General features: G+C 41.2%; 52 protein-coding genes. 36 read left to right on the forward strand and 16 right to left on the reverse strand.

All coding sequences use genetic code 11. The features are described from left to right. Positions 1-948: 948 nt before the first annotated feature. Positions 949-4,074: a response regulator gene (locus KFV02_RS05535; protein ID WP_252380543.1), complete on the forward strand. Its 3,126-nt coding sequence runs from the start codon at positions 949-951 to the stop codon at positions 4,072-4,074. A 104-nt stretch (positions 4,075-4,178) separates the two neighbouring features. Here the strand turns inward: KFV02_RS05535 and KFV02_RS05540 are convergent, their stop codons facing one another. Then, complete coding sequence (locus KFV02_RS05540) at positions 4,179-4,850, reverse strand: adenylate kinase (protein ID WP_252380544.1); 672 nt, start codon at positions 4,848-4,850, stop codon at positions 4,179-4,181. A gap of 321 nt (positions 4,851-5,171) precedes the next feature. On the opposite strand from KFV02_RS05540, the gene pyrG reads away from it, so the two are divergent. The 13 genes from pyrG to KFV02_RS05605 all read left to right on the forward strand — a co-directional run bounded on the left by pyrG (position 5,172) and on the right by KFV02_RS05605 (position 15,687). Further along, positions 5,172-6,818 carry a CTP synthase gene (gene pyrG, locus KFV02_RS05545; RefSeq protein WP_252380545.1) on the forward strand — a complete coding sequence of 549 codons (1,647 nt, stop codon included), beginning with the start codon at positions 5,172-5,174 and terminating at the stop codon, positions 6,816-6,818. 55 nt (positions 6,819-6,873) lie between these two features. Next, on the forward strand, positions 6,874-7,692 hold the full coding sequence (gene kdsA / locus KFV02_RS05550; RefSeq protein ID WP_252380546.1) for a 3-deoxy-8-phosphooctulonate synthase: 819 nt from the start codon (positions 6,874-6,876) through the stop codon (positions 7,690-7,692). Beyond that, complete coding sequence (locus KFV02_RS05555; RefSeq protein ID WP_252380547.1) at positions 7,682-8,203, forward strand: KdsC family phosphatase; 522 nt, start codon at positions 7,682-7,684, stop codon at positions 8,201-8,203. Before kdsA ends, KFV02_RS05555 begins: the two co-directional genes overlap by 11 nt. Beyond that, positions 8,204-8,770 carry an LPS export ABC transporter periplasmic protein LptC gene (gene lptC, locus KFV02_RS05560; RefSeq protein WP_252380548.1) on the forward strand — a complete coding sequence of 189 codons (567 nt, stop codon included), beginning with the start codon at positions 8,204-8,206 and terminating at the stop codon, positions 8,768-8,770. Further along, the gene (locus KFV02_RS05565) at positions 8,767-9,309 is read left to right on the forward strand and encodes an LptA/OstA family protein (RefSeq protein ID WP_252380549.1); all 543 of its coding nucleotides are present in this window, start codon (positions 8,767-8,769) and stop codon (positions 9,307-9,309) included. Before lptC ends, KFV02_RS05565 begins: the two co-directional genes overlap by 4 nt. Then, positions 9,309-10,034: an LPS export ABC transporter ATP-binding protein gene (lptB, locus tag KFV02_RS05570; RefSeq protein WP_252380550.1), complete on the forward strand. Its 726-nt coding sequence runs from the start codon at positions 9,309-9,311 to the stop codon at positions 10,032-10,034. The genes KFV02_RS05565 and lptB overlap by 1 nt, the downstream gene beginning before the upstream one ends. A 167-nt stretch (positions 10,035-10,201) precedes the next feature. After that, the gene (gene rpoN / locus KFV02_RS05575; protein ID WP_252380551.1) at positions 10,202-11,653 is read left to right on the forward strand and encodes an RNA polymerase factor sigma-54; all 1,452 of its coding nucleotides are present in this window, start codon (positions 10,202-10,204) and stop codon (positions 11,651-11,653) included. Positions 11,654-11,806: 153 nt separating this feature from the next. Next, complete coding sequence (gene hpf, locus KFV02_RS05580; protein ID WP_252380552.1) at positions 11,807-12,352, forward strand: ribosome hibernation-promoting factor, HPF/YfiA family; 546 nt, start codon at positions 11,807-11,809, stop codon at positions 12,350-12,352. A gap of 4 nt (positions 12,353-12,356) precedes the next feature. Next, the gene (locus tag KFV02_RS05585) at positions 12,357-12,806 is read left to right on the forward strand and encodes a PTS sugar transporter subunit IIA (protein ID WP_252380553.1); all 450 of its coding nucleotides are present in this window, start codon (positions 12,357-12,359) and stop codon (positions 12,804-12,806) included. Positions 12,807-12,861: 55 nt separating this feature from the next. Beyond that, positions 12,862-13,755 (forward strand): RNase adapter RapZ, encoded by an 894-nt coding sequence (gene rapZ, locus KFV02_RS05590; protein WP_252380554.1) that lies wholly within the window; start codon positions 12,862-12,864, stop codon positions 13,753-13,755. 224 nt (positions 13,756-13,979) lie between these two features. Then, the gene (locus KFV02_RS05595; protein ID WP_252380555.1) at positions 13,980-14,396 is read left to right on the forward strand and encodes a PTS sugar transporter subunit IIA; all 417 of its coding nucleotides are present in this window, start codon (positions 13,980-13,982) and stop codon (positions 14,394-14,396) included. Positions 14,397-14,522: 126 nt separating this feature from the next. Further along, complete coding sequence (locus KFV02_RS05600) at positions 14,523-14,987, forward strand: PTS sugar transporter subunit IIB (protein ID WP_252380556.1); 465 nt, start codon at positions 14,523-14,525, stop codon at positions 14,985-14,987. Positions 14,988-15,051: 64 nt separating this feature from the next. Next, positions 15,052-15,687, forward strand: coding sequence for a hypothetical protein (locus tag KFV02_RS05605; RefSeq protein WP_252380557.1), 636 nt, complete (start codon positions 15,052-15,054; stop codon positions 15,685-15,687). Positions 15,688-16,004: 317 nt separating this feature from the next. Here KFV02_RS05605 and KFV02_RS05610 read toward each other — a convergent pair whose 3' ends face one another. The 3 genes from KFV02_RS05610 to KFV02_RS05620 all read right to left on the reverse strand — a co-directional run bounded on the left by KFV02_RS05610 (position 16,005) and on the right by KFV02_RS05620 (position 19,645). After that, a complete protein-coding gene (locus KFV02_RS05610) occupies positions 16,005-16,739 on the reverse strand; it encodes a 16S rRNA (uracil(1498)-N(3))-methyltransferase (protein ID WP_252380558.1) in 735 nt (244 codons plus the stop codon). A gap of 35 nt (positions 16,740-16,774) precedes the next feature. Then, positions 16,775-17,854 (reverse strand): glycine cleavage system aminomethyltransferase GcvT, encoded by a 1,080-nt coding sequence (gcvT, locus tag KFV02_RS05615; protein WP_252380559.1) that lies wholly within the window; start codon positions 17,852-17,854, stop codon positions 16,775-16,777. A 78-nt stretch (positions 17,855-17,932) separates the two neighbouring features. Beyond that, positions 17,933-19,645, reverse strand: a complete 1,713-nt coding sequence (locus KFV02_RS05620; RefSeq protein ID WP_252380560.1) for a hypothetical protein — start codon at positions 19,643-19,645, stop codon at positions 17,933-17,935. A 225-nt stretch (positions 19,646-19,870) separates the two neighbouring features. On the opposite strand from KFV02_RS05620, the gene KFV02_RS05625 reads away from it, so the two are divergent. The 3 genes from KFV02_RS05625 (at position 19,871) to KFV02_RS05635 (ending at position 22,141) form a co-directional block, all read left to right on the forward strand. Further along, positions 19,871-20,080 (forward strand): DUF6485 family protein, encoded by a 210-nt coding sequence (locus tag KFV02_RS05625; RefSeq protein WP_252380561.1) that lies wholly within the window; start codon positions 19,871-19,873, stop codon positions 20,078-20,080. Between the two features lie 6 nt (positions 20,081-20,086). Beyond that, the gene (locus KFV02_RS05630) at positions 20,087-21,040 is read left to right on the forward strand and encodes a GAF domain-containing protein (protein WP_252380562.1); all 954 of its coding nucleotides are present in this window, start codon (positions 20,087-20,089) and stop codon (positions 21,038-21,040) included. Between the two features lie 75 nt (positions 21,041-21,115). Continuing rightward, on the forward strand, positions 21,116-22,141 hold the full coding sequence (locus tag KFV02_RS05635) for a rod shape-determining protein (RefSeq protein WP_252380563.1): 1,026 nt from the start codon (positions 21,116-21,118) through the stop codon (positions 22,139-22,141). Positions 22,142-22,221: 80 nt separating this feature from the next. Here KFV02_RS05635 and KFV02_RS05640 read toward each other — a convergent pair whose 3' ends face one another. Further along, the gene (locus KFV02_RS05640) at positions 22,222-22,764 is read right to left on the reverse strand and encodes an NUDIX hydrolase (protein ID WP_252380564.1); all 543 of its coding nucleotides are present in this window, start codon (positions 22,762-22,764) and stop codon (positions 22,222-22,224) included. A 287-nt stretch (positions 22,765-23,051) separates the two neighbouring features. Here KFV02_RS05640 and rimI point away from each other — a divergent pair, with 287 nt between their 5' ends. Then, a complete protein-coding gene (gene rimI, locus KFV02_RS05645; protein WP_252380565.1) occupies positions 23,052-23,507 on the forward strand; it encodes a ribosomal protein S18-alanine N-acetyltransferase in 456 nt (151 codons plus the stop codon). A 94-nt stretch (positions 23,508-23,601) separates the two neighbouring features. Here rimI and KFV02_RS05650 read toward each other — a convergent pair whose 3' ends face one another. The 8 genes from KFV02_RS05650 to KFV02_RS05685 form a co-directional block, all read right to left on the reverse strand. Further along, the gene (locus KFV02_RS05650; protein ID WP_252380566.1) at positions 23,602-26,076 is read right to left on the reverse strand and encodes a CHASE4 domain-containing protein; all 2,475 of its coding nucleotides are present in this window, start codon (positions 26,074-26,076) and stop codon (positions 23,602-23,604) included. A 588-nt stretch (positions 26,077-26,664) separates the two neighbouring features. Continuing rightward, a complete protein-coding gene (locus KFV02_RS05655) occupies positions 26,665-27,315 on the reverse strand; it encodes an endonuclease III domain-containing protein (protein ID WP_252380567.1) in 651 nt (216 codons plus the stop codon). A 166-nt stretch (positions 27,316-27,481) separates the two neighbouring features. Continuing rightward, on the reverse strand, positions 27,482-28,351 hold the full coding sequence (gene prmA, locus KFV02_RS05660; protein WP_252380568.1) for a 50S ribosomal protein L11 methyltransferase: 870 nt from the start codon (positions 28,349-28,351) through the stop codon (positions 27,482-27,484). After that, positions 28,341-29,036, reverse strand: coding sequence for an amino acid ABC transporter permease (locus KFV02_RS05665; RefSeq protein ID WP_252380569.1), 696 nt, complete (start codon positions 29,034-29,036; stop codon positions 28,341-28,343). The genes prmA and KFV02_RS05665 overlap by 11 nt, the downstream gene beginning before the upstream one ends. 15 nt (positions 29,037-29,051) lie before the next feature. After that, a complete protein-coding gene (locus KFV02_RS05670; protein ID WP_252380570.1) occupies positions 29,052-29,753 on the reverse strand; it encodes an amino acid ABC transporter permease in 702 nt (233 codons plus the stop codon). A gap of 206 nt (positions 29,754-29,959) precedes the next feature. Further along, a complete protein-coding gene (locus KFV02_RS05675; protein WP_252380571.1) occupies positions 29,960-30,787 on the reverse strand; it encodes an ABC transporter substrate-binding protein in 828 nt (275 codons plus the stop codon). Between the two features lie 33 nt (positions 30,788-30,820). After that, positions 30,821-31,549, reverse strand: a complete 729-nt coding sequence (locus KFV02_RS05680) for an amino acid ABC transporter ATP-binding protein (RefSeq protein ID WP_289510094.1) — start codon at positions 31,547-31,549, stop codon at positions 30,821-30,823. A gap of 276 nt (positions 31,550-31,825) precedes the next feature. Beyond that, positions 31,826-33,025, reverse strand: a complete 1,200-nt coding sequence (locus KFV02_RS05685; RefSeq protein ID WP_252380572.1) for an aspartate aminotransferase family protein — start codon at positions 33,023-33,025, stop codon at positions 31,826-31,828. A gap of 564 nt (positions 33,026-33,589) precedes the next feature. Here KFV02_RS05685 and KFV02_RS05690 point away from each other — a divergent pair. From KFV02_RS05690 to KFV02_RS05730, 9 genes are all read left to right on the forward strand, one after another. Beyond that, a complete protein-coding gene (locus KFV02_RS05690; RefSeq protein ID WP_252380573.1) occupies positions 33,590-34,000 on the forward strand; it encodes a hypothetical protein in 411 nt (136 codons plus the stop codon). An 18-nt stretch (positions 34,001-34,018) separates the two neighbouring features. Continuing rightward, complete coding sequence (locus KFV02_RS05695; protein WP_252380574.1) at positions 34,019-34,954, forward strand: sulfite exporter TauE/SafE family protein; 936 nt, start codon at positions 34,019-34,021, stop codon at positions 34,952-34,954. Between the two features lie 2 nt (positions 34,955-34,956). After that, a complete protein-coding gene (locus KFV02_RS05700; protein ID WP_252380575.1) occupies positions 34,957-35,733 on the forward strand; it encodes a TIGR02186 family protein in 777 nt (258 codons plus the stop codon). A 455-nt stretch (positions 35,734-36,188) separates the two neighbouring features. Beyond that, positions 36,189-38,624, forward strand: coding sequence for a PEP/pyruvate-binding domain-containing protein (locus KFV02_RS05705; protein WP_252380576.1), 2,436 nt, complete (start codon positions 36,189-36,191; stop codon positions 38,622-38,624). Positions 38,625-38,837: 213 nt separating this feature from the next. After that, the gene (locus tag KFV02_RS05710; protein ID WP_252380577.1) at positions 38,838-39,230 is read left to right on the forward strand and encodes a response regulator; all 393 of its coding nucleotides are present in this window, start codon (positions 38,838-38,840) and stop codon (positions 39,228-39,230) included. A gap of 87 nt (positions 39,231-39,317) precedes the next feature. Beyond that, positions 39,318-40,124 carry a hypothetical protein gene (locus KFV02_RS05715; protein ID WP_252380578.1) on the forward strand — a complete coding sequence of 269 codons (807 nt, stop codon included), beginning with the start codon at positions 39,318-39,320 and terminating at the stop codon, positions 40,122-40,124. Positions 40,125-40,247: 123 nt separating this feature from the next. Continuing rightward, entirely contained in the window at positions 40,248-41,102 is an 855-nt protein-coding gene (locus KFV02_RS05720; RefSeq protein WP_252380579.1) for a universal stress protein, read from the forward strand. Positions 41,103-41,279: 177 nt separating this feature from the next. Further along, positions 41,280-42,677 (forward strand): HAMP domain-containing sensor histidine kinase, encoded by a 1,398-nt coding sequence (locus KFV02_RS05725; protein ID WP_252380580.1) that lies wholly within the window; start codon positions 41,280-41,282, stop codon positions 42,675-42,677. A 60-nt stretch (positions 42,678-42,737) separates the two neighbouring features. After that, positions 42,738-44,129 carry a sigma-54-dependent transcriptional regulator gene (locus tag KFV02_RS05730; protein ID WP_289510095.1) on the forward strand — a complete coding sequence of 464 codons (1,392 nt, stop codon included), beginning with the start codon at positions 42,738-42,740 and terminating at the stop codon, positions 44,127-44,129. Between the two features lie 746 nt (positions 44,130-44,875). Here the strand turns inward: KFV02_RS05730 and dut are convergent. Then, positions 44,876-45,343 carry a dUTP diphosphatase gene (dut, locus tag KFV02_RS05735; RefSeq protein ID WP_252380581.1) on the reverse strand — a complete coding sequence of 156 codons (468 nt, stop codon included), beginning with the start codon at positions 45,341-45,343 and terminating at the stop codon, positions 44,876-44,878. Positions 45,344-45,494: 151 nt separating this feature from the next. Here dut and glgP point away from each other — a divergent pair, with 151 nt between their 5' ends. The 7 genes from glgP to KFV02_RS05770 all read left to right on the forward strand — a co-directional run bounded on the left by glgP (position 45,495) and on the right by KFV02_RS05770 (position 53,240). After that, positions 45,495-48,059 (forward strand): alpha-glucan family phosphorylase, encoded by a 2,565-nt coding sequence (glgP, locus tag KFV02_RS05740; protein WP_252380582.1) that lies wholly within the window; start codon positions 45,495-45,497, stop codon positions 48,057-48,059. A 138-nt stretch (positions 48,060-48,197) separates the two neighbouring features. Continuing rightward, positions 48,198-48,947 (forward strand): TlyA family RNA methyltransferase, encoded by a 750-nt coding sequence (locus tag KFV02_RS05745; protein WP_252380583.1) that lies wholly within the window; start codon positions 48,198-48,200, stop codon positions 48,945-48,947. 173 nt (positions 48,948-49,120) lie between these two features. Beyond that, positions 49,121-49,747: a TrmH family RNA methyltransferase gene (locus tag KFV02_RS05750; RefSeq protein ID WP_289510096.1), complete on the forward strand. Its 627-nt coding sequence runs from the start codon at positions 49,121-49,123 to the stop codon at positions 49,745-49,747. A 58-nt stretch (positions 49,748-49,805) separates the two neighbouring features. Continuing rightward, complete coding sequence (gene aroL, locus KFV02_RS05755) at positions 49,806-50,324, forward strand: shikimate kinase AroL (protein ID WP_252380584.1); 519 nt, start codon at positions 49,806-49,808, stop codon at positions 50,322-50,324. 9 nt (positions 50,325-50,333) lie between these two features. After that, positions 50,334-51,398, forward strand: a complete 1,065-nt coding sequence (aroC, locus tag KFV02_RS05760) for a chorismate synthase (RefSeq protein WP_252380585.1) — start codon at positions 50,334-50,336, stop codon at positions 51,396-51,398. Positions 51,399-51,538: 140 nt separating this feature from the next. Further along, positions 51,539-52,288 carry an envelope biogenesis factor ElyC gene (gene elyC / locus KFV02_RS05765; RefSeq protein ID WP_252380586.1) on the forward strand — a complete coding sequence of 250 codons (750 nt, stop codon included), beginning with the start codon at positions 51,539-51,541 and terminating at the stop codon, positions 52,286-52,288. 1 nt (position 52,289) lies between these two features. Continuing rightward, positions 52,290-53,240 (forward strand): sulfite exporter TauE/SafE family protein, encoded by a 951-nt coding sequence (locus KFV02_RS05770; RefSeq protein ID WP_252380587.1) that lies wholly within the window; start codon positions 52,290-52,292, stop codon positions 53,238-53,240. A gap of 14 nt (positions 53,241-53,254) precedes the next feature. Here KFV02_RS05770 and KFV02_RS05775 read toward each other — a convergent pair whose 3' ends face one another. Both KFV02_RS05775 and KFV02_RS05780 read right to left on the reverse strand, forming a co-directional pair. Next, positions 53,255-54,124 (reverse strand): universal stress protein, encoded by an 870-nt coding sequence (locus tag KFV02_RS05775; RefSeq protein WP_252380588.1) that lies wholly within the window; start codon positions 54,122-54,124, stop codon positions 53,255-53,257. A 57-nt stretch (positions 54,125-54,181) separates the two neighbouring features. Further along, positions 54,182-54,391, reverse strand: coding sequence for a hypothetical protein (locus KFV02_RS05780; protein ID WP_252380589.1), 210 nt, complete (start codon positions 54,389-54,391; stop codon positions 54,182-54,184). A 174-nt stretch (positions 54,392-54,565) separates the two neighbouring features. On the opposite strand from KFV02_RS05780, the gene uvrB reads away from it, so the two are divergent. Together uvrB and nadD are read left to right on the forward strand one after the other, a co-directional pair. Further along, positions 54,566-56,563 carry an excinuclease ABC subunit UvrB gene (uvrB, locus tag KFV02_RS05785; RefSeq protein WP_252380590.1) on the forward strand — a complete coding sequence of 666 codons (1,998 nt, stop codon included), beginning with the start codon at positions 54,566-54,568 and terminating at the stop codon, positions 56,561-56,563. 113 nt (positions 56,564-56,676) lie between these two features. After that, positions 56,677-57,330, forward strand: a complete 654-nt coding sequence (gene nadD, locus KFV02_RS05790; protein ID WP_252380591.1) for a nicotinate (nicotinamide) nucleotide adenylyltransferase — start codon at positions 56,677-56,679, stop codon at positions 57,328-57,330. The last annotated feature ends 341 nt before the right edge of the window (positions 57,331-57,671 follow it).

The following is a 57,671-nucleotide window of genomic DNA, read 5'->3' on the forward strand; positions in this document are numbered from 1 at the left end:
AAAATTGTTCTTGAAAACAAAATAAACTAACCAATAAATTTTAACCATTAACTATTGACAAAAAACACAGTTGCTGAGTTAATTTGCGAGCGCATTTTCTTCAATGCTAACAAAGAGTTGGACACATCTAAGGCTTGCTTGCGGACTGTGCATAATGGGGTTAGTCACTAGAATGTTACTTCATGCCTTTTCTGTTGTTATGATGGGTTTCGAAAGTTCGATGGAACAACCTCCCTATGCACAGCACTTCCGCAATCTTCGCCAAGATGTGTTACCCAACCCGTTTGTAATGCATTTCAGAAAATGCTCTCTTCAATTGTGTAGTAATTTGAGGGTGTTAATCATGTCAGAAAGTTGAGTCAAAATGTCCAAACTTAAGTCCTGTTTTTTGGGAGATAATACCTTTAAGCTTGTAGCCGAATCTTTTTAGAAACCAAGATTTTCAATTAGCGGCTAAAATGGAGTTTAGCAGCAGAGTCTAAAAATTTTAGTTGCCTTAATTTCAAGATTAAATTTACATAATTTTTTTAAAAAATCAATATATAGTAAATAGTTGGTGGAACTTGCAGGTAATTGGGTGATGGGTGGGTAAGGTGAAGAGCTGTTATTGAGGGGACAGGAAATCTCCTATTTGCCTGTTTTTGATAAACAAAGTAAAAGTTATGTAATTGGTTGGTCTAAAGAGTCTTAAACTCAGGAACTCCTTGCTAAAAACAGATTTTTGGTAACAACCTCAGTTGCTGGAGTACTTTTAACTTAACACCTAACTTGAGCGATTTTTTTGCAGTTCAAACTTAGAGGTTGTCATTGCGAGGGCAGCGAAACTGGCCGTGTCAATCTATCCCACTGGGTGAAAATCGCTGGCTCAAAATCTACTTTATTCCAATATGCTTAATGTAAAACTCAATTAAAAATCGCTCAACTTAGATTAACAAAATGACTGCGGGCATGAAGATAGAAGAGCCTGGGATAAAAAAGAAGGAAGTCAGGCGTATTTTCTGGATGGTCTGGATACTGGCCGCGATGGGCATCTTGGCCGGTGCCGTGATTACCGGTGTCATCGGTTGGGAGTTGAAGAAACTCCGCCACGAGCGTTCCAAACTCCTTGTTCAGAATGCCCATCTTATTAAGATGGCAGAGACATTCGAACACTGGCTCTCAAAGGCAGATGACGATATCCAGGCTATTTTGGATCCCAAATCACCTACTGCGATTACAAGTTACTGGATAAACGAGTTTATAAGTGAGATCGATAAGCACCGAAACTGTCCTTTATCCTTAGAAACACCTGAACTGTTTGCTGAACTGGAAAGTAAGGTGTCTGACCTGGCCCAATTTCGCGGCCAGTGTATCTTCTGGCGAACGCAATATAATGCCGTAATGGATGATGTCCGTCAGGATCGAACACTTAAGCGGGCGCGTGGACTTATCAGTAGCTTCCTACATTCGATCGAAACCGCAGAGGCTGAAAATAATTCAAAAAAGGCTGTTTTGCTGCGCAAGTTTGAGGGTTCTCAAGGAAAAGAAGCCCTTTCGTTGCCCCGTCAGTTTATGTGTGAGGAAGTTATACAGCTTGAGCGTCATTTAGGGGCAGTAAAAAAAGAGTTGAATGAACTGGCCCTACTAATAGAACGTCTGGCCGGTGCCAGGGAGATAGAAGAGTTGGATAGCCTCAAAGATAAAAAAATTAAGCCCTGCTTAGAGCGGTTACGATACTCTATTAATGTTCTCTGGAATTCTACTGGGTTTTCGAGCATGCCAGGTTTTGAGGATATATCCAGACTGGAGAATATCATTTTTGGAGATGGGTACGTGTTCGATGAGGCCAAGCAAACTATAGTTCCGGGTAGCGGTGGGCTATATGCCTTGAAGCGCAGATTGATTCAACTGGAGCCGGAGAGAATGGCTTTAGTTATGGAGGCGTACGAGCGTTTTCAGGCTTTGCACAAGATTTGTGAACAATATAAGCTGGTCATTCGGAATAACGCCGATGCTTCAGCCAAACATATTGATAGACTTTTGGCCTCTACCTGGAACAGTTTTTTGATGATAGGGGTATTTTGTTGTGCAGGTTTTCTTTTTCTTGCTTGGAAGATTTCCACTGCCATCAAACTGGAAGCCGCAGCTAGAATAAAAGCTGAGAGTAGCAGTAAATACACTCAGGCTCTGCTTGATAATCTTCCCTTTGGCGTAGTTGTGATTGGGACTGATCGTAAGATTAGAGAGTTAAATAAGGCTGCCTTGCAAATGCTAGACTTTAAATCCCAAGAGCAGATTATTGGGCAGGATTGTGACCTTTTATGTCCGGTAAAAATGGATCAAGCCTGTCCCGTATTAAATCTGGGGCAAAAGGTAGAATCATTGGAAACAACAATCCGCAATGCTCAGGGAGAGAAGATACCTGTGTTAAAAACAGTGATCCCTATTCGTCTGTGGGGAGAAGCTGTACTTGTTGAGGCTTTTGTGGACATCTCTGCGCAAAAGAAGGCCATCGAAGCAGCAGAAGAGGCGGCGCGTGTGAAATCTGAGTTTCTAGCCAATATGAGTCATGAAATCCGGACACCTTTAAATGGGGTTATAGGCATGCTTGGTCTTCTCTTGGATACAAAACTCACCCCTGAGCAGCGGGATTTTGCCGAAACCGCCAGAAGATCAGGAAATGCCCTGCTTGGTATTATCAACGAAATACTTGATTTTTCAAAGATTGAGGCCGGGAAACTTGAACTGGAAGAGACCCCTTTTAATGTTCACCAGCTTGTGGAAGACGTGACCGAGATGTTTGCGGAAGCTGCTTATGCCAAAAAACTTGAACTGTCCTGCCTCATTTATTCGGATGTGCCGGATGTTTTGCAGGGAGATTCAGGCAGGCTGCGGCAGATATTGACCAACCTGCTAGGCAATGCAGTAAAGTTTACCGAAAGGGGAGAGGTTGTAGTTCGGGCGCGTAAAGCACAAGAGGATGTGGGCAGTGTTTTGATTCATTTTGAGGTTTCAGATACCGGGATTGGAATAAGTCCTGAGGTTCAGACAAAGCTGTTTGATCCATTCGTTCAGGCTGATTCTTCAACAACGCGTAAGTACGGAGGCACAGGGCTTGGCTTGGCTATTTGCAAACAACTGGCCGAGATAATGGGGGGCGAAATTGGAGTTCAAAGCGAGCCCGGCAAGGGCTCTACATTTTGGTTTACAGCCAGGCTAAAAAAGGTGGATGAAAGAGAAGCAGGAACGTTGCGGAGAAAAGACCTTCGTGGCCTTAAATTACTTATCGTTGACGACAATGAGACCAACCGAATTATTTTAGAACACTATGCTAGCAATTGGGGCATGAAGAGTGTTTCGGTCTCCTCTGGCCCGAGCGCCCTTACTGCCCTGGAAGAGGCTCAGGCCAGAAGAGAACCTTTTGATATAGCTATCTTAGACTTTATGATGCCGGAAATGGAGGGTATGGATCTGGGCAAAACTATCAAGGCAAGGCCAGAGCTGGCTGAAGTCCGTTTGATACTCCTCACCTCTTTTGCCAAGCGAGGTCAGGCCAATGAAGCCAGGGAAGCAGGATTTTCTGGTTATTTGACCAAGCCCGTTCGTCAGTCCCAGCTTTATGATTGTCTTGCCATTGTTATGGGCGAGATTCCTAACCAGGAATCAAAAGAACAAGAACAGGATAGTATTCAGAGTTCCCCCAGGGCCAGGTCCAAAGGGCGGATACTCCTTGTGGAAGACAATGTGGTCAATCAGAAGGTGGCAATGCTTATGCTGGAGAAAATGGGTTACCTTGTAGATGTGGCTGCTAATGGCAAAGAGGCAGTGGCTGCCGTTAAAAAGATACCTTATGATTTGATCTTTATGGATTGCCAGATGCCGGAGATGGACGGCTTTGAGGCTACAGCAGAGATCCGCAATCTGGAAGGAGAAGACAGGCATACACCGATTATAGCTATGACCGCCCATGCCATGGCCGGAGATCGGGAACGCTGTCTTGCTGCGGGGATGGATGATTACGTAACCAAACCGGTGAAAAAAGATGAGCTGGCTAAGGTTGTTGAGCGATGGATAGGGAGGCAGGAGGTAGGTTGAAAATGAAGAATGGCCAGAGATATTTGGCTTAGAAAGTTTATGGTTTAAATAGGTAAAAAGCTGGTAAGGGGGCTTAAATTGCCCCCCCCTTCTAATTAATTTAACTAATCTAATTGAGCCAGCAGGGTATTTTTGATATCTTCAATAGTGCCTTCACCATTTAATTCAATATATTTGAACCCGGCTTTTGGAGCTAAATCTTTGTAAAAGTAAGCTGCAGCCAGGGTGCCTGTCTCTGTATCATAATAGATGTCGTGTCTTTTGTTAATGGCTGCCTCATCCTGGTCATCAGAACGAGTTTTTAGTTCGCCGCCACAAACACGGCATTTATCTCCGTCAGGTTTGATGGCATCAATGTAGATGTTGTTGGGATGGTTGGGGTCATTTACACACAAACGCCGACCCATGATTCTGTTTTTGGCTACTTCTCTGGGCAAAAGAATTTCAATAACATAGTCCAGTTTCATTCCAGCCTCTTGCAGGGCTTCCCACAATTTTTTCGCCTGGACAATATTGCGGGGAAATCCGTCCAGCAGCCATCCATCTTGGCCTTTTTCCTTTAGAGTTTCCAGAACCATAGGGATAGTGATTTCATCAGGAACCAGGTCTCCTCGATCAATATACTCTTTGGCCTTTTTTCCTAGCTCTGTGCCCTGGCCAATGTGCTCTCTGAAAATTGCGCCGGATTCAATATGGGCCAGATTGTATTTCTTTTTAACCAAAGAGCCTTGTGTGCCCTTACCACTACCGTTTGGTCCAAAAATCAAAATATTCAATTGCCTGCCCTCCTTATGAAAAATTTCACAAACTATATCCCGGGCTTTGTTTTCTGTCAATGGTTGAGTCAGAATATTCACGGAAGTTTCAAATCTGACTTTGAAGCAAGCAGTGAACAATGGGCGTATCAGGATTAAATGAAAGAGCAATGTTTTTAATATCAATATGTTATGGATAGCCATAATTTTGCCGTGCAGGATATTTGACTTGGCAATGCTCAAAGGTTCGGTTAATAAAGGAAGATATGATGTTTTTGAGTTTTGTTTAATTTGTCTAATTGGTTAGATTGATTATAAAATTTAGGTAGCAGGCAGGTAATTATGAAAACAAAGTTTATTTTTGTCACTGGTGGTGTTTTGTCTTCTTTAGGTAAAGGCTTGGCTGCAGCGTCTCTGGGCGCTTTGCTGAAAGCCAGAGGTCTTAAAGTAACCATCCAGAAATTAGATCCTTATATCAATGTTGACCCCGGGACCATGAATCCGTTTCAGCATGGCGAAGTCTATGTTACTGATGACGGAGCAGAGACTGATTTGGATCTCGGTCATTATGAGCGTTATCTTGATCAGCCTTTTAGTCAGATAAATAATTTTACTTCCGGGAGTATCTATTATTCGGTCATTACTAAAGAAAGGCGCGGTGATTACCTTGGAGGAACAGTTCAGGTAATTCCCCATATTACAGACGAGATCAAGAGTGCCATTTTGAGTGTGGCCCAAAATGATGAGGACGTGGCCATAATTGAGATTGGCGGAACAGTTGGTGATATTGAGGGGCAACCATTTTTAGAAGCCATCAGGCAGCTAAGAAATGAACTTGGAAAAGAGAATGTTTTATATATCCACTTGACCTTGGTGCCTTATATTCGGGCAGCTGGCGAGCTTAAGACTAAACCCACCCAGCACAGTGTCAAGGAACTTAGAAGTATTGGTATCCAGCCGGATATTATTCTTTGCCGGTCTGAAGTGGATTTAACTGACGAGATCAAGGCCAAGATCGCCCTGTTTTGCAATGTTGACCAAGATGCAGTGTTTACGGCCATAGATGTTGAAAATATTTACGAGGTTCCCCTGGCATTATATGAAGAGGGCATTGATCAGAAAGTAGCTATTCTCCTGCGTTTGCCCGCTAAAAATCCCAACCTGCAGAAGTGGAAAGAGTTGGTGTATAAGATCCGTCATCCCAAGGGCAGAGTGTGCATTGGAATAGTCGGCAAATATGTGGACTTGAAAGAGTCATACAAAAGCTTACATGAAGCCTTGGTTCACGCCGGTGTGGCAAATGATCAGGCTGTGGATCTTAAGTATATAAATGCTGAAGAACTTACCTCTGAAAATGTTACCGAAAGACTTAACGATGTAGACGGTATATTGGTGCCCGGAGGTTTTGGCTCAAGAGGGGTAGAAGGAAAAATTTTGGCCATCAAATACGCTCGTGAAAACAAAATTCCTTTTTTCGGCATTTGTCTGGGTATGCAATGCGCAGTTATTGAGTTTGCTCGCAATGTATTAGGTCTTGAAGGGGCCAATTCTGAAGAGTTTGATGCAACTACCCCCTATCCGGTCATCTACTTAATGAAGGAATGGTATGATTTTCGGAATAAAACAGTTCAGAAAAGGCAGGCAGACAGTGAAAAGGGAGGAACCATGCGTCTTGGTGCCTACCCTTGCGTGTTAAAGCCAGGGACCAAGGCCTTCGAAGCCTATCAAGTACCTGAAATCATGGAAAGGCATCGACATCGCTATGAATTTAATAAAGAGTTTGCTCAGGAGTTTGAGCAGGGAGGGATGATTATCAGTGGTCTCTCTCCAGATGAGACCCTGGTGGAGATCGTGGAGATTCCTGACCATCCTTGGTTTGTGGGCTGTCAATTTCATCCGGAATTTAAATCCAATCCCATGCATGCCCATCCTCTATTCCGGGAATTTATCCACGCTGCATTGCTGAAAAGGAGTGCAAAGACTCAATAAACTCAAGGGCAGGCATCGCGCCATCGGTGGGAGCTGCCCTTATAAGACAAACCCAATGAACTCAATAAACTCGAATCTATTTGAAAATAGCCGGCAGTCGCTGTTTTTCATAGCCGGTCCCTGTGTTCTTGAGAGTCTAGACTTGGCTCTTAAGGTTGGTCTGAGGTTGGCTAGGATAGCGCAGAAGTTGGGCGTAACTGTGGTCTTTAAAAGTTCTTTTGATAAGGCGAACCGGACATCCATCAAGAGTTTCAGAGGCCCGGGGCTAGAGACAGGTCTTGACTGGCTTATGAAAATAAAAGGTGAAACAGGTCTGCCCATACTTACAGATATCCATACTCCTAATCAGGCTGAACCGGTGGCAGAAGTAGCGGATGTCATTCAAATACCAGCTTTTTTATGTCGGCAAACCGATCTTCTTGTGGCCGCAGCCCGTACGGGCAGGATTGTTAATGTAAAAAAAGGTCAGTTTGTCGCCCCATGGGATATGGAGCAGGTAGTCGAGAAAATAAAACAGAGTGGTAATGATAAAATCTGGCTTACAGAAAGGGGCTCCAGTTTCGGGTATAATAATCTTGTAGTTGATTTTCGGTCTTTGCCCATAATGCAACAATTTGGCTTCCCGGTAATTTTTGATGCAACCCACTCGGTTCAGCTTCCCGGGGGCAAAGGTAGTTGTTCCGGAGGGCAACGAGAATTTGTCCCTGCTCTGGCCCGGGCTGCTGTTGCTGCCGGGTGCAATGGAGTGTTTATGGAAGTACATCCTGACCCAGACCATGCACTGTGTGATGGTCCAAATTCTTGGTCGTTAGATAATACCTTGTTTTTATTTAAAAAATTGCTCAGCCTTTGGAGGGTCTGTTATGCTGGCTGAAGCTTTGGCCAGAGAGGTAAAACTTCTCGTTCTGGATGTGGACGGCGTATTAACTGATGGCGGACTCTACTATGACATGCACGGTCAGGTGATGAAGCGGTTTAATGTCCAAGATGGCCTGGGTATTAAGTTGGCTCAGGCTGCGGGCCTGGAGATAGCCGTGATATCCGGTCTGGATTCTCCTATTGTAGAGCACAGGGTCAAAGAACTAGGCATCCTTGATTATTATCCTGGCTTTCAGGATAAGTTGCCTAAATTGGAGGAGCTAAAGCTTAAAAAGGGAATTGAGTATAGCCAGATGGCCTTTCTTGGCGATGACTGGGTGGATGCCAGGCCCATGCAAATGGTTGGTTTGCCAATGGCTGTGGATAATGCCAGACCGGAAATCAAGGCCTTGGCCAAATGGATAAGTACTGCCACAGGGGGTTATGGAGCCGTGCGTGAAGCCATTGATTTTTTGCTCACCTGTCAGGGCAAGAAGGATGATTTGTGGAAGAATTGGACTTTATAGATGCTTAAAAAGATAATCCCCTTTTTTTTTATAGGCTTTTTCATGGTGTTTTTTATCTGGCGCTGGCCGTTTAGCTTTACGCCCGATAGACTAAAAAAAATTGATCTGGCAGTTGACCTTTCGCTGCAAGGCATTGCCCTCAAGCAGGGAAGAGATGGGCATATCACTTGGGAATTAATGGCCAAAAAAGGAACTTACAGTGAAGAGACTAAAGAATTTTTTTTAGACGAACCAAAAATAACCTATTACTTTGGCCAGGATAGGAAAAAGTTGAATGTTTTGGCACCGCAGGGCAAGGTTAATCAGCAGAAAGATCAAGCTGAACTCTGGCCACAAGTTACAGCTTTTTATCAGGATTTGAGGGTGAAGGCTGAAAGGGTCGAGTATCGGGGGAGGTCTAGGAAAATATTTTTGCAAGGAAAAGTTGAGTTAGTTAAAAGAGATATGCGCATTAGCGCCGAGAGTGCAGTTATTGATCTGGATAAGGAGACCATTGAAGCTACCGGTGGAGTGAAGACAGTCGTTTTCAGGCAAGAGGCAAAAACAGAGGAGATTATGAGAAGATGAAAAAACAATTTATTTGCCTTGTATATATTTTTCTTTGTCTAAGCTCTGTATTATGGGCGAAGGAAATAAAAAAAGAGACGTCCACTAAAATTACCTCAGATAAAATGATTTATCAGAGTAAGACAAACAAGGTGATCTTTGAAGGCGATGTCTATGTCTGGCGGCCAGATTTTGAACTTTGGTCAGATAAACTTTTTGTGTATTTCAAGGCAAAAAAAGAGTCAGGGGAGAAGGTGAAAGGCCCAAGTCAGGAACTATTTGGGCAGGATTCTGGTGATATTGACAAGATTGTGGCCGAAGGTCGAGTACGTTTTATACGCCAGGGAAAAAAGGGAGAATGTGCCAGAATTACTTATGACCCAAACACAGAAAAGATAAAAATGGAAGGGAATCCAAAACTTATGGAAGGTAAGAACGAAATTAGTGGCCAAATTATCGTTTTGAACCTTCAAGATAACACCTCTGAAGTCATAGGTAGCTCCAAGCAGAGAGTTCAGGCCATATTTTTTACTCCCCCTGAGAAAGATGGGAGCCATTGATGTCTGGTGAACTGAAAGCTCTGGATTTGCATAAGCAGTACGGCATGCGAGAAGTTGTGCGGGGTATTTCTTTGAGCCTGAAGCAAGGAGAGGTGGTAGGACTCTTGGGGCCTAATGGAGCCGGCAAGACCACAACCTTTTATATGTTGGTCGGTATAATCGCCCCGACCAAGGGGCAGGTATTTGTGGACGACAAGGAAGTAACCAATTTGTCTCTGCCAAAAAGAGCAAAACTTGGTCTTAGCTACTTGCCTCAGGAAAGTTCAGTATTTAAAAAATTAACTGTGTTGGAAAATTTGAAACTTATTTTGGAATATACTCAACTAAGCGCTAGGGAGCAGGAACAAAAGGCCCGGCAACTGATGGAAGAGTTGGGTATTCAGAAGCTTGCAAGTCAAAAGGCCTCTTTTTTATCCGGTGGTGAGAGAAGAAGATTGGAGATAGCCCGGGCCCTGATCCAGGATCCTAAGTTTATGCTTCTTGATGAACCATTTGCAGGCATAGATCCCATAGCTGTTGATGACATCCAGAAAATAATTTTGCGTTTGAAAAAAAAGAACATTGGAGTACTTATTTCAGACCACAATGTGCGTGAGACCTTGCGTATTTGTGATCGGGCTTACTTAGTCTATGACGGGCAGGTAATTTTGAATGGAACCCCAGAGGAAATTATTGCTGATTCAAAGGCCCGAAGAGTCTATCTAGGAGAATCTTTTTGCCTGTAGGTTTTAAGTTGACTTTTTGTCATTTACACTAACTATTATCTTGGGTAGATTAACAGAAAGTAAACAATTCGTAGTTTGCGTATGAAATTTTGAATTTGAAAACGAGTATTACACTGCTATTCACTTAAACAAACAAATAATATTATCCATCGGTTACGCACGAGATTATGGCACTTGAGTTAAGACAGCAACTAAAGCTCTCTCAGCAGCTAGTCATGACACCGCAATTGCAGCAAGCAATTAAATTGTTGCAATTGTCCAGGGTGGAGCTTGTCGAGGTAGTTCAGAAGGAGCTATTGGAGAATCCCATGTTGGAAGAGGCAAATCATGAGGTTGCCTTGGAAGATGACAGTGAACTTTTAAAAAAGAACGACCAGCTGTCTGAACTCAATGTGGAAGAAAAGGAGTTGGTTAAAAACGCTGATTGGGAAGACTATCTAGGTCAATTTTCCAGCGCTTCCAAACAGGCTCTGGCTAGGGAAGTAGAGGTTCCAGAAGAAGTCCAGTCTCTTGAAGCAAGATATGCTACCAAGCCATCTCTGGAAGGTCACTTACTCTGGCAATTACACTTGTCTGACTTTACCGAAAAGGAAATGGAAATCGGGGAAGAAATAATTGGTAATCTTGATTCCAGGGGGTATCTGGCGGCTTCTGTTGAAGAAATAGCAGAGACACTAGGTGTGCAGATAAAACAGGTAGAAGAGGTGCTGAGACGTATTCAACAATTTGATCCTGTTGGAGTAGCAGCAAGAAGTCCACAGGAATGCCTGCTGGTGCAGTTGGAAGCGTATGGTGAAACAGATCCAATATTAGTTAGTTTGGTTAAAGATCATCTGGAAGACATTGAAAAGAGAAGGTTCGCTCCTTTACTGAAGAAATTTAAGATCAGTAAAGAGTTGATGAAGGAATACCTGGACTTGTTACAACGTTTGGATCCATATCCTGGATCGAGTTATGGTGGAGAAGATGTAGTTTATATTAGTCCGGATGTATTTGTATATAAGTATGAAGATGATTTTGTAATTGTTTTAAACGACGAAGGTCTGCCTAAACTACAGTTGAGCCCCTACTATACTGGAGATTTAAATTTAAGTCGCGGTAGGAAAAAGAGCAATATAAGCGCTGATGAAGAATATATGCAGGAAAAGATGCGTTCTGCCATGTGGTTGATGAAGAGTTTGCATCAAAGACAAAGTACCTTGTATAAGGTTATGGAGAGCATTGTCCGCTTTCAGCGTGATTTTTTTGAGCACGGAGTGAGTAAATTAAAGCCCCTTATTTTAAGAGATGTGGCTGAAGATATTAATATGCATGAATCTACAGTAAGCAGGATTACTACGAATAAGTATGTAGCTACTCCGCATGGTATTTTTGAACTAAAATTTTTCTTTAATAGTGGATTGTCCACAGATGATGGCAGTCAGGTAGGGTCTGAGAGTATAAAAGCAGCGATTAAGAAGATAATTGAGTCCGAAGATTCTAAAAAGCCTTTGAGCGATGAAGCTATTGCCAAAAAATTAAAAGAGGAGATTGATGTCAATATTGCCCGTCGGACAGTGGCCAAATATAGGGCAGCTTTAAATATCCCTTCTTCTTCGAGGCGGAAGAAAATTTTTTAGTAAGTGATGTAGTGTTTATAATACGTGCTTTATGGAATTTGTAGTTGATAGTCTTTATTGATGTGTCTACGAAAAAAAATTATTTTTATAATTTGATTGGACCCCGCCATAGCGGGATAAAAAACCCAATAAACACCAAAAGGGGGGCTATTTATGAAGATTAAGTTTAATTTCAAAAATTTTGAACCTTCTGAACATTTAAAAAAATATGCCCGGACAAGATTGGAAAAGATATCTAAATATATAATTGATAGTGAAAATGCGGAATTGCAAGTCAATCTGGAAGTGGAAAAGTTCAGGCATATTGCGGAAGTAATTTTGACTGGAAAAAATTTACACATCTCCGCTAATGAAGAAAGCGAAGATATGTATTCAAGTATAGATTTAATAGTAGATAAAGTTGAAGCTCAGGTCAAAAAAATTAGGGACAAAGAAAAGGACAGACATAAAAAGAAAAAAGGAAAGTCTGTCCGTATGGATGTCATTAGTTTCAGCCAGAGTGAATCCGGTCAAAAAGAACCTGTTATTGTTCAGACAGATCAGTACGAGCCAAAACCAATGTCAGTTGAAGAAGCAGCAATGCAACTGGATACTTTAAACTATGATTTTTTAGTTTTTCTTAATGCAGACACAGAAAGAGTAAATGTTATTTATAGACGGAAAAATGGTGATTTTGGCCTAATTGATCCAGGGATTTAAAGAAATGAAGTTAGTTCATTACTTAGATGAGGACTTAATCATTCCAAGCCTTACAGCCAGGACTAAATCTGAGGTCCTGGCTGAACTTATATCTCCATTGGCGGCCAAATTTACTTTTATTGATAAAGCTCATGTACATGAAGTCTTACTTGACCGAGAGAAATTGGGCACCACGGGGATAGGAGACGGGGTTGCTATTCCCCACGGCAAACTGGAAGATCTCGAGGATGTACTTTTGGTTGCCGGTCGAAGTCTTGAAGGGGTTGACTTTGATGCCCTAGACCATAAACCAGTACATATCTTTTTTATGTTACTTGCTCCGGAAAAGAGCGCAGGCAAGCATCTTAAGGTTCTGGCTTTTGTGTCCAGACTTCTTCAGGACGTCACTTTTAAGGAGTCTTTTTTAGGAGCAAAGGACAAGCAGGAGCTATGGAGTTTTTTAAGTTCTGTTTAATCTATTGTAGAGATTAAGGTTCAGAAAATCAAAGCTCAGAAACCAGATTAGCACATTGTCAAAAAATAGAAATTTTCCAATTATAATTATTACCGGTTTATCAGGGGCAGGGAAGAGTACAGTTTTAAAGGTTTTCGAAGACCTCGGATTTTTTAGTATTGACGGTCTGCCTGTCAGCCTGGTTCGATCATTAATCGACCTCTTTGTTAAAGAAAATCCCAAGGATTACCGAGGGCTGGCATTAGGCATGGATTTGCGTCAGCAGGATTTTATCCAGCAGTGGGCAACGGTCAGGGATAGCTTGCAAAAAGATTGTCCTGCCTGGCAGTCGCATATGCTAATTTTTTTAGAAGCATCTATTCCGGTTCTCGTTCGTCGCTATGCCACTACCAGACGGCCACATCCGCTGGCGGGGCAAAATCTAGGCTTGGAAGATGCTTTGAAAAAAGAAAAGAGCATTTTAGAGCCATTGCGCCAGGATGCTGACCTTGTTATTGATACTTCCAGTTACTCCATTCACGATTTAAGGCGCGCTATCCAGGAAAAGTGGGAATGTCTGGAGCAGTCATGTTCAGGAATGAGAGTCCATCTGATCTCATTTGGATTCAAATATGGGGTACCTTTGGAAGCAGACATGGTATTTGATCTCCGCTTTTTACCCAATCCTTATTTTCAACCAGAACTGCGTCCATTGTCCGGGAAGGAGCAGGTCGTGGCAGAGTTTGTTTTGCGACGGGATCCGGCTCCTTTCTTTATGGATCAGTTCAAGTCGTTTTTGGGCTTTGTTGTTCCCTTATATGCCCAGGAAGGTCGATACAGGCTAACTTTGGCCATGGGTTGTACCGGGGGCAGACATCGTTCTGTGGCTGTCACAGAAGAAATATATAAGTTTTTAGAAGACAAGGGCTTTATGGTGTCGATTGAACATCGGCATCTGGAGCTGGGTTAAAGGCAGACAAGGCGTCAAGATATGTAGGTTGTGATAGCGCAGTCTCGGAAAAAGAAGTCGGGAGAACAAGAAGAAAGGGAAGATAAGATGGGTTGAAAGTAAAAGTGATGTAATGAGAAGGCTTATCCTCCTATTTCCTATTTTTTGCTGCTGGCTGTTGGATAAAAAGCTCAAGGCTGGAAGAAATTTTGAAATATCAGCTACGAGCTAAATAAGGGAAAGCAATGATTGGAATCGTTTTAGTAACGCATGGCGATTTTGGTGTTGGGTTGATTGAAGCAGCCCAAATGATTTTAGGAGACGTGAAAGCCTGCAAAAGTATTGGCATTGACGTCTCCAAACCTATGGATGTTATCCTTGAAGAGTTAAAAGACACTGTCCAGGCTTTGGATGCTGGTAAGGGAGTATTGATTTTAACTGATATGTTTGGTGGCACTCCGACCAATCTAAGCCTTTCTCTTTTGGGGGTAAAAAAGTTAGAAGTCATTACAGGGGTCAATTTGCCTATGCTCTTAAAGGCTTTGAGTAGCAGGGAGCTTCCCTTGGAGAAATTGGCTGCAGAGGTTAAATCAGCTGGTAGACAGGGGATTGTTGTTGCCGGAGAAGTATTGAAAAGGCCTGTGAGTAACCAAAAAGGTTGAGAGGAGATAGACTAAGAGAGAAAAAATTTTTATTGGCAGCTTGTGGTTCTCACGGACACAACTTTTCATCTCTTGGCCTTTTTATTTTTTTGTTGTTTTACCTTTTAACTTTTTTATTTTACGAAAATGCTTTGGGTGCGTATAGATAATCGTCTGGTACATGGTCAGGTTATTGAAACTTGGCTTCCATATACTAAGGCCAGGGTTATGATAGTGGTAAATGATGATTTGGCAGCTGATCCTTTGCGACAAGAAATAGTGAAATTGGCTATCCCACAGGAAGTGGAAATTATTTTTTCGTCTATTGAGGATTCTTTAGCTTACGTGAAAAATAGGTTTGAGAGCCAGGAAGGATCGGTTTTTATTTTATTTGCTACCTGTGAAGACGCACGCATGGCCTATGAAAAAGGCCTAGATTTTGACTCCTTAAATGTTGGAAATCTCCACTATGGACCAGGTAAGAAACAGGTCTGTGCGCATATTGCCTTGAGCCAGGAAGATATCTCTTGCTTGAAGTTTTTTACCAAAAAGGGAGTTAAACTTGATTTTCGCTGCGTACCGCATAAACCTGTGCAGGTGAGTGAATGGTAGAACTATCGTTATTATCCACTCATAACATTGTTTTTCTGGGGAGTTTTTTTTTGCCTTATTTTCCTTGTTCAGGTTTGCTCTGAATTTTGGTTTTGTTGATCGGCCTCTGGTTGCTGCGCTTTTTTGGTCTTACATTACTGGTGAGTGGTCTGTAAGTCTTAATCTGGCTATATTTTTTGAGCTGTTCTGGCTTGATTTATTTCCAGCCGGAACCTTTATCCCTCCACAGTCCTTATTTTCTACTTTTGCAAGTATAACCTTGATTCATATTCTGAATCTGAATTTAATAGAAGAGATTTTTTTTGCCATGATTTTGACCATACCTTTGGCCTTGTTTGGCTCTTGGCTAGAAGGACGACAAAGGGAGTGGCAGAATAAAAGTTATAACCAGTTACTAAAGCGTTGCAGACGTGGGTACCAGAACGAGAATAAATTTTGTCCGGGAAAATTAATTTCAGGGTCTATCCTTCAGATTTTGACCATAAATATTGTCTTTGCCTATCTTTCTATCCATTTTCTTATTTTTATTTATGAAAAGATTGCACCCATTTTGCCTAGAAATTCTTTTTTGGCCTGGCCTTATTTATGGATTTTTGCCAGTATTGGGGGGATTCTTAGTCTTCGCATTCGCAGAGCTTACGCGGTGTTTTTTACCGGGGTTCTTACGGCTGGAGCTTATTTGATATTTAAGAGCTTGTAGCCGAACCTTTTTATCAGCTTAATTTCCATGGTTTATTCCAGTCTTGGTTTCTTGCATGCTGGTACAGAGACTTGGATACATCTAAAACTTGCTTGCGGACAGAGCATAATGGGATATTTTGGGCAAACAGATTTTTTTATTGTCGATAGTTATGGTTAACATCGCAAAGTGTTTAGCCCATTCATCCCGATGCTCTGTTTTTCCGCAAGCTTCCCTAAGATGGGTTACCCAAGCCGTTTGTAATGAATTTCAGAAACCATGACTTTCAACCAGCGTTTAAAATTGAGGGGTTAGCCACATACATTTAAAGAATTTGGCTAAACACCAGAGAGATGGTTCGCGTTTTCAAGTTCGAGATAATGTAGACTGAGACAGACGATAGCGGCTGTTTCCCAGCGTAGGATAGATGTACCCAGGGAAAAGGTCTTAAATCCATTTTGGGTCAATTCTTTTACTTCAGCTGCACTTAATCCCCCTTCAGGGCCTATAACTACCAGATTTTTCTCTTCTTTGCATATATCCTGGCCGGTTATAATGTTTTCAGGCGGACATTTTTCCCATAAAACGATTTTTTGTTTAAAATTTTGAGCGTAATGGATTAATTCCGAAAGGCCGGATAGGTTCAAAACTTCAGGCAGCCAGGGGTTTTGGCATTGTTTGGCTGCGGCAATAAGCCTGTTTCTCCAGTTTTCCTTTGGTGTCTGTCCGGGCCGGCCCTGGCTGAACTCTCCTGGCCAAAAGATTATTTTCCAGGCCTTGAGCTCCACAGCCTTTTCCAAAATCCATGCTCTGCGGGATGACTTGGTCCAGCCTATAGCCAGGTAGAGTTTTTTGTTGGGCTTATCTTGGGTCCATATTTTAACTGGCTGTAAATACGCCTTTCTTTTTTTAACCTGTTCAAGTTTGAATAAGCCGAGCCGGCCCTGACCGTCCAGTACTTTAATTGTTGTCCCCGGTTTTGCGCGCAAGACTTTGATTAGATGGACAGCTTCCTGTCCATCTAGAAGATATGGAGGCTTCCAGTAGTGGGGGGCAAGAAAGAACGTGTGCATTAATGTCTTGCGGAGGGGCTCAAAGTTTTGAGTCCCTACAATTTAATTCTGGCTGTTCCCTGTTTGTAAAAAGGAAGCTCTGCCTTCTCTGCTTTTAGTTCTGTCCTAGAACCCTTGATTATATATTCATTTTTATCAGCAAACTCTTTATCCACATAGGCCAGGGCGATGCAAAAACCTAAAGAGGGCGCAAAGGAACCGCTAGTTACCTGACCGACCTTTTCCCCCGCATAAAAGACCTGATCCCCATGCCTTGCACTCCTGCGGCCGGGGATTTTTAGAGGGATAAGTTTCTCTCTGACATCATTCACCTTGTCTCGACCAATATAGTTGGCCTCAGATTTGAGCATAAAACCGTATCCGGCTTCTACTGGTGTATGATGTTGATCCAGATCCTGACCATACAGAGGCAGGCCGGCTTCCAGGCGCAATGTGTCTCTTGCTCCTAAACCAGCCGGCTCAACTAACTTGTTTTCTAAAAGCATAGTCCAGAGGCTTTCAGCCTTGTTCCAGGGTAGATAAAATTCGTAGCCTAGTTCACCGGTGTAACCGGTCCGGCTGATTATAAGATCATATCCGTTAAAATTAATCTGTCGGAAATTAAAGTAACCAAGGGTGCGCCATTGCCCCGGGATAGTTTCTTCCAGAACTTCAATGGACTTAGGCCCCTGAAGGTCAATTTTTGCCAGCTCAAGAGAAACATTGGTTATGGTTACGTTTTGGGGTAAATGGGTCTTTATCCACTCAAAGTCAGAATCAATACAGGCTCCGTTGACCACGAGCATAAACTTGTGCTCTTCCAAGCGATAGACAATGAGATCATCCAAAACTCCGCCACTTTCATTGAGCATAAAGCCGTAACGACACTTACCCGGAGTCAATGTTTTTAAATTATGAGTCAAAATATTGCTTAAGGCTTGTTCTGCCTGGTCGCCGCTGATTATAAATTCCCCCATATGGGAAATGTCAAATATGGATGCAGCTGCTCGGGTGTGTTTATGTTCGGCCATTATCCCGGAGTATTGGACTGGCATTTCCCAGCCTGCAAAGGGTACCATTTTGGCTTTATTATCTTTGTGCCATTGATTTAAAGGGGTAGTTAATAAATCGTTCATTTGTTCCTCCAGAGATTAAAGTCTAAGAATACTGACAAATAGATAGAGTAAAAGGGTTAGGCATGTCCCTTCTTAGCTTTATGTTTGTTTGGTTTTGCGGATGGATTTTAATTCATCAACCAGCGTAACCAATCGTCCATATAATTTTTTTATTTTTTGACCATACTTAGACAATTCTTCGTCTTTTTTCTTAACATATCTCTTTAACAAGTATGAATCATTCAATATGTTCTCAGCTATAAATATAGTTCTAAAGATTAGTTCGTCAAAGTAATTAACAACTTCAAATTTTAATTCATTGAGAATGTTATTTACCATCTCTAGCATTTGGAGATAATTTATACGTTGATTATTATATCTCCTTTTTTTAAGATCCTCGAGTATTTTTACTTTTCTGGCTTGCTGGATATAACTATATTTTTCCCAGACCTCTTGATAAAGTGAATGATGTTCATTAAATTTATCAAAAAGATCAGAGTTTAAGAGATAGTTGTCCAAAACCTTCACCACATTAGCGTAAAACTCATCAGAATATCCAATAATTCGTCGTTGATGTTTATTTAGCCATGCGTATAAAAATTTGAGTCTTTTTTCATGTGTTTCTGTATTCTCTACAATTTCTCGCTTGTATTTAATCCTGCCAATAAATTCACCTTTAACTATATCATTGAGCTTCAGAGTCATTGAGTAAGTATCTTTGATTATATTAACTGAAGTGCAGATTTCTGTCGTATATGGGTTGATTAGTTCTTGGCGAAGAACAGAGAGTGCCCTGTCTTCACGAACATTATTGGGGTCATATTTGTGTTGACGGTAAATAACTCTAATCAAGACAACTTGATTTTCCGGATCAACAAAATAACCTTTCTCTTTAAGAAAGGTCAGAGTATCTTTTTTGGTCGTCTCAACTTTAACCAAGGCAATCTTTTCTACTCGGGGATAAAATTTATTTTTAGGGTCGGCATACAGGGTGGTGATAGTTCTATCGGATTGCCCTAGGACTCGAATGAGAAAAGTTTCTCCTAATTTAAATAATCTTCGTGCAAATAGGGCAGCGGACGTTCTTCTCTCCGAGACTATAGGGAACCCATATAACTCCATCAAAAATTGATAAACAAAATTTCTGTTTAGCTCGTATGTTACGTTGTCATTCGCTTTGAATTTTTTAATTCTTAATCCAAATCTTTTTAGTTCCGTATCTAAATCGGAGGGGAAAGAAGCATAGATGCCAGCAAGATAAAAGTCGTTATTGGCATCCAGAGCCATGACATGGCCTCGGTCCATTTGCAAAATATATTTAAAAAGTAGTCCATAATTTTTTAAATCGGCTATATCTTTTTGGGAAAAATCAGATTTAAATTGTTCGTGTAAATTTTTGGGTAATTTATTTAGAAAAGAGTTTAGGTTGTTGTAATGGATTGTTTCTGGTAAAGGGCAAGCGTCTTTATGATCAATAATATTTTTTTCATAAGGTGTATGTATGATATCGAATTGAAAGATTTCGTTAAAGTAATCTATTGCTCTGGAAAAGGCTACGAGGCTAAAACCAGGTAGATATTCGAATTCATATAAGTCAGTTTCAAATGAGGGTAAGAGATCTCTGGGGTCAACCAAAGGATAGTCTTTAGTTTCTATATATGGTTTTAAGAGACAGGATTTAATATGGACGATATCAAGATATTTTTTTAAAGCTAAAATATTATCAACTTTAAATCTGGGAAGAGGAGTTGCGGGATCTGACCAGTGAATATCATTCACATTGAGAAAAAAATCTTCCCATTTTGGGTTCATTTATTGCCCTTTAATTTGTCAGTTTATTGAAAAATGGTAAAAATATATTTTTAAAAAAAGAAATACACAAATCCCTAATAAATAAACAATTAAAACTAACACTATTCTTAAAAAATATCAACAGTTGTGAATAGAGAGAAGGTGTTGACACGCGAGGGCTCTATTCTTTAGAAAGAAATAGAATTAAGTGGCGAAATGAAAAGTTAAAAAAAGGGGAAGTGTGTTATGCAAAAAATTGATAAATGTCCGCGGGCGAAGATCAATGCTGAATACTGCACCTGTACTTACCCCGGTTGCTCCAAACATGGTTTGTGTTGTGAGTGTCTGCATTATCACCGTCAGCGCGGGGAGCTTCCGGCTTGTTTCTTTACTGAGGAAGAGGAGAAAACATATAATCGAAGCTTGGAGTTTTATTTCCAACGCCATTTTAAATAACTTTATATGAAAAATCATAGCCTGGACAGCATATTAGGCATTATATGCAGTGTTTTTGATGCCTATTCGGCTGTTCTTTTTTTGAAAAGTTCAGGCTCTCGTTATGCCGTGGCATCTTATTTCAGTCTAGGCGATAATATTAGTCTGCACACGAGGATTAAACCGGGCACAGGCTTGGTGGGGTGGATAATTCGTAATAATAAACCGCTTTTGATTAATAAGTTTGACAGGAATGCAGGTTGTTTAGGTTATTACGATACTAAAGGAGAGTCAAAAATTAAGGCCTTTATGGGGTGTCCTTTATCCAGAGGATTGGGCGCCCTATGCCTGGACAGTAAAAAGACTTACTCTTTTAGTGAGAAGGATCAAAAGATTTTACATCAATTTGCCAAGTTGATAGAGTCTATAATAGTCGATTTCAGTCGGTTAGACTTAAATGTAAGAAAACAAAATTATTATCATTTTTTAAGTGTAGTTTATGAACTCAGAGAAAAATATCCCCGTTGGAGATGTTTTTTGGAAAAGTTGCTTAATGTCTTGTCCGAGGCCAGTGGGTTTGAATATGCTTTTTTAGTTGTGCGGGATGAGCTCGGAAAGGGTTTTTTCCTGGAGGGTTGGAATAAAAAGATAGGGGATTTAAGTCCGGAGCGAAAGTTTAGTATTGATACTGGGCTTCTGGGCTGGGTCTTTAAAAATGGTTCGGCTATATTTTCCGGTGAGCAAACTGCTCCGAAAGGTCTTTCATTATTGGGTAAAGATCTAAATACCAGTCAGTTTAAATCAATTATCTGTTTACCTCTAATTGTTCATAAAAAGACTAGGGGGGTGCTAGTGTTGGCTGACTTGCACCTTATTGCCATTAGTGAAGAGCTGAAGATTTTTGTTCAAATGGTTGCTGAATACCTGGCCTTGTTTTTAGAAAATTTGTATTTGAAAAATAGGTTAAGACAGATGGGTTAATTGTTAGAGTGGTTTAATGGTTGAGTAGGGAAGTAGAGCGATTGATATCAATAGCAACTCAAGGTGAGATATTTTATGTTTTTTAAAAAATTTTTTGGTTTTTTTGGCAAAAGCCTGGCCATGGATCTGGGAACGGCCAACACTCTACTATATACTCCAAAGGACGGAATCGTGCTCAATGAACCATCTGTAGTGGCTATAGACAGCCGTGATGAAAAAATTTTGGCTGTTGGTAAAGAGGCCAAAGAATTTTTAGGGAGGACTCCGCAGCGTATTACTGCTATAAGACCTTTAAAAGATGGTGTCATCGCTGATTTTGAGGTGACAAAATCTATGATCACCTACTTTATGCGCAAGGTCATCAGCGGCCTGAATCTTGTTAAGCCAAAAGCTGTAATTTGTGTGCCTACGGGGATAACTCAGGTTGAAAAAAGAGCAGTGATAGAGTCCGGCCTGCAGTCAGGGGCCAGAGAAGTAAAGCTAGTGGAAGAGCCAATGGCCGCGGCTATTGGGGCTGGGCTTCCTATTGACCAACCTGTTGGGAATATGGTCGTTGATATTGGCGGAGGAACTACCGAAGTCGCGGTTATTTCACTTTCTGCTGTGGCTTATGCAGAGTCAGTTCGTGTGGCGGGCGATGAAATGAATGAGGCCATCCAGCGTTACATACAAGATCAATTTCAGCTCCTGATTGGGGAAAACATGGCTGAAGCCGTAAAGATTAAAATTGGTTCAGCCTATCCCCTGCAAGAGTCTTTAACTTATAGAGTTTCCGGGAAGAATCTGGTTAATGGTAATCCAAAGTCCATAGAAGTTACAGACGGGCATATCCGCGAGGCGATTCAGGAACCAGTGAACACTATCGTTTTGGCTGTGCGCAGGGCACTTGAAAAAACACCGCCGGAATTGGTGTCAGATGTGGCTACTAATGGTTTGCTTTTGGCCGGGGGCGGGGCCTTGTTAAAAGGACTGGATAGACTGATTGCTAAAGAAATGCAGATAAAAGTAAGGATTGATGAAGACCCCCTGACCACAGTTGTCAGAGGCACAGGCATAGCCCTGGTGAATGAGAAAAAATATGCTCAAGTGTATATTAATTAAGGGTTAGAGGCGAAAAGGCTAACAAGTTAATTTTTTCTATTTTTTTACCTTACCCCTGTGATAGTTTGATGAGTCATGTTTTATCTGGGGAATATCAATCCTTTTTGCCAAAAATAGACAACTCCCGGGGTTAAAAGTTCAGGGAACTCTTTGACCATTGTTGAAAGTTCCTCAGCGTCAACAAATTGTCCGTACTCAACCTCGCTAGGGTCTGGGCAGGGAGTGTCTAAAATTTTTCCCGCGGAAAACAAGTAGACAAATTCGTTGTGTGTCTCTTTTGTCCCCTTTAGGGTGTGTATAAGTTTTAGTTGTCGTGGTACTATCCCCACTTCCTCTTTGAGCTCTCTAAGGGCTGCATCTTCAGCTGCTTCTCCTGCCTTTACGTGACCGGTGGCAGAGAGATCCCACCGGCCTGGATAGAGATTTTTGTTACGATGTCTTTTTTGTAAAAAGACTTTGCCTTCCTGATTATAGACCAGAACCAGCACAGAGCGATGAAAAAGTCCCTGGCGGTGGACTTCATTTCGGGACAGAACAGCTATGGGGTTGTTGTTTTCGTCCACAACCTCTATTCGTTCCTGTCCCGGGATAAATTCGTTTTTATTTTGAGAAGCAGAAAACATAGAAGATACATCCTTTGTTTACACACTTTTAAGTAAAAATATTGCCTAATGCGGGATGACTAAAATTTCAAGAGAGGGTTTATTCTTGCCAGCTAGGACTCATCCCCCTTTTTACTGCTGGCATAACTCCATGATTATAAATACGTTGTTAACCTTTACAGAATGACGTAATTCAAAAATTATTTGCAGGGGGTCGAGTGGAGGGAGTTTGATGCTAAGGAATTGAGATGAAGTAGTCTTTGAAACAACTTTAATAAACCTGTAAATTCAACAACTTGATTGTTCGAATGGAAGAAAAAATTTTAAAATTGACTGCAAAAGATCTTGCCGAATTGGTGGCTCTTGAACGTCTTTGTTTTGCTACGCCTTGGACGGAAAAACAGTTCAGGCTTTGTTTAGCCCAGGACCACTTATATGTTTTAGGACTTAAATCCGGCGGTCGTTTGTTGGCCTATATTTCTTTTTTTTTAGTTGGTGAAGAGATGGAGATTTTAAATTTGGCTGTCCACCCTAAAAAAAGAAGGCAGGGTCTAGGGACAAAACTCCTTTGTACGGCCTTAAATTTTTTTCGTCGAAAAAATGGCAAAAAAGTATTTCTTGAGGTCAGACCATCAAATGTGGCTGCTTTAAATCTTTATAAACGTGCGGGCTTTATACAGGCAGGTCTAAGAAAAAATTACTATCCTGATAATGGAGAAGATGCCTTGGTAATGGTTCTGAAAATCACAAATAGAAGCATTTAAAGGTAAATTTATCCTTTAATATTATAGTGTGTTAATGCGCACGATTAAAGTCGTGAACTGGTACTATCCGTACAAATCTTCGCTTTGCATATTATTATATCTTTTTTCTAGACGAAAAGATTACTTCATTTAAGGTTTTGCTTATTTCTTCGAGTTTGTAGGGTTTTACTAATAATCCTTTAAAACCGTATTTCCTAAAGTTTGCCATTACCGGATCATTTGCATATCCACTGGAAGCAATAGCTTTTGCTTCAGGATCGAATTCCAGTAGCTTTTCAACCGCTTCTTTTCCTCCCATTCCTCCAGGTATGGTCAGGTCCATAATAACTGCGTCAAAAGGACGACCTTTATGCTTGGCTGCCTTATACAACTCAAGCATCTGCTTCCCATCACATGCAGATACAGCATCATATCCTAAATAAGTTAGGATCTCCATGGAAACATCCCTGATGATATCTTCATCATCCATGACCAGCACCTTGGGTTTAGCTTTGCTATGATTTCTGATTTTCACCCCGGGCTGAGAAGAGAGCTTTACATCAGACGCGGGAAGAAAAATTGTGAATGTTGTTCCAATACCCTGCTCCGATTCCACTTCAATATGGCCACCATGTTTCTGTATGATTGAATGTGATATGGCAAGGCCAAGACCACTTCCTTTTTCCTTCGTAGTAAAATAAGGATCAAAGATTCTGGGAAGGTATTTTTGGGAGATACCAATTCCGTTATCTTTAACCATTATCTTGATATATTTCCCTTCAGGTAAGGGCAGGGCTGTTTTGGTATCCTTTATAAAATTTTCACATCTTATGGTTATAAGGCCACCATCCGGCATGGCATGATTGGCATTGATCACAAGGTTTTGGATTACCTGGCTTATCTGGCTCTTATCAACCTCAACAGGCCAAAGATTATCTGGTATCTCAAACCTGCAGCTTACATTACTCCCGGAGAGTATAAACCTGGCCGAATCCTGTATCAAATCCGAGATAGAAGCACTCTCCTTGATGGGCTCGCCCCCCTTTGAAAAGGTAAGCAATTGCTGTGTCAAAGCCCTTGCCTGGGTGCATCCATTTTCAGCCGCAGATAACAGGTTGTATGCTTTATGTTCCGGGCTGATATACATCCTTGATAGGCCGATATTTCCGAGTATCGCCGTTAAAATATTATTAAAGTCGTGGGCAATGCCGCCGGCCAAGACACCCAGGGACTCTAGTCTACGGATTTTTTCTGTTTCTTCTTTTATCTTATTTTGTTCAGTAATATCACGGGCAACGTAGATTAGTCCGAGAAAATTACCTTCTCCATCACAATAAGGGGACACAATTATATGGAAAAGAGCCTTGCGTCCGTCAGGATATGAAAGCCATTCCTCAAAATTTACTGGTACACCAGTATCTAAAACTTGTTGATCCTTTTCCTTAAACAGATTGATTATTTTTTTATTATTGGGAAATAGGTCTGGATCAGAAACACCAATAATTTTACTTTCGTCGCATCCAGTAAACTTGATAAAAGCATCATTACACAAGACATACTTGAGGTCTCTAGATTTTGCAAAAATAAGGTCAGGGATGGAATTAATTAATTTTTTTATGAGAGCATGTGCATTTTTCAAATCGGCGGTGCGTTTGTTAACGAGTTTTTCGATTTTGGTTGTCCGTCGACGGTTTTCAAGCATATAGCTTATGAACCATAAGAAGAGAGTACTCCCTACAAGGGTAACGGCCGCGGAGACTGAAAGAGATACTAGTCTGGCTGCTGCCCGACCCTGTGCCATTATGTCACGGGGAAGTTCTGCTTTAATCAGAAGGGCCGGATGTCCTCTTAGATCCGGTAACATGCCATAAGCCAATAAAAGGTCCTCTTTTTGGGCCTGAGATACAAAATTTCTCTGAGCCAGACGTGCTAGTATGGCTTGCTCTTCTTGGCTGAGATTTTCTTTGGTGCAGTCTTTAACAGAAAAATTAATCGAGGTTTGTTTCCTCAGAGAATCAAGTAAATTTTCATTTAAAAACTTCCCCATAATAAGGAACCCATTGGTTGGCCCCTCTCCTGAACTTTTAACAATAGGCCTGGAGCCAATCAGCATTGGTCCTTTGGAGGTAAGGACAATTCCTTCAAGACCGTTTTTTGATTTGCCAGATTTTAAATAATTTTTATCAAGAAAGGTCTCGGGGAACTCCCTCAGAGTTATAAGACCTTGATCTGGCACGTATATTTTGCCCCATACAACCTCGCCGTTGAGCTTGCAGATATATATGAGGTTAATTCCTGTACTCTCATAAAGACCTTGCTCCTCCAGGTTTGATTTTATGTAAGCTTCATTGCGATCTTGCACAAAGTGATAAGTATCATCCCATTGTGCCCAATCGGATGCCACCTGGGCAACATGATGAATTTCCCGTCGGATTGCGTCTGTAACGCGAGAGATATCTTTTTTGGCTTGATTTAGTTCCAGAGATGAAAATTTTGGCAGTATGACAAAATGCTGCAGGGCATAGTTTCCCAGACCGTAAAATATAATAAGAGGTATTAGGTACAGGATATATTTTCTTATCTTACTCATTGGCGAATCTCATTATTTTTTTAAGATGTTTTATTTATACCGTGTTTCAAATTTGATTATTCTCAGTGCTATTCTTATGAAGGCCAAATATGGCTTTGAAGACAAATCAATGGTTTGTTGCCAGGATTATGGTGTTTGCTTACTAGCTAGTCTGCAATAGCACGCGTCTAAGACAAAGTGCGCCGGGCTATTTGTGAGGATAACAGCTAGTAATGACATAGAAATTTTATCTCGAATTTTATATTTTTACAACTCGAATTAGTCGATGATATTGTCTAACACTTTGGATTTGTTGCATTTTACAAAATTGTATTTCGTACAAGCGGAGCCAGTTCGTTTCAAAAATGCTCTGAGCAAAGTAATATTAATCTTCGTCCAAAAGGATACACGGTGTGCCTTAAGCTTCGAGCGTGCGCTCTGGATCTTTGAGGACCAGCAGGTGGATGGTCTTTTAACCCATCGCATGGGTGATATTAGCCAGACTTCAGAGAGAGTTCATGCTGTCCTGGATTGGGCGCTATCATGAGTAAAAAAGATTAAAGGATGAAGGCGATTATGGGATGGGGGGAGATTGAAGTTGGTGGCTGTCTAGTCCAAAAATTGGGCCAGGGGGCAGTCGGAACAAAGAGATTTTTTCTTCAGGCACCACTTTTTGGCTGTGCGTACTATCAGGGCATGAAATTCATTATAAAGTTGTACGTCCGGGGGTAGGACATCCATAAAAAACGAACGCAATTCTTCATAAGTTACATCTTCCACCACTAGGCCGTGACGGTTGAACATTCTTCTGGTGTAGGCGTCAACCACAAAAGAGGGTTTCTCCAGGGCATATAGGAGGATGCTGTCTGCTGTTTCTGGGCCAATTCCATTGATTTGCAATAATTTTGGCCTCAGTTCCTGCATGTCCTGTTTTTTGAGCATGTCAAAGTTTAAATCACATTCATAATATAAGAAGCTGAGAAAATTTTTTAGTCTTTTAGTCTTGATCCGGAAGTAGCCAGCCGGACGGATTAGTTGGGCCAGTTTTTGGTCGGATAGAGTATAGAGTTTGTGTGGGGTGAGTAAATTTTCCTGTTTTAGATTAAAAATAGCCTTTTCTACATTTTGCCAATTAGTATTTTGTGTTAAAATTGTGCCCACAGCCACTTCAAAGGGGGTTTCTCCCGGCCACCAATGGCTTGGCCCAAGCGAGCTAGACAAGGCGCTGAAGATATTTAAAAGAAGAGTCTGGCGGTCCATTTATCCTGCTTGTCTCGTTTTAAAGATAGTAAGATAAGAAGTTGAGAAGTTTAGAAGCCAGGAAAAGGAGGATGTGGCTTCGCAATTATTTTTTTCAGTCCTCCTAATCAATATGCCAAAAGTATCTTGGTGCTCGATAGGTTGTCTCAACTTCTTATCTTCCCAACTACTTAACCTCTTTTTTTACCTGGCTCCAGACCAGGCATGACCATTCATTTTTGTGTTTTATCTGTGGGTCACCCAGACCCTGTCGTTTATAGGCGTTTGCTACTTCCCGTTCTTGTTCAATCAAAATCCCTGATAAAATAAGTACACCATTTTTCTGTAAATGACATACTATTTGCGGAGCCAGATTAATGAGTGGTTTGGCCAGGATATTGGCTAGAATGAGATCAAATTTTTTTTCCTTGTTTACCCGGTCGATACTACCCAAATTAGGGGTAAACTTATGTTGAGTGTTGTTGGCCAGGATATTTTCCTGGGCATTGTCTATGGCTACCGGGTCGATATCGAGGCCTATACCGCTTAGGCCCAATTTGGCACAGGCTATACCAAGGATTCCTGAGCCAGTCCCCAGGTCAAGAAAATTCTGACCAGGCTGAATAATGTTTCGGTCAAAAAGGGAAATAATGGCTTCCAGGCAAAGGGTTGTTGTAGCATGATGGCCAGTCCCAAAAGCCATTTTGGGTTCAATAAAAATTGGAATGAGATCCGGGTGCTTATTTTTTTCCCAAGAAGGCAGAACAATAAATCTGTCCAGGATGTTTATGGGAGTGAAAAATTGTTTCCAGTTTTCAGTCCAGTCCTGGTCCTGTCTTTTCTTTAAGGTTAACTTTAGAGGTGTGAATTTACTTTTGATCAGAGCGGCAAATTCATTGGCCAGGACAGTATTTGTGAAATAGATGGTAAAATTTATCTCTTCGTTTAGGTCAGTTTCTTCCCAGCCCCACTTTACTTGTTCAAAAAGAAAACCCTGGACAGACTCCGCCAGGGTTTTTGGGCAGTTAATATTTACGGCCAAAAGTTTATTGTCCACGAGCCTGATACCTAGCTAATTGTTTTTCGAGTTTACGGCTGGTTGCAGTAAGTACATAACAGACAATAAAATAGAGCACTGCAATGGCAAGAAAAATTTCCGTGGGTGCGATCAGAGTCCTGTTGTTAACCTGAGTGGCGGCCCTCGTGAGTTCGTTGACCCCAATAATATAGGCCAGAGATGTATCTTTGGTCAGGCTGACAAACTGGTTTACAAAAGAAGGAATCATATTGCGCAGGGCCTGGGGCAAGATAACATAGCGCATGGCCTGGTAGTGAGAGAGACCTGAACCTCTGGCAGCTTCCATCTGGCCCTTGGGCAAGCCCTGTACTCCTGCACGGACAATTTCAGCAATATAGGCACTGGTAAAGACAATAAAGGATATCAGGGCACTTGTGGCTTCGGGCAGGGTCTTCCCTAAAAGGATTGGAGCCAGGAAATAAAACCAAAATATAACCATTAACAGGGGAGTTCCCCTGATGATTTCAATATAAACAACAGCTACCCATTTTATCCAGGGCTTGGAGGACAGACGCATCAGTCCAAAAAGTAGCCCCAGCCAAAAGGCCCCAAAGATACCGCCAATGGCTAGGAGAATACTCATGGCCAGGCCACCTAGAGGGCCTTGTGGGTAGGCACCTATTAAAAAGTAATCTAGATTATTCCAGACGACATCCCAATGCACTAAAACTACCTCACTTTAATATTTTATGGTCCTTAAGAAATGTTTGTTGTACTGGGTTACAAGCAGAGAGATGACCAGAGAGATACATATGTAGATCAAGGTGGAAACAGTAAAGGCTTCAAAGCCATGGAAAGTATAGGACTCGATTTGTCTGGCCATATATGTCAGCTCCATGACACCAATGGTCATGACTAAAGATGAGTTCTTGGTTAAATTCAAAAACTGGGAAATAAGGGGAGGAATAATGATCCGAAAGGCTTGGGGTAAAATAACGTAAGCCATGGCCTGAATAAAGCTAAGTCCACAAGCTCTGGAGGCTTCTAATTGTGTCCTGGGGATAGAGAAAATTCCAGAGCGGATTTCTTCGGCAATAAAGGCTGATGTATATACTGTTAGAGATATGACCCCTGCGGCAAACTCAAAGTCCTGGGCATAAAGCCATTCATTTACGGATTTGGGCAGGACTGCATCAGAGCCAAAATACCAAAAAAATATTTGAACGAGTAATGGAGTGTTGCGAAAGAATTCTGTGTAAGCCAGACTAAACCATTCTAACGGTTTTATTCTCGATAGTCTGAAGACCGCTATTATAGTGCCTACGATTAAAGAAAAGACAATAGATATGGCAGATATTTTTAAAGTGGTGATAAGGCCTTCAACAATCCATTGGCCGTATTCTCCACTTAATACCAGATTCCAATCAAATTGATAATTCAAAGCCTTAACCTCTTGGTAACCTTGCAAGCCTCGCCACCAGGGCGGGATGCAGGAATTTTTAGGTTTTAAGATTTAAGTTTTAATTTTTCACCTGTTGTTTTGTTGATTTTTATAGTCGTCTCTATTCTCAACTTATCAATCACTATCAGACGATGGGACAACAGGCGGGAAGCCCGCCCATTGCCCATCGTCTGTTAATAACCCTCTTAGTAAGGCCAGATTTCCATCTTCCAGTTCAGGGGCAGATAGAATTTTGTGTTCGGACCAAACCATTTGTTGTAGATTTTTTGATATTCGCCACTGTTCCACATGTCAGCCAGACACCGGTTTACAAAATCACGAAAGTCAGAGTCATTTTCTGGAACACCTAAGCCATAAGGCTCGGAAGAAATATAGTCGCCAACTATTTCGTAGTCATTTGGGTTAGGAGAGCTGTTTTTCAGACCGAGCAAGATAGTTGAGTCTGTGGTCACAGCAGCCACTTTACCTTGCTGTAATGCCAAGAAGGCTTGAGGATAACCTTCAAAGGAGAGTACCCTACATTTTGGCTGGGCAGCTTTGATATTTTTTTCAGAAGTGGAGCCCTTTGCTGTACCAACTTTTTTGCCTGCCAGATCAGCTGCAGATTTAATCCCTGAGCCTTTTTTGACCAATAGTTTTTGACCATCCATGAAATAGGTAATGGAGAAGTCAATGGAGTCTTCACGGGAGAATTTGTGGGTCATGGTTGCGGCCACAATGTCCACGGAACCTTGTGCAAGCATTGGGATACGTGTGGCTGAGGTTACTGGCTTGAGCTCCAGCTTTACGCCCAATTTTTTGGCAATATAGCGGCAAATATCAATATCAAAGCCGACCAGTTGGTTTGTTTTTTCATCCACAAAACCAAAGGGGACAACAGCATCCTTGACTCCGGCAATAAGTTTGCCTCTGGCCTTGATTTTTTCAATTTTACCGGCCCATGCAGTCATCTGTCCCAGAACAAGAGTTAAAGCTGCAAGCACGAGTAAACTTTTAAGCCATAACTTACGCATACAAGCCTCCTTGGAAAAAGGTTTTAGGGTTGATTATAAAATTTCTTTTAAAAAGGCCTTTGTCCGTTCATGTTGGGGATTGGTAAAAAAGTGTTCCGGGGTTCCTCTTTCCAGGATTTCCCCTCCATCCATAAAGATAATCCGGTCAGCAACTTCTCTGGCAAAACCCATTTCATGGGTGACGCAGAGCATGGTCATCCCAGCCCGAGCCAGATCCTTCATTACATTTAAAACTTCGTTGATCATCTCTGGGTCCAGGGCTGAAGTAGGTTCGTCAAAAAGGATGGCCTTGGGCCGCATGGCCAGGGCCCTGGCTATAGCCACACGTTGTTGCTGTCCACCGGATAACTCGACGGGATATTTGTGGGCCTGATCCTTGATGCCAACTCGATCTAAAAGCTCCAGTGCGATGGTTTCGGCTTCGTCTTTGGGCATTTTTTTTACCTTTATGGGAGCCAATGTGACATTTTTTAGAACAGTGAGATGGGGATAGAGGTTAAATTGTTGAAAAACAATGCCGATTTCAGAACGAAGATGATTAATATCCACTGATTTATCGTGGATGTCTTTTCCTTCAAAAAGTATTTGGCCTTTATCAATTTCTTCCAGTCTGTTTATGCAGCGGATAAGAGTACTTTTTCCTGAACCACTGGGTCCGCAGATAACTAGCACTTCGCCTTTTTCCACTTGCTCGTTGATGTTTTTTAAGACGTGAAAATCACCAAACCACTTGTTCACGTTGTGAAGTTCGATCATGGCCATATTCAGTTCACCTTTAGACTTTTTTAAATTTTGAAAATGAGAAAAAGCCAAGAGTTACAAACGAAAACAAATAATCCTTAGTTGAGAAGATTTTTTTTGTCAAACAGATAAGCCAGTTAGGGGGTGGATTGACAAATTATGACAAAAGGATTGGCGAGGGGTTACATTTTTGAAAACTAAATGAAAAGTTTATAGAATTTGAGAGGATTGAAGAAAGGATGTTTTTTGTCAAAAAAGTTAATAAAAAAATATAGAGGCGCATTTTAAAAATGCGCCCTAAACAGTTTCTGCCAGAATCCCTTTTAGAGCCTGTGCAAATCCCACAAGTTCTTCTTCGGGGATGATGAGAGGGGGTAAAAGGCGAAGGACTTTCTCCTGGGTCAGGTTGAGGACAAAGCCCTTTTTAAGCAGTTTGTTCCAGATCTCATGGCCGGGGATGGTGAGTTCTATGCCCAACATGAGGCCTGCGCCCCGAACTTCGGCTATTAAATCTGGAAATTCGTCTTTAATCTCTGAAAAGATGTTCAGGCAAAATTGTCCCTTATCCTTGGTTTGTTCTGCAAGGTTATCTCGAAGAATAATTTCAACAACCTTCTCTGCCACCTTGCAAATTAGGGCATTGCCCCCAAAAGTTGTCCCGTGACTGCCTGGGCCAAATGCCTCACTTATTTCTTGCGTGGTGAGCAGGGCCCCGATTGGCAGGCCGTTGCCTAGCGCTTTGGCTGAAGTAACAATGTCCGGTTTCAAATTGTAATGCTGATGCGCCCAGAATTTGCCGGTTCTGGCCAACCCTGTCTGCACTTCGTCAATAATAAAGAGCAAATCATTTTCACGGCAGATATTCTGAACCTGCACAAGGTATTCAGAGTGTAGCGGCCTAACTCCACCCTCCCCCTGAATGACTTCCAGCATAATGGCCGCAGTGTGTTCACTTATGCCATTTTTCAAAGCCGTAATGTCATTAAAAGGAACGATTTTAAATCCTGTAGGGTAGGGTGAAAACCCTTCTTTTAGTTTGTCCTGGCCTGTAGCGGTCAAAGTGGCCAGGGTCCGGCCGTGAAAGGAGCCAGCTAAGGTTATGATTTCAAATTTATCCTTGTTTTTTATTTTTTGCATGTATCGCCTGGCCAGCTTAATGGCCCCTTCATTGGCCTCTGCCCCGGAATTACAGAAAAAGGCTCGGTTCAGATGAGTTGTACCCAGTAATCTTTCCGCCAGGCCTAATTGTTCTTCTTGATAAAACAAGTTGCTAACGTGGATGAGCTTTTCAGCCTGTTCTTTTATCACCTGCACAATTTCAGGGTGACTGTGGCCTAAATTGCACACAGAGATGCCAGCCAGCAGGTCAATATACTCCTGACCATCAAAATCATACAACTTATATCCTTTGGCTTTTTTTACAGCCAGTGGATAGCGTCCATAGGTGGGACAATGAAGTTTTTTTTCTTTGGTTTTTATTATGTTAAATTTGTTCATAGGTGAGTGTTTAAGCCCATCAATTTATATGGTCAAGCTGAATTTTAGCGGCTTTCCTGGTTGTGCTGGGCTGTATGTGGGTTTCATATTGAAACATCTTTGATGCATGATGTTTGAGGCTTAGCCGTAAGGGATTACGCTATTTTTATTTTTTCTCCTTTTCAAAATGAACTTTATCTTTTTGTCGGTCGAGAGAGGGGGATAGGTTTCTTGTTTTAGTCTGGTTGCTGAAAGACGCAGCTTGTAATTTGTTTCAAGGTTCGACATAACGAAGTCACTGTAAAAAAATGCTTTTGACAGCATACTTTACTTTTAAGGGCTGATGAAGCTCAGAGGCTTAAATACGTTATTTGGTTTTAAGCTATTTAGAGGTTCAGCATTAAAGGGACGCAAACAAGCCTGTCTGTGTATTGTACGCGGACAGGCTTTATTTGTTGGCGTTGATCCGTTTCAAAATGAAAAAAAAATGCGTCCAGACAAGTTGTTGTAGGATAAAAATAGATATTATTGTTAATATTTTCAGTTAATTATGAGCATGGCATGTTGTATGCTTATAGGGTGTTCATGGAAAAAATTTTAGTCCCTATTTGGCCGAATCAGGATGATATATGGGTGACTGTCCATGGAATGCAGCTTGCCAGAAGGATCAATGCCCAGCTTTTTTTGTTGGAATTTTTGGACAGTAAACAGACAACGCATACATTGCCCGATAATAATGGCGGTGATAGAGCTGTCATTATTAAATCTCTGGTTATGGATGCAAAAAAGGGGGGAGTAAGAAGTGTATATTATAATGTGAATGGAGAATTTCATACTGAAGTCATAAAATATATTAAGGAGCATAACATTAGTATAGTAGTACTGGAGTTGCCTGAAAGAAAAGTCGGTAAACATGCTAATGATATCTTGATGTTGGTTAAAAAACTGATGGAAACTAATGAATGTAAAATTGAATTTGTCAAGCATCATTGTTGAAAAGGAGGGAAAAAAGGAATGCTTCACATGTATTTGCCCATTGCTGGAAACAGCGTGAATGTTTTTTTGATTTTTGGTCTGGGTGGATTGGTAGGGCTACTTTCTGGTATTTTTGGTGTTGGGGGAGGTTTTTTGATGACTCCCTTGCTTATTATGTTTGGTATTCCTCCAACTGTGGCTGCAGCATCCGATTCCAATCAGATCGTGGGCGCGTCAACTTCAGGTACATTAGCACACTATCGTCTGGGTAATGTTGATATGAAAATGGGGGTGTTGCTGCTTATTGGTGGTGTGTTGGGAGGTGCTATAGGCGTTCAGGTTATTAAAGTGCTCAGGGCTCTCGGTAATGCTGATTTTTTGATCAATATTACTTATGTTATTATGCTTGGCTTTGTTGGAACGTACATGTTTATTGAGAGCTTGCAAAATTTACGCAAAAGTAAAGTTAAGACATCCGACAAGTCTTTGGAAAGCACTCCAAAAGAATCTATTTATATAAAATTTATGAAAACACTCCCTTTTCAAACTACTTTTGAAAAATCAGGCGTGACAATGTCAATGTTAATGCCTCTCATCTTAGGAACGTTTGTTGGTATTCTGGCTGCCATAATGGGAGTTGGTGGTGGTTTTATCATGGTTCCTGTCATGGTTTATCTGCTCAGAATGCCGATGCATGTAGTCGTAGGAACAAGTCTGTTTCAGATTTTATTTACATGTATTAATGTTACGATTATGCAATCATATACAAACCATACGGTTGATTTTGTTCTAGCGTTGCTTTTATTACTTGGTTCCACGGTAGGAGCACAATTTGGTACAAGGATTAGTAAAAAATTGAAGGGTGACCAATTAAAAATTATTTTGGCATCGCTTGTATTGCTTGTTATGGTAAAGATGTTGTTCAGTTTGTTGTTGCCACCTTCAATGCTTTTGTCATATGCAGGAGGTCATTAATTATGAAAGATATAAAGATTATAAAATATATTTTGTTGTTTATGTTTGTAACAATATTTTTAAGTCAATCTTCAGTGTTTGCTTTTCATTTTAGCCCTGAAGTAATTAAGGTTGGAGTAACATACAAGGGCGCCAAACTGTATGTTTCAGGAGAAGTTGAAGATGACCGGGATGTTGTGGTGCAGGTTGTGGGGAGTGGGGAGATTGCTCACTTTAAACAAAAAGGCAAAGTCGGCGGCATATTGTGGATGACCGTTGGCCATGTGACTTTTGAAAATGCTCCCTCTGTGTACTTTACTTATCTACCTGAAAAGATAAGCAAATGGGCTGATGAAAATAATCAATCCTGGAAGTCTCTTGGCCTGGGCTTTGACGCTTTGTTCCATAAAATTGAAATTTTGCCCGCTTCTAAGGACAAGAAATTATTGTTTGATAATTTCTTAAAGTTAAAATCTCAGGACAATCTCTATCAATTGGTAAAAAAGGGTGTTTCTTATAAGGCATTGCAGGAGGGTAAAAAGAAATTTATGGCTTCAATTAACATTCCTGCTAAAATGCCTCTGGGTACGTATGAATTGCGGGTTATTAAAGTAAAAGGGGAGCATATCCAGTCTATAGAGAAGGAGCATTTTAAGCTAGAGGAGGTCGGTTTTCCCTTATTCCTGAGTAAGCTGGCGTTTGAGCATAGTTTGCTTTATGGAATTATGGCAGTTGTTGTAGCTATTTTTGCTGGTTTATTTATGGGCGTTCTTTTTAAAGATAGGGGTGGAGCCCATTAAATTAAATAAATGTATCTAACTGACGCAGTTGCAAAAATTAGCGCCGTTAATTGGCAGAACAGACGAACGCTGATAAGCTTAACTATAATTCATAAAATTTACTTATCTCACCTGCCACTCCCAATAAACTTTGCGGTACAAAATGATTTTTTGCAGCTGTGTCCTAAATTAATAAATTTTTCTGCTAGACTATATTACCTTTAATTTTGTATTCTCCAAAAGATAATTGCTGAATGATGTACTGAAAAATGTTTTTAAAAGAGCACTGGTTTAATTGTTAACATTTCAAAATGGGTTTATCTGTGCCTTATAGTAATCTAAAACAATTTATTTGCGGATTGTCTGAAAAGCTTTGCTCTTTTTTTGTTTTTGGCAATAAGCAAAAGCATTCCCTCATTGATTTGTTCGAGCATTTTCAAAAATTGATAGCTCAAAATAATACTTCTCTCGAGATAATGTCTGATTTAGGTGAAAAATTGAGCGGGGAATATGTTTTTGATCGTCACTATATAGAAGATAGCGTTTCGCAATTGACAGATAGTATTTATAAAATGATATATCATCTTGATTGTATGGCGCCTAAAAAGTATCTTCAGCTCTTTAGTATTTATAATAGAATAAGATCTGAAATAGATATGGAGTTAAAAGGAAAGGTGTGTGTTCCTGATGGTGATCTTATTGTGCCTTATGCAAAGATAGATGATACATTGGAAGATTTAGTAGGAGGAAAAAATGCATCTCTCTGCATTGTTGGGAATGTTCTGGGATTTAATATCCCTCCTGGCTTTGCTGTTACAACCAGAGCGTTTGAATTGATATTGAGGGAGGGTATTCTTACCGATAAAATACAGGATTATCTTGCTCAATGGCAGCAAGATAAAATTTCTACTGAAGAAGTATCAGCGAAATTGCAGAACATAATTTTAGATGCAAAGTTGCCGGATGAACTTGCAAAGGAAATTCTAAAAGGCATTGCAGAATTAAAAAAAGAGGTGAGCAAGCAAAATTTGACATTTGCCGTGCGTAGCAGCGCCCTGGGAGAAGACAGCGAACATAGTTTTGCGGGACAATACTCCAGTTTCCTTAATGTGCCGGAAGCAAAGGTCTTGGATGCCTATAAACGGGTAGTGGCCAGTACTTATTCCAGAAGAGCGATGGAGTATAGAAGGGAAAAGGGGATTTTAGAGTCTGAAATTGCTATGGCTGTTGGTTGTCAGGTTATTGTTCCTGCCAGAGTGAGCGGAGTGGTTTATACCCTGGATGCGTTTAATTTAGAAAAGGAGAGGCTGGTGATTTCGGCCTTGCCGGGGATGGGAGAAAAGTTGGTTGCCGGGCAAAGAGAGGCGGATCGATATTTTGTCTCCAGAACGCCGCCTTATTCTATTTTAGGTATGGATATAGTTCATAAAAAAGACATGTTGATTGCAGCCGGAAAGCAGGAAGAAGGGCTAAGTCAAGTTAAGGTCGATGAAGAGACTGCGGATCGCCCCTGCCTTACGTCGAACCAGGTATTGGAACTTGCAAAAGCAGCACTGCAACTAGAAAAATATTTTAAACATCCACAGGATATAGAGTTCGCCTTTGATGATCAGAACAGATTGGTTATTTTGCAGAGCAGGCCATTAAATTTGCAGCAGAGCAAACCAAGATTATTCTGTGATCTGACAAAATTGGCTAAAAAATTTCCGGTTATTTTTGAGCAGAAGGGGGAGATTGTCCAGGAAGGAGTGGCGATGGGCAAAGTTTGTCTCATTAAGGATGACAAAGACCTTGAGAATGTTTCTGAAGGAGCAATTTTGGTCGCGCATTTTTCCTCCCCTAATCTTGCCAGGGCCATTAAACAGGTAAATGGGATTATTACGGATATAGGATCACCATTTGGACATATGGCTACTATAGCAAGAGAATTTAGAGTACCGATGATTGTTAATACTAAAATCGCTACAAAAATTTTACATCAGGGTCAGGAGATAACTTTGGATGCTACGGAGAATGTTGTTTACGCTGGTTTTATGAAAGAACTTTGTTTTTATAATTTTACAGAGACAAAATTTGGAGAAACTTATGAATACAGGTTGTTGCGCAGGATTTTAAAAAAGATATCTCCATTAAATTTAGTGGATCCTGATAGCAAAAATTTTTCACCGTCTTTTTGTAAGTCTTTTCATGATTTAATCCGTTATATTCATGAACAGGCAGTAAGAGAATTAATAGACCAAAATTATTTTACACATTTTTTTGTACGCAAGCGGGCTGTTAAGGTTAACTTAACTATTCCGCTTGGTCTTGTTGTAATTGATATTTCCAATAAGTCTGATTTTAATCTGCAAAAAATAGAGCCGGAGGAATTGGTTTCGTTGCCTTTGAGAAAGTTTCTCAAAGGAGTAAGTGCTCCTGGCATTTGGGCCAGGGAGCCAGTGCCTGTAGATTTTAAAAGTTTTGTTTCCAGCATGACTAAAACATTTTCTTCTGATGTTGCGGACCCCAGGTTTGTCGGTCAGAATCTGGCAGTAATTTCTCCTGAATATGCCAATATTAGTTTACGGCTAGGTTATCATTTTACCATGATCGATACTTTTGCAACTTCTAATGCGAGGGATAATTATATTTATTTCAGATTTTTTGGTGGAGTTACAGACGATACACGCAAAACCAGGCGGGCCAGGTTGATTGGCAAGTTACTGGCAGAGAGCGATTTTTTTGTAAGCATTAAGGGAGACTTAGTCATAGGGAGATTAAAGGGTTTGTCAAAGGAAGAAATTCTGGAAAAGATGTTTGTTCTTGGCGTATTGGTAGCATACACAAGGCAGCTTGATGTGCAGATGGGCGACGAACGAAAAGTAGATTATTTTTTAAGCGAGTTTCATAATATTTTGATGAGTTTGAATTAGTGTATGGGCGTAACTGCAAAAAATCAAAATTTGAGAAACACACATTTGTGCCAAATAATTTTTTGCAGTTATGTAGGTATGCAAGGATAAATACAATTTGGATGGGATAAAACAATTGTACAGCTGTAAAATGTATTTGTCTAGACGATTATGAAATTCTAGTTGGCTTATTAAAGTCGCCGTAACCGTATAAATTTGTTGGAGGAGAGTGTGATGTGCAAGAAAAGGTTCAATATTTTAATTGTGGATGATGAACCAATAGTAAGTAAACGACTGAAGCCGTCTCTGGAGAGGAAAGGGTATGAAGTAGAGACCTTTGTCAGAGCGGTAGATGCATTGGATAGATTTAAGAATTGTCCATTCGATATTGTTATTACAGATTTAAAAATGGAGGAAGAGCTGGACGGAATGAAATTTTTGACTGAGGTCAAATCGTTAAGACCAGCAACCGAGGTTATTGTAATTACCGGCTTTGCTACAATGGAGACGGCGAAAGAATCATTTAAAAAAGGTGTGTTAGATTTTTTGGCCAAGCCTTTTAAATTAAAGGAGATACATAACGCGGTAGCCAAGGCGGTGGATAAGATTAAATCGAGAGTAGAGTAAAAGTTATTTTTGTGTGTGAGGAGTAATGTGTTCGGATTGTTGGAGTATGTGATATTTTAAATAAAAATTTGTGGAGGAAAGATAGATATGAATGTTTTACTGACTGTAGATAATAACCTGGCTTCCAGTATCGCTTTGCGTTATATATGCAGGCAGGCACGTGTAATCCCTATGACGATCCAGCCCATTCATGTTCAGTACCCCGGGCAGAAGCATTATCCTTTGGGATCAGGGTGGGTTCGGCATACATGGGAAGATAGTATTGCAATGTCAAGTGCTGATGAAATAAATGCTTTTATTTATAGTGAAATAGAGTATTGCCATGGTCTTGTTGGTCCAAAAGTTGTTGTTGGAGATAAAACAGATGAACTATTAAAGGAACTGGATACAGGATTTTATGATTTTTATGTTGAAGGCATTTTATTGACATATGAAATTAACAGATTTTATAATTTGTTAAAAGATAAGTTATTTAAAAAAATTCAATGTCCTGTTTTACTAGTAAAAAATTTAGTACATTTTAATTCAGCTGTATTGCTTATAAATGACGACATTGACGTGGACTATATGATTGCCTTTTATTTAAAATTATATGCTGAGGCAGATATACCCCTGAATGTCGTATATTATTCTGCAAAGAGTACTGAAAAGGCTGTCTTTAAAGAAGTGGAGCGGGGCCCTTCATGTCTGGAAAAGGCTAAAGATTTGTTGTCGGCTGCCGGGAGGTCACCGAACAAGCTGATTATGGCTGAAGGGAGGTCTGAAGAAATAGCTGAAAAATTAAAAGGTTCAGGATTAGTAGTATCCACATTTAGACGCGACAAGGTTGTAAGAAATTCTCTTATAGATATTGTAGCGCAAACGCCGTCTCCTGTTTTGCTTTTGTGGAGTTGAGATGTGCCTGGATTTTAAAATTAAAAAAAATATAACAAAGTGTTGATTAAGTGGAACTAAACTAGATAGTATGTTTAGGAGATGTTGAATTCTTAGATAAACTATTTAAATGGGAGATATATAATGAGAATAATGCTTGCTGTAGATGATAACCCATATAGTTTGGATCTTGTTAATGAAGTAAGCAAAATTATTTTCAATACATGGGCTGATATTACTATTGTAGGCATTGATGCCTCCAGTAATGCTAAATCAGGTCAACCTGATGATTTGATAAGATTATTGTTAGAGTATAGGGATACATTGTTGTCCTCATATAAGCAAGATGATGAATGCCCCTATTCACGTAGTAGTATAGAAAAAATTGTCGAAAAGAGGAAAGGAGTTTATGAAGGATATGTGGAAGGAGGGCTAAAAGAATGTAAAATTGTTGCTCGACAGGGTACTGTTTATAAGGAAATTTTAAAACAAGCAAATGAAGACGAAACTGATTTGATAATACTTGGCTGCAATAAGAAAAGTGGTTGCCAATGGGATAAACATGACGTTCCTCTTAAGGTGGTTAACAATGCTTTATGTTCTGTGTTAGTTGTTAAAGAAAATAAAGCGCCCGATAATATTGTTTGTTGTCTCGATCATGATAAGATTACTCAGGATTCATTGGAATTGATTAATCAGATGGCAACAGTATATAATGCTGAATTAAAAGTGGTTGGAATATCAGACGGCGATGTGCTTAAGTCAAAAGTTGAAAAAACTATGCAGCAACTTTTTGAATATTATACTCATCGTAATATTACTTCCTGGTTGGAAGTAGTGGACAGATCAATACTTTTTGCTTTTATTAACCAGGCAGCTCAAAAGGATCTGGTTGCTTTATGGGTTGGGGCAAATTCTTTTTTAAACCGTATTTTTCCACATGAGCGTGTTAGTCATTTGTTAAAGAATTCGTATTCGTCATTACTCTTTTTGAGATGAGAGCTTTTGCGTAATTGTCATGTGTGATATTTGTTCCATCTGTTAAAAAAATGCAGGGTTGAACAAAAACGTTAAATTTATATTGCTACATTTATTTACATGAAATTTAACATTCATTATCTGGCTGCTAATAGGATTATATTTTTTAATTTCATACGATAATAGTGATAAGATATAATGGAATCATTAAGAAATAAGATTATTATTTTTACTGTTTTGGCAGTTATATTTTTGTCATTACATTTAGTTAGCTATATCCATAATATTAATATTTTTAAAAGAGAGTTAAACACTCTTGAAGTCGCCCATGATTTTATGGAAGACGTTTTGGAGTTACGTAGATATGAAAAAAATTTTGTTTATAGAATTGACTCTAAGGATATACAGGAAGTTTTAGATTATTTAAAAAAGATTAAGGACAAAATCAATCTAATTGCGTCTAATCTGGAACTGGCTGATGACGAAAAAGTCAAAGCTTTTCATAGGGATATAACTCAGTATGAGCGTTTGATCAATTTGGCCAGAGAGCGCAAAGAGTTTCGATTTAATGAAATAAGGCGTTATGGTAAAAATATGGTGATGATTGCTCAAAATTTTTTAGATGTCAGCAAAAGCTATATCAACCGCAGATTGAATAAAATTTTAATTATCCCTACACTCGTTGTATTTTTGTTTGGTTTGATTTTAATCGTCCTTTTGATTGTTTTAACTTTTATTATTTTAAAGCAAATGGCGTTTATACAGAGGGCAACTAAAAAAATTGCTCAAGGAAATTTTTCTTATATTCCTGTTAGAAATCACTCTTTTGCTTTAATTGTTGAGGCATTTAACCGTATGATAAAAGAGTTGGAGTTAAGGCAAGAGCAATTACTTAAAGAAAGAAAATTGGCAGCTGTTGGGACTCTAACTTCTGGAATTGCGCATGAATTGAATAATCCATTGAATAATATTTCTTTGATAGTTGAATCGCTTCTTGAAGAGTTCGATGAGCTAAATAAAGAAGAATGTATAGAAATGCTTAACGAGGTGTTGGGAGAAGTGGATCGGGCTAGTTCTGTAGTGAAAAATTTACTTGAGTTTTCACGAAGAAAAAAATCGCAAGCATTTGAATTAATAGATTTGGCTGACATAATTGATGTTACTATCAGGCTTGTACAGAATCAATTGACGCTTTCAAATATTAAGCTTAAAAAGCATATACCTGAAAACATACCTAAAATTAATGGAAATTCGGATAGCTTGAAGCAGGTTTTTGTTAATTTATTTCTTAATGCTATCCAGGCTATGCCTGAAGGTGGCTCTTTAACTGTAGTTGTTTCTCCCGATGCCAAGGGCTTTGTTAGTGTCCAAGTCGCAGACACAGGAGTGGGGATCCCGCAGGATGTGATGGAACGTATTTTTGACCCTTTTTATACGACAAAGCCTGTTGGCATCGGGACTGGACTGGGGTTGTCTATCGTGTATGGAATTGTAAAAAAGCATGGCGGCTACATAGAAGTTCAGAGCGAACAAGGCAAGGGCACAACTTTCACGGTTTTTTTGCCAGCCGCAGACTTGTCGCCAGAGTCTGATTAATTTATTTTTCCTCCTATATTTTCTTCTGAGGATCCGCTACTTAAATTACAGCAGGTATTTTTGCCTGTTATCCAGGAGGATTTTGATTTGCCTTTCCTGAATAGTAAAAATACACCTTTTAATGTCGCACTCGTCGATGACGAGGTAATTTTTTGTAAGAGGATACGTAATTTCTTATTAAAAAAATCATATTCCATTGATACATTCTTAACAGGAAAGGATTTTTTACACGCTACATCTTCCAAGATATTTGATTTAGTTTTTCTGGATTTGAATTTACCTGATATAAATGGTCTTAAGATTTTTGATTATTTGAGGCGCGTAAGCCCCGAAACAAATATAGTTATAATTACAGGATATGGTAGTGTTGATTCTGCTGTCCGTGCAATGAAAGAAGGAGCAGTTAATTACTTATGTAAACCTGTTCGTCTGAACGATATTCTATTGACAGTATCTTCTATTAAGGAGCAGGTAATTCTGCGTAAAAATAGTAAATTGCTTCAAGAATCGCTTAAGAAAGATAATGTTTGGGACGGCTTTATAGCCTGTTGCGCAGACATGCAGAATCTTCTGGCTACAATAAAGAAGGTTGCGCCTTTAAATTGTACTGTATTATTGCAGGGAGATACAGGCACTGGCAAAAGAATGGTTGCGCAGGCTATTCATGGCTTAAGTGACCGTAGGCACAAAAAATTTGTTTCGTTTAATTGCGGCGCTTTTTCTGAGGAATTGATTGCCAATGAGCTTTTTGGACATGAAAAGGGGGCATTTACAGGCGCTGTAGGCGCAAAAACCGGTTTGTTAGAAGCTGCTGACAAGGGTACTGTTTTTTTGGACGAAATAGGCGAGATGCCGCTTTCAATGCAGGTGAAACTTTTGCATGTTATAGAGGAAAAGCGTATTTTGCGTCTGGGTTCTGTAAAACCTATTGAACTGGATATTAGAATTATTGCGGCGACTAATCGGGACTTGAGAAAAATGGTACAGGAAGGGAGCTTTAGGGAAGATTTATTTTTCAGATTAAATGTGGTCACAATATCTTTGCCTAGATTGACCGACAGGAAAGACGATATTCCTTTACTGATCGCGCATTTCATAGATAAATATAATAGACAGTTTTCTAAAAACGTGGCTTCAATTTCTCCGGATGCGCTTACCATTTTAATGAATTATGATTTTCCCGGTAATGTGAGGGAACTTGAAAATATAATCCAGCGCGCAATTGCTTTAAGTGATACGGATGTAATAATGCCGGAACATTTGCCTGCTGATATCCAGCATTTTTCTTTTGAAAGCGTGGATGCCAATTCTCTGATTTCCTTGGAGGAGATGGAAAAGCGGCATATAGCCAGGGTGCTTGAACTTACAGGCTATGATCGTCAAATGACCTCCGCAATTTTGGGTCTTCCAAGGACTACATTGTGGAGGAAGATGAAAAAATATGGACTTTAAGATGTAATCTTTGCCTAAATTGTGCGTTTTTTTTGCAGTTTAAAGTTTGAGATTGCATCAAGCCCAACGCTCCTCGCAATGGCTTAGCGTTCATCCTGTCATTGCGAGGGCAGCGAAGCTGTCCGTGGCAACCTCACCCATTGAGTGAAAATCGCTGGCTCAAAATCTACTTTTATTCCAATACGTTTAATGTAAAACTCGATTAAAAAACGCCTAATTTAGGTTTTGAAAAGTACCCTGAGTCCGTGAACTATTTAACCACCTTCAGGGGACAAGCCCCGTCCATATGAATTCTTGAAAAGCCACGATAAACGTATGGACAATTTCATTCGTCCACCCTTTACAAACTCTGTGCAGTCCAGCTCTTGAATTGTCCGAATAATGACGTGTTCGTGCAATCAGCAAATCAGAAGAAAGCTCCCCCAGGGGGCTATGCATAATTTATTATACTCAACTTTCTTAGTTAATTTGCGAGCGCATTTTCTTCAATGCTAACAAAGACTTGGACACATCTAAGGCTTGCTTGCGGGCTGTGCATAATGGGGTTAGTCAATAGAATATTACTTAATGCCTTTTCTGTTGTTATGATGGGTTTCGAAAGTTCGATGGAATAACCTCCCTATGCACAGCACTTCCGCAATCTTCGCCAAGATGTGTTACCCAAGCCGTTTGTAATGCATTTCAGAAAATGCTCTCTTCAATTGTGTAGTAATTTTAAGGTGTTAATCATGTCAGAAGTTGAGTTATTATATTTTGCCGGTGTGCCCAAATCCCCCAGCGCCTCTCTGGGTAGGAGTTAGATTGTTTACGGGAACAATATTTGCCGTATAAACAGGCATAAACACCAATTGAGCTATGCGCTGGCCCCTGGACACGACTCTTAGTTCCGGCGAGGTATTGAGAAGAGAGACAATTATTTCTCCACGATAATCCGGGTCAATAACCCCGACTCCCTGGCTAACAACCAGCCCTTCCTTTGTGCCTAGACCACTTCTGGAAAAAACAAAACCAGCAATGCCAGGCTGGGTGATTTCAATGGCTATGCCAGTGGGAAAAGCATATCTGTCCCCAGGCTCAAGAATAATTTGAGCCTGGTCGATACAGGCCCGCAGATCAATTCCGGCAGAATAAGGGGTGGCATAGCGGAAGTTTTCACTGGAGCAAAGTTCACTCAAAAATTTGACTTTAACATCAATTTTGCAATTTTTGGTCATTGTTTTTTTACCTTTTTAAGTTGTTTTTTTTGAATACTCGTAATACGTAAGTTTTAGATAATTTTTATTGTAATTTTTAGCAAGAGCGTGCCAGAGCTTGACGTGGCCTTGTAATGGCTGGCAAGAGATTATAAAAGATAAGGAGAAGGCTATGCGCCCTTTAAAAGTCTATAGTGTAATTCCAAGACTGCCGGAAGAATTAATGCCTTTATGGGATTTGGCTTATAACTTCTGGTTTACCTGGAAGCATGAAATAGCTGAGCTTTTCAGTCAGATAGATTACGGTTTGTGGAGAAGAAGTCAGCAGAATCCTGTCTGGTTTTTAAATCATCTGGAGCAGGAGAAACTGGAAACCCTCGCCAAAGACGTTTTCTTTTTAGAAAGACTTAGGCATATTAAAAACAGTCTGGCTGAATATAGACACAGTTCAGACAAGGGATTATCGAAGTTCTTTGATCCTGAATATCCCGTGATTGCTTATTTTAGTGCGGAATACGGACTTGCCCTTTGTTTACCTATTTACTCAGGCGGACTTGGTGTTTTAGCTGGCGATCATTTAAAGTCAGCCAGTGATTTGAATTTGCCCCTGGTGGGAGTGGGGCTTTGTTACCAACAGGGCTACTTCAGGCAATACTTGACCCACGATAGCTGGCAGCAGGAAAAATATCCCATAAATGACTTTGAGCAGATGCCTCTTGTTCTGGAAAAAAATGAACAAGGACACCCATTGAACGTTCAAGTGCAGTTAGCCGGACGTGTGGTCAATGCCCGGATTTGGCGTGCGGATGTTGGACGGGTAAACCTGTATCTTCTGGACACCAATGTGCCTGAAAATGATCCTCTCGACAGGAAAATTACCAGCCAGCTTTACGGCGGTGATCTTGAAATGCGTTTAAAGCAGGAGATTGTTTTGGGCATTGGCGGGGTCAGGGCCTTAAAGGCTTTGGGCCTGGCCCCGAGGGTCATCCATATGAATGAAGGACACTCAGCTTTTGCCGTTCTGGAGCGGATCAGGGTCTTTATGCATGATTTTGGTTTGTCTTTTGAATCTGCCCAGGAACTTGTAGCCTCAAGTAGTATATTTACCACGCATACTCCTGTTCCGGCTGGAAATGATCGCTTCCCCCCCGACCTGATGCAAAAATATTTTGAAGATTATGCTCAGGAATTAGGTCTGGCGTTTAAAGTTTTTCTGGCCCTGGGTCGTGAAGATCAGCACGATGATCAGGAGTCTTTTTGCATGACTGTTCTGGCTCTTCGCCTGTCTCGTTTCAACAATGGGGTGAGCAAGTTACACGGTCAAGTGTCCAGAAATATGTGGAAGAAAGTCTGGCCCCAGTATCCTGTAGATGATGTCCCTATTGGGTCCATTACCAATGGAGTGCATATTCCTTCTTGGGTGGCTCCGGATATTTCTTACCTGTATGACCGCTACTTGGGCTCAAACTGGCGTGAGGATCCTGATTGTGAGCGGGTCTGGCAACAGTCTGAAGCAATCCCTGACGCAGAGCTATGGCGGACCCATGAGCGATTAAGGGAAAGGCTGGTAGATTTTGTCCGTTATCGTTTGAGAGAGCAGATTCTGGCCAGGGGAGGGCGCAGGTATGAGCTGGAACTGGCAGAAGACGTCCTTGACCCTGCAGCTTTGACTATTGGTTTTGCCCGCAGGTTTGCTGCGTATAAAAGGGCCAATCTTATTTTAAGGGATGTGCAACGGTTTTTGAATATTATCCAGGATACAAAACATCCGGTCCAGTTTATTTTTGCCGGCAAGGCCCATCCCAAAGATGAGGAAGGCAAGAAGATTATTCAGCAAATTGTTCAACTCTGTCAGAGAGTGGACTGTCGCTTTAGTGTTGTTTTTTTGGAAGACTATGATTTAGAGATTGCCCGGTACATGCTCCAGGGGTGCGATGTATGGTTGAATACCCCACGGCGACCTCTGGAAGCCTGTGGAACAAGTGGAATGAAAGCAGTGGCCAATGGAGTGCTTCATTTTAGTACACTGGATGGATGGTGGGCCGAGGCTTACCAGCCCGGTAACAGTGTGGGCTGGGCCATTGGTAGCGGAGAAGAATATGAAGACAGCGACTATCAGGACTTTGTAGAAAGTCAGATCTTATATAATATTTTAGAAAAAGAAATTATTCCTCTTTTTTACAATCGAGGCCATGGTAATTTGCCTCGTGAGTGGATCAAGAAGATGAAAAATGGACTTAAGCTTTTGGCTCCAATGTATAATGCTCATCGCATGGTGGAAGACTATGCGCGGTTTGCTTATTTGCCAGCTTATAAAAATTATTTGGCACTTTCTCGTAACGGTTTTGCCCCGGCCAAAGATCTGGCTGCCTGGAGAATGGAGTTAATGACCAAGTGGAGTGATGTGAAAATCAGGAATGTGCGCTCTCAAAGCTTTGACGAAATTTTTGCCGACGATAGGGTCCGGGTCGAGGCGGAACTCTTTATCAATGGCTTGCGCCCAGAGGATGTCAGGATGGAGATTTATGCCGGGGCAGTGGATGTGGAAGGCAATTTCACTGATCGCAAAACAGAAACCATGCAGTCCAAGAGTCAGACCGGTGATGGCTGGATTCTCTATGAAGGGTACATAACACCTGATAATACCGGCAGATTTGGCTTTACAGTCAGGGTCCTTCCTTCTCATCCACTTCTTTTAGACCCCCATTGCCTGGGCCTGATTCATTGGGCACAGTGACGCGTGAAAGAGGAAGTTAGGAAGTTGAGAAGAAAAGAAGTAAAGGCAGGCACAATACATAGCTTCTTTTCAACTACCAATCATCCTGGCTTCCCAGCCTCATAACCTCTTAGCTTTATCAAAATCAAAGTCGTGAGTGTGAAAAAGAAGATCAGGGCAGATATTTTATTATATGAACAGGGCTTGGCTGAATCCAGAGAAAAAGCCAAGCGACTGATTATGGCTGGCCAGGTTTTTATGGAAAAGGATGGCCGGCAGGTGCTTGTTGCCAAGCCTGGCCAGAGCGTTGATCCTGGAGTTCGTTTAAGACTCAAAGAACAGGATCGATTTGTCAGCCGAGGAGGCTATAAGCTGTTAACAGCCATAGAGCATTTTAAGGTGGAGGTTGACGGTAAAATCTGTCTGGATGTAGGCGCGTCAACCGGGGGGTTTACTGATTGTTTGCTCCAGATGGGCGCACAGAAAGTTTACGCTCTGGATGTAGGGCATGGTCAGTTGCACTGGAAGCTGCGGCAAGACCCGCGGGTGATCAACTTGGAAAAGATAAATATTCGGTATGCCCCGGCAGATTTGCTTCCAGAGCCGGTACATTTGATTGTTCTGGATTGTTCCTTTATTTCCTTACGCCTGACTTTGCCTGCGAGTCTGAAGTTTCTGGCTCCAGGAGGCGAGGTTATTGCCCTGGTTAAGCCTCAGTTTGAGGTGGGCCGGGGACAGACCGTTAAAGGTGTTGTCAAATCTCAGGAAAAGATAAATGAAGTTTTGAATGGTCTGGTTCATTTTGCACAAAATGAGCTTGGCCTTGAATTCTTGGGCTCTGTTCCGGCCATGATCAAGGGCCCAAAAGGGAATCAAGAATATTTGGTTTATTTTAAAGCAAAAGTATAGTGTGTGGATGTTAAACATTAGATGTTGGAGGTTAGGTAAAACAACTCAATAAAGCTGAAGCTCGGAGCTGAAAGCTTTTCTTTGGGTGGCAGTTAGTTTCAGTCATGACTCACGATTAAAAGCTTTGGGCCGCGATTTAAATTGAGCTTTTACTTAATAGAAGAGGGTAAGATATGCATAAAGTTTGTCTTACGAATCCAGAAACCAGAATCCAGAAGCCAAGAACAGAAAAGAGACTCAATAGAATCAGTCAGGTGCTGGCCAGACGGCAGAAAGATTTGACCCTGATTATTAATAATGTCCATGATCCGCATAATGTCTCAGCGATTTTACGCAGTTGTGATGCCTTTGGAGTGCAGAAGGTCCACCTTTATTATTCTCAGGAGGCCTTCCCTTGTCTGGGGAAAAAGTCTTCGGCTTCAGCCAAGAAATGGGTGGATTGTATAAGGCACAGACAAGCAGAGAAAATGGTTACCGAGCTCAAAGAACAGGGATTTAAACTGGTGGGCACCGGTTTTAGTGAGCGGGCTGTTCCCTTGACCGAATGGGATTTTACAAAACCCACAGCCGTTATTCTTGGCAACGAGCATAGAGGCATGGATGAAGAGTTGCTTGCTCTTGTACCTAATGAACTTTATATCCCCATGCAGGGCATGGTGCAAAGTTTGAATGTTTCTGTGGCTGCAGCCATAATCTTGTACGAGGCCTGGAGACAGAGACAGGCCAAGGGAATGTATGGCCAGCCGTCTTTTTCTGAAGAAGAACTTAAAGAGTTGTTTGAGCAATGGGCCATGAAGTGACGGAAGTTGGGAAAATGAGAAGTTAAGAAGATGGGGAAAAGATTGAAGGTAACAAGGGATGAATAAGGAAAATATTTATCTGATCGGGCCAAGGGCATGCGGGAAGACCACATTAGGCCAAGCCCTGGCTCATCGGCTTGATTTACCTTTTGTGGATACTGATATTTATATTCAAGATAAGATGGGCCAAAATATTTCGGAGATAGTGGCTGAGAAGGGATGGGACTATTTTCGAGATATAGAGGAACGATCGTTTAAGGAGATAAGTAGTCGTGGACCGCAGGTGGTTTCTACTGGCGGAGGGATAGTCTTACGCCCGGCCAACAGGGAGATTTTAAAGAGTTCCAGGTATGTATTTTATTTACATGGTCAGGTGGAGCTTCTGGCGCAAAGACTGAGAAAGGATAATGATAGCAATTTGCGCCCGGCTTTAACTGACCTCTCTCTGGAACAGGAGATAGAGGAAGTTTTAAGAGAAAGAGAGCCGCTTTATCGGCAATGTGCCAAGCTGGTTCTAGATGCCAGCCTGAATATTTCTGAACTTGTGGAGACGTGTGTAAAACAACTAAAAGGCTAAGAGGCGAAAATGGGTGATACGTTCGGTCGCTTTTTTACTTTGACTACGTTTGGGGAATCTCATGGTCCGGGCCTGGGTGGAGTAGTCCAGGGTTGTCCTGCAGGGATCCCTTTGTCTGAGGAAATAATTCAAAAGGAGCTGGATAAAAGAAAGCCCGGTCAGGGGATTTCTTCTACGACCAGAAAAGAAAAGGATCGGGTCAGGCTGCTCTCTGGTGTTTTTGAAGGGAAAACCACGGGGACGGCCATTGGTTTTTATATTGCTAACGAAGACCAAAGGTCCAGGGACTACAGCAAGATAAAAGATGTATTCAGGCCAGGCCATGGCGATTATACTTATACGCAAAAATTTGGAATCAGAGATTATCGGGGTGGAGGCAGGTCTTCAGGACGAGAGACAGTATCCCGAGTGGTAGGCGGAGCTATTGCTCAGGAAGTATTGCGTACCAGGGGAATCCATGTTTTTGCCTATACTGTAGAATTGGGAGGTATTTCTGTAGAGATAAAAGATATCCGGGCTGCAGAGACTTTACCATTTTTTAGTGCTGACAAAAACGTGGTCCCCAGGTGGGAGCAAAGGGTCAAGGAAGTTCGTGCAGACGGTGATACATTGGGCGGAATTGTAGAGATAATGGCCACGGGGGTCCCAGTGGGGTTGGGCGAGCCTGTGTTTGATAAATTGGATGCACGGCTGGCCTACGCTTTGATGAGTGTTGGGGCTGTAAAAGGGGTTGAGATCGGACAAGGGTTTCAGGCCCCAAGACTTCTGGGCAGTGAAAATAATGACCCTATTACCCCTGATGGTTTCGCAAGCAATAACAGCGGGGGGATATTGGCGGGCATTTCTTCTGGCCAGCCCATTATTTGCCGGGCAGCAGTAAAACCTATTCCTTCTATTGCCAAGCCACAGCAAACCATCAATAAGGATAATCAGCCTGTAGAGATCAATATTGGAGGTCGTCACGATATTTGCGCCATTCCCCGTATTGTTCCGGTACTTAAAGCTATGGTTCTCATGACTCTGGCTGACATGCTTCTTTTACATGAAGCAAGGCGTAGGTGGGTGAGTGGATAGTTAGCGTGTGGCTAAGTATTCTATGTCATTAACACAAGGCGTGCGGGAGATAACAAATTTTAGCGAACGCAGCAGACGAATAGCAGCGAGAGAATAATTTTTAAGTCAATGGAAAAGTTTATTGGGGCAAGATGATTTTTTTGTTTAAGAAGATAGTTTCCCGTCTGTTATTTCCCCTTCCTTTATGTGTGGAAATTTTGGGCCTGGGCCTATTGTGCCTGCTATTCAATAAAAAGCGAGCCGGCAAGATATTTATTTTTGTGGGCTTAAGTTTACTTACGGCAATGAGTGTAGGACCTGTAGCTGACAAGCTTCTTAGCCCTTTGGAGCATAAATATCGTCCGTTACAGGAAGTTCCTGAGGGTGTGGAATTCATAGTTGTTCTGGGGGGAGGTCATGATTCTGACCCTGCTCTGCCGCCTAACTCTCAGATTGGCCGTTCAGCATTGGCCAGGGTGGTGGAAGCCCTGCGTTTAAAAAACAAACTCCCCAAGGCAAAAATTATATTCTCCGGAGGCAGGTTAAACGACCCCCAGTCCAATGCTTTGGTTATGGCCCGGGTGGCCAGGATCTTGGGTTTGAAAGAACAGGACATCATTTTAGAAATAGAGTCTAAAGACACCAAAGACGAGGCCAGGTTGTTAAAAAACATGCTTCAAAACAAATCATTTGTCCTGGTTACCTCTGCTTCACATATGCATCGGTCCATGCTTTTATTTCAGGCCCAGGGCCTAAACCCCATTCCTTCTCCAACAGATTATTTAGCCAAGGAGAAGAAAAGATATAACCTCTGGGACTATTTCCCCAGTAGTGATGGCCTGGAAAAGATGGAACGAGTTTTTTATGAGTATTTAGGTATGGCCTGGGCCAGACTTAGAGGACAGATCTGATATGCTTTTCTCTTCCGGGGTACAAACTCCAATCTGGCTGCCGCCCTTGGTGGCCTCAATCATATCCTTTTTTACCTCTATGGGGGGTGTCTCCGGTGCTTTCCTTCTTCTTCCCTTTCAGATGAGTTTTCTTGGCTTTACTTCGCCGGCAGTGAGCGCGACTAATCAGCTTTTTAACATTGTGGCCATACCTCCTGGGGTCTATCGCTACCTTCAAGAAGGGCGGATGGTTTGGCCCCTGGCCTGGGTGGTTGTGCTGGGAACCTTGCCCGGTGTGTTTATCGGAGCCATTGTCCGGGTAGTATATCTGCCAGATCCCAAAAGTTTTAAGTTTTTTGTCGGGCTGGTGCTTCTCTATATCGGGGTTAAGATGATTAAAGAGTTGCTCAGGACCGGGGACGGGATGAAAAAGAGCAGCGAACAAAAGTTTGAGCAGTTGGTTAGGGAATTCAGGCAGAAAAAAAGAAACCTGGGAAGGGACTTGCCCATTGTTAAAGTACAAAAATTTTCTTTGAATAAAATCTGCTATGAATTTTACGGACAAAAATTTGAGTTTTCAACTTTAGGCATTTTTAGTTTGAGTTTTGCTGTGGGTATTATCGGAGGAGTCTATGGTATTGGCGGTGGCTCTATAGTTGCCCCGTTTTTTGTTTCATTTTTTCGCCTACCTGTTTATACCATCGCCGGGGCATCCCTGATGGGTACTTTTGTCACCTCCATTGCAGGGGTGATTTTTTATCAGGCTATTGCCCCTTTTTATCCTCACCAAGCAGTTTCTCCAGACTGGCTTTTGGGGCTTTTGTTTGGCCTTGGTGGCATGGTTGGGATGTACTTGGGAGCTCGTTGCCAGAAGTATGTTCCAGCCAGTTGGATCAAAGCTATGCTCAGCGTAATAATTTTCTTTACAGCCCTGAAATATGTCTGGGGATTTTTGAGGACGCTGGGAACTTAAACTTTAAAATACGGTTATTTGCATACCCATAGGGATACTTTGTCTAGATTTTTAAATATGTAAGAGCTGGTTGAGCCCATAAATAGTTTAGACATGGTGTTTTGATGCCCTCCTGTTCTACCCATGGCAATAACCGCATAATTATTGTTCAGGGCATGTTTTAGGATTGTATGGCCGGTGTTTTTGCCCCGGACGACCTTTACTTCTATCATATCCTCGGGATAGTGGTTACTTACCAGTTGTTTTTTGGTTTTGTTGATAATTTCACTAACAGCGGTGGAAGAATTGTTTTGAACATGGAAAATTGTAATCTTATGCTCTGTATGTTTTTGCATGATAAAACCTACATGGTCGGCCACGCAAAGGCTTTCTGGAGTCCCATCAGTGCACAAGAGAATGTTTTGACGATTTTTTTCTGGTTTACGACAGATCCAGAGGGGGAAGTCAATTTTTTTATTAAGGACCTGCTTACTTACACTATCTTCAATCAATTCTTCCAGAAGAGATATGCCTCTGCGTCCCAATAAGAGTGCATCATAGAAACCACTTCGGGCATAATATACAATATCCTGCGCAGTCGATGTTTGTCTGAATTGAAGGTCTTCTTTTATTTGTTCTGCACAAAATCCATATTCCAGCAACATGTTTTGGGCCTTGTGCAAGGTTTCAAAACCATGACGTTTATAGGTTGCGGCCAAGTGTTTGGCTTCTGTTACATTTTGTCCTGCGCTTGAATCCAGCACAATATTTTTCCTGGGATTAGGGGCAATATACAATAGATCTATAAGCAAATCTTTTTTGTTTTTAAAAAAATAAGCTAGAAAACATATGGCATATTGAACAGTGTAATCTTTACTGACAGTTATGAGTAGGTGTTTCTTCATGAGCTTTTTAGGTACGGGCCTTTAATGTGGCGTTGTTTTCGGCCTTTATCTGTTTGACTAAACGAGTTTATTAATCATAGTGCCGCGGCCTTCGTAGGCTGCACGCAAAATCGATGTCTGAAATTCCTGGTCTTGATTAACCAGGCTGTTTTGATATTGATTAGAATCCATACGGTCCAGTGTTTTCTGGATCAGTTGTGCCCCAAATTGATTTTGTTTGAGGCTTTGAGTGAACATCTCCATGGAGAAACTGGTTTGTACGTCCATATTCTCCTCCCAACTCAGGCCGAAAACAACACCTATTCTATTAATCGGATGATTTCACTAAATCAGTAGGGGAAAAAATCAGTTCTTGTCAAACCAGGTCCTTTGCGTTTAATGGATTCCAGATCTCAATTGTCCAATCTTGAAACCCTCCAAATCTTCTAACCATCTAATAATATGCAACGATTTAAGCTTGTTAGTGAATTTAAACCACAGGGAGATCAGCCCAAGGCTATTGATACTCTGGTTAGAAATATTGAGCAAGGGATTTCAGACCAGATTCTTTTAGGTGTGACTGGCTCTGGAAAGACTTTTACCATGGCCAATGTAATTGCCAGGTGCAACAGGCCCGCCTTGATTATGGCCCCGAACAAGACCTTGGCTGCTCAATTATTTAATGAGTTCAAGGAACTTTTTCCGCATAATGCCGTGGAATATTTTGTCAGCTACTATGATTATTATCAGCCAGAAGCCTATTTGCCTCACACGGACGTTTATATTGAAAAGGATTCCTCTATTAACGAGGATATTGATAAACTTCGCCACTCGGCCACCCATGCCCTGCTTACCCGGCGAGATGTGATTATTGTTGCTTCGGTTTCCTGCATTTACGGGCTGGGATCACCAGAATATTATGCTCAGATGGTCATCCCCGTTGAAGAGGGACAAAAAATTGGCCTGGAAGAGCTCATGTCCAGATTGATTGAAGTGCATTATGAGCGTAATGACTATGATTTTCATCGGGGCACTTTTAGGGTCAGGGGAGATGTATTGGAGATCATTCCCGCGTACAGGCATGAACAGGCTCTGCGTATTGAGTTCTTTGGAGATGAAATTGATGGTATATACGAGACAGATCCTTTGACCGGCGAGATAAAGGGGCAGATAAAAAAGACAATGATTTTCCCGGCCAGTCATTATGTATCAGACCAGGCCAATCTCAAGCGAGCCATGACCGCCATAAGGGAGGAACTCAGGGAAAGACTTCTCTGGTTCAAGAAACAAAACAAATTAGTAGAAGCCCAGCGTTTGGAGCAAAGGACACAGCTTGATCTGGAAATGATTGAGGAGATGGGCTATTGTAATGGGATAGAAAATTATTCAAGGCATCTGGATGGCCGAAAACCCGGTCAGCCTCCAGCCTGTTTGCTGGATTATTTTCCAAAGGATTTCCTTTTGTTTGTTGACGAATCGCATATCACCATCCCTCAGATAGGGGGGATGTATAGTGGGGATCGCTCCAGAAAGAAAACTTTAGTTGAATTTGGTTTTCGCTTGCCTTCAGCTTTGGATAACAGACCCTTAAACTTTGACGAATTTTTAGCCAGAATAGGCCAGACCGTTTATGTCTCAGCTACGCCTGGAGACTGGGAGTTGGAGAGGTGTGCAGGGGTTGTGGTCGAGCAGATTATTCGACCCACAGGATTGGTGGACCCGGAAGTGGAGGTTAGACCTACAAAAGGACAGATGGATGACCTGATGCATGAGTGTTTGATGCGAGCACAAAGAGATGAACGTGTGCTGGTGACTACACTGACAAAAAGGATGGCCGAAGACCTGACCGAATATTTGCAGGAAAGGGGTATCAAAAGCAAATACATGCACTCTGATATTGATACTCTGGAAAGGGTGGCCATTATCCAAGCCTTAAGACAGGGGGAATTTACGGTATTAGTGGGTATAAATCTTTTGCGTGAAGGTTTGGATTTGCCAGAGGTGTCACTGGTGGCTATTCTAGATGCAGATAAAGAGGGATTTTTACGCTCTTACCGTTCCCTTATCCAGACTTTTGGCAGGGCAGCAAGAAATATTTCAGGAAAAGTTATCATGTATGCTGACACCATTACCCGATCTATGCAAAAGGCTATGGAGGAGACAGAGCGGAGGCGTAATAAACAGATAGAATTTAATAAAGAGCACAATATTATTCCGCAGACCATTAGCAAGAAGAAAAGCAATGTCCTTTATGATTTTTATCATCAGGGTACGGATGTTTCTCAGGCTAGTGTAGCTGAAAATCTAACAGGGTATAATCTGACTCCGGAAGAAATAGAAAGGCGGATTAAAAATCTGGAAAAGCAGATGCGTCAACTTGCCAAAAATCTGGAATTCGAACAGGCTGCAAAGGTGAGGGATGAAATTTTTAGATTGAGGCAGATGTTGTTGGAGCTGTAAAATCGATTTATCAGTTAGGGACAAAAGACCAGGGGGCAAGAAGTTTGTATTTGGTTGGCTGTTCAAACATTAAACCATTTAATAAACTGCTCAACTATCAACAAGGATAGAGATTGAAAAAAATTGGTTTACTTGGCGGAAGTTTCAACCCAGTGCACATTGGGCATTTGCGTCTGGCTCTGGAAGTGGGAGAAAAAATGCATCTGGATGAGGTCCATCTGGTCCCGGCGTATATTCCTCCCCATAAACAGACGAAAAATGTTCTGCCTTTTGAGTGGCGGGTAAAGATGCTCGAACAGTCTATTTTGGGCGTGGACGGGCTAAAGTTAAACCTGATGGAAAAGGAAAGGCCGGAAGCATCCTATACTTATGTTACGTTAGAGAGCTTCTTGCGCCGTGAACCTGAAACTGAGCTTTTTTTTATCCTGGGCAGTCTTGATTTATTGACAGTCCCTCAATGGTTTAAAGGAAGAGAACTTCCCTATCTGGCCAATTTTGTTGTTGTCGACAGGCATGGTCAGACTGAAGATGAGATACATGAGTTTGTGACCAGCTTTTGGCCGGTGGACAAAATCATTTCTGGAGGATGGAGTTTACACCGGGGGAAGAAAATATATTTTCTCTCTCTACCCCGCTTAGATATAAGTTCATCCCTGGTTCGCCGCAAATGGTTGCATGGTGAAAACATCACCTTTCTCGTACCCGGGCCAGTGGAAAAGTTTTTGGATGAGAACAGGGAAGACGTTGTTTTCTATTGGAAAGGTTGAGAGGTTAAAAGATTAAGAGGTAAAGATGTTAGGAGAAAATTAAGGACTTTCTATTAACATTTACATTTTAGCCTGTTAAAGCCTGTGAGCAAATCTTTTTATCAACTTAATTCCCATGCTTTATTCCAGTCTTGGTTCCTTTCATGCTGGTACAAAAACTTGGACCCATCTAAAACTTGCTTGCGGACAGAGCATAATGGGATATTTTAGGTAAACAAATATTCTTTTTATTATCGATAGTTATGGTTAATATCGCAAAGTATTTAGTCCAATCATCCCGATGCTCTGCTTTTCCGCAAGCTTTGTCAAGATGGGTTACCCAAGCCGTTTGTAATGCATTT

Origin of the sequence: Desulfovulcanus ferrireducens, assembly GCF_018704065.1 — a bacterium.
Taxonomy (GTDB): Bacteria; Desulfobacterota; Desulfovibrionia; order Desulfovibrionales; family Desulfonatronovibrionaceae; genus Desulfovulcanus; species Desulfovulcanus ferrireducens.

Bases quoted from the DNA above. Each gene is read 5' to 3' on its own strand.
- KFV02_RS05535 (WP_252380543.1), top strand. From the start codon at position 949: ATGAAGATAGAAGAGCCTGGGATAAAAAAGAAGGAAGTCAGGCGTATT.
- pyrG (WP_252380545.1), top strand. From the start codon at position 5,172: ATGAAAACAAAGTTTATTTTTGTCACTGGTGGTGTTTTGTCTTCTTTA.
- kdsA (WP_252380546.1), top strand. From the start codon at position 6,874: ATGAACTCAATAAACTCGAATCTATTTGAAAATAGCCGGCAGTCGCTG.
- KFV02_RS05555 (WP_252380547.1), top strand. From the start codon at position 7,682: ATGCTGGCTGAAGCTTTGGCCAGAGAGGTAAAACTTCTCGTTCTGGAT.
- lptC (WP_252380548.1), top strand. From the start codon at position 8,204: ATGCTTAAAAAGATAATCCCCTTTTTTTTTATAGGCTTTTTCATGGTG.
- KFV02_RS05565 (WP_252380549.1), top strand. From the start codon at position 8,767: ATGAAAAAACAATTTATTTGCCTTGTATATATTTTTCTTTGTCTAAGC.
- lptB (WP_252380550.1), top strand. From the start codon at position 9,309: ATGTCTGGTGAACTGAAAGCTCTGGATTTGCATAAGCAGTACGGCATG.
- rpoN (WP_252380551.1), top strand. From the start codon at position 10,202: ATGGCACTTGAGTTAAGACAGCAACTAAAGCTCTCTCAGCAGCTAGTC.
- hpf (WP_252380552.1), top strand. From the start codon at position 11,807: ATGAAGATTAAGTTTAATTTCAAAAATTTTGAACCTTCTGAACATTTA.
- KFV02_RS05585 (WP_252380553.1), top strand. From the start codon at position 12,357: ATGAAGTTAGTTCATTACTTAGATGAGGACTTAATCATTCCAAGCCTT.
- KFV02_RS05595 (WP_252380555.1), top strand. From the start codon at position 13,980: ATGATTGGAATCGTTTTAGTAACGCATGGCGATTTTGGTGTTGGGTTG.
- KFV02_RS05600 (WP_252380556.1), top strand. From the start codon at position 14,523: ATGCTTTGGGTGCGTATAGATAATCGTCTGGTACATGGTCAGGTTATT.
- KFV02_RS05610 (WP_252380558.1), bottom strand. From the start codon at position 16,739: ATGCACACGTTCTTTCTTGCCCCCCACTACTGGAAGCCTCCATATCTT.
- gcvT (WP_252380559.1), bottom strand. From the start codon at position 17,854: ATGAACGATTTATTAACTACCCCTTTAAATCAATGGCACAAAGATAAT.
- KFV02_RS05620 (WP_252380560.1), bottom strand. From the start codon at position 19,645: ATGAACCCAAAATGGGAAGATTTTTTTCTCAATGTGAATGATATTCAC.
- KFV02_RS05625 (WP_252380561.1), top strand. From the start codon at position 19,871: ATGCAAAAAATTGATAAATGTCCGCGGGCGAAGATCAATGCTGAATAC.
- KFV02_RS05630 (WP_252380562.1), top strand. From the start codon at position 20,087: ATGAAAAATCATAGCCTGGACAGCATATTAGGCATTATATGCAGTGTT.
- KFV02_RS05635 (WP_252380563.1), top strand. From the start codon at position 21,116: ATGTTTTTTAAAAAATTTTTTGGTTTTTTTGGCAAAAGCCTGGCCATG.
- KFV02_RS05640 (WP_252380564.1), bottom strand. From the start codon at position 22,764: ATGTTTTCTGCTTCTCAAAATAAAAACGAATTTATCCCGGGACAGGAA.
- rimI (WP_252380565.1), top strand. From the start codon at position 23,052: ATGGAAGAAAAAATTTTAAAATTGACTGCAAAAGATCTTGCCGAATTG.
- KFV02_RS05650 (WP_252380566.1), bottom strand. From the start codon at position 26,076: ATGAGTAAGATAAGAAAATATATCCTGTACCTAATACCTCTTATTATA.
- KFV02_RS05655 (WP_252380567.1), bottom strand. From the start codon at position 27,315: ATGGACCGCCAGACTCTTCTTTTAAATATCTTCAGCGCCTTGTCTAGC.
- KFV02_RS05675 (WP_252380571.1), bottom strand. From the start codon at position 30,787: ATGCGTAAGTTATGGCTTAAAAGTTTACTCGTGCTTGCAGCTTTAACT.
- KFV02_RS05680 (WP_289510094.1), bottom strand. From the start codon at position 31,549: ATGGCCATGATCGAACTTCACAACGTGAACAAGTGGTTTGGTGATTTT.
- KFV02_RS05685 (WP_252380572.1), bottom strand. From the start codon at position 33,025: ATGAACAAATTTAACATAATAAAAACCAAAGAAAAAAAACTTCATTGT.
- KFV02_RS05690 (WP_252380573.1), top strand. From the start codon at position 33,590: ATGGAAAAAATTTTAGTCCCTATTTGGCCGAATCAGGATGATATATGG.
- KFV02_RS05695 (WP_252380574.1), top strand. From the start codon at position 34,019: ATGCTTCACATGTATTTGCCCATTGCTGGAAACAGCGTGAATGTTTTT.
- KFV02_RS05700 (WP_252380575.1), top strand. From the start codon at position 34,957: ATGAAAGATATAAAGATTATAAAATATATTTTGTTGTTTATGTTTGTA.
- KFV02_RS05705 (WP_252380576.1), top strand. From the start codon at position 36,189: ATGTCTGATTTAGGTGAAAAATTGAGCGGGGAATATGTTTTTGATCGT.
- KFV02_RS05710 (WP_252380577.1), top strand. From the start codon at position 38,838: ATGTGCAAGAAAAGGTTCAATATTTTAATTGTGGATGATGAACCAATA.
- KFV02_RS05715 (WP_252380578.1), top strand. From the start codon at position 39,318: ATGAATGTTTTACTGACTGTAGATAATAACCTGGCTTCCAGTATCGCT.
- KFV02_RS05720 (WP_252380579.1), top strand. From the start codon at position 40,248: ATGAGAATAATGCTTGCTGTAGATGATAACCCATATAGTTTGGATCTT.
- KFV02_RS05725 (WP_252380580.1), top strand. From the start codon at position 41,280: ATGGAATCATTAAGAAATAAGATTATTATTTTTACTGTTTTGGCAGTT.
- dut (WP_252380581.1), bottom strand. From the start codon at position 45,343: ATGACCAAAAATTGCAAAATTGATGTTAAAGTCAAATTTTTGAGTGAA.
- glgP (WP_252380582.1), top strand. From the start codon at position 45,495: ATGCGCCCTTTAAAAGTCTATAGTGTAATTCCAAGACTGCCGGAAGAA.
- KFV02_RS05750 (WP_289510096.1), top strand. From the start codon at position 49,121: ATGCATAAAGTTTGTCTTACGAATCCAGAAACCAGAATCCAGAAGCCA.
- aroL (WP_252380584.1), top strand. From the start codon at position 49,806: ATGAATAAGGAAAATATTTATCTGATCGGGCCAAGGGCATGCGGGAAG.
- aroC (WP_252380585.1), top strand. From the start codon at position 50,334: ATGGGTGATACGTTCGGTCGCTTTTTTACTTTGACTACGTTTGGGGAA.
- KFV02_RS05770 (WP_252380587.1), top strand. From the start codon at position 52,290: ATGCTTTTCTCTTCCGGGGTACAAACTCCAATCTGGCTGCCGCCCTTG.
- KFV02_RS05775 (WP_252380588.1), bottom strand. From the start codon at position 54,124: ATGAAGAAACACCTACTCATAACTGTCAGTAAAGATTACACTGTTCAA.
- KFV02_RS05780 (WP_252380589.1), bottom strand. From the start codon at position 54,391: ATGGACGTACAAACCAGTTTCTCCATGGAGATGTTCACTCAAAGCCTC.
- uvrB (WP_252380590.1), top strand. From the start codon at position 54,566: ATGCAACGATTTAAGCTTGTTAGTGAATTTAAACCACAGGGAGATCAG.